This window comes from Brachyspira suanatina, assembly GCF_001049755.1.
Classification (GTDB): Bacteria; Spirochaetota; Brachyspiria; order Brachyspirales; family Brachyspiraceae; genus Brachyspira; species Brachyspira suanatina.
Map to the genome: position 1 here is coordinate 173,014 of NZ_CVLB01000001.1, position 57,526 is coordinate 230,539.

Genomic DNA, 57,526 nt, shown 5'->3' on the forward strand with positions numbered 1-57,526 from the left:
ATAAAAAGGAGTGTTTATATATGTCTGTATATGATAGTGTTATAATAGGCGGCGGTCCTGCTGGACTTTCTGCTATGCTTTATTTAGGAAGAGCTTTAACAAATTCTATTTTGATAGAAAAGAAAGGTATAGGCGGTCAGATGATGAGTACTGATGCTGTTGAGAACTATTTAGGTTTTCCGGAAGAGATGAGTGCTTTTGAATTGGTAGCTAGAATGCAGCAGCATGCTGAAAAATTCTCTAAAAATGAAATAGTTTATGATGAAGTTATAAAAGTAGAAAATATTAAAGATGAAGTAAAAAAAGTTATCACTGCTGACGGTAATACTTATGAAACAAAAACAATAATACTTGCTATGGGCGGATCATCTAAAAAATTAGGTACTAAGGGAGAAGATGCATTTGCTGGAAAAGGCGTTTCATATTGTGCTACTTGTGACGGTGCTTTCTACAGAAATAAAACTGTTGCTGTAGTTGGAGGCGGAAACAGTGCTTTTGATGAGGCTTATTTCCTTACAAGATTCGTTAATAAAATATATTTAGTTCATAGAAGAAAAGAGTTCAGAGCTGAGCCTATAAACGTAAAACATTTAACAGATACTGGAAAAGTAGAATATGTACTTGATTCTGTAATAGATGAGATTTGCGGAGACGGTAAAGTTAATAGTATAAAAATAAAAAATGTTGTAGACGGTTCTATGCATGATCAGGCAGTAGATGGTGTATTTGTATTCGTAGGTCAGGAGCCTTCAACACATTTCTTGAAAGATACTGGTTTAGAATTAAAAGAAACTGGACACATAGTTACAGACATGTCTACAATGGAAACTAATATTCCTGGTGTATTTGCCTGCGGAGATTCTATATTAAAACCAGTTCGTCAGGTTGCAAATGCTGTTGGAGAAGGTGCGGTTGCTGCTATGAGCGTAACTCATTATTTGAATAAAGCTTGATTTTAATTTTATAATTTTTAATAAAAAAGAGTTTAGCTTTTAATTAAGTTAAGCTCTTTTTATCTTTTAATTTTTTCCGCAATATAGTTAATAACATTATATCATTATAAATTTGGATACACTTCAAAAAAGTGCAAGTATAAATTATTTTTTAATATTTATAATTATGATATTATCTTTAATTTAAAAGGTTAAGATATTTTTATTTGCATAATTTTTAAATTAATTTAAATTAAATCTGTACTGCAAAGCCTCTGTAACATGATCTACTCCTATAATATCTTTATCATCTAAGTCAGCTATAGTTCTTGATACCTTCAATATTTTATTATAACTTCTTGCACTCATTGAAAATCTTTCCATAGCCATATTAAGCAGATTTTTAGCTTTATCATCTAATATGCAGAATTTTTCAGTATCTTTTATACCCATAGATGAATTTGAAAATATTTTAAGTCCATTATCTTTGAATCTTTTTTCCTGTTTTTTTCTAGCTTCAGTAACTATTTTACGCATAGAGGCAGAACTCTCTCCATCAGATTTTGAAGTCATTTTAGCATATTCAACGGCACGTACCTCTATTGATATATCTATCCTGTCTAGTATAGGGCCTGAAAGTTTGGCAATGTATTTTTTTCTAGCTATATCAGAACATCTGCATGTATGTTTTTCATCTCCATAATAACCGCAAGGGCAAGGATTCATAGCGGCAATCAAAGTGAAATTAGCAGGAAAAGAAATGCTTCCATTTGCTCTGCTTATAGTTATAGTTTTTTCTTCCATAGGTTCTCTTAAAGTTTGAAGTGCTGAGCTTTGAAACTCTACAAACTCATCAAGAAATAAAACTCCGTTATGGGCTAAAGTAATTTCTCCAGCCTTTATATTTCTTCCGCCTCCTACTAAACTTACATAAGAAGAAGTATGATGAGGTATTCTAAAAGGGCGTTTTTTTACTATAGGCATATTTTTTGATAATAACCCATAAGAAGAATAAATTTTTGTAACTTCCAAAGCTTCTTCGAATGTTAATGGAGGAAGTATTGTAGGTATTCTTTTTGCTATTAAAGTTTTACCGCATCCAGGTGAGCCTATCATTATAAAGTTATGTCCTCCCGCTGCTGCTATCATTGCTGCTCTTTTAGCATATTCCTGACCTTTAACATCTGAAAAGTCTATATTTTCATTTTCTTCGCCATTAAAATTGAATTTACCTGCTGATATAATAGGTGCTTTTTTTCCTTCAATGGCATCTATGGCTTCTTTTAAAGTTTTTACCGGATATAGATTAAGTCCATCAATGATATTAGCTTCTTCCATATTATTAAATGGTATTATAGCATTTGTTATACCCAATTCTTTGGCATTTAAAAGCATTGAGAATATTCCTTTCACCTCTCTTACGCTTCCGTCCAATGCTAATTCCCCAAGTATAATAGTTTTTTCCATAAAGTCAGAGAAAAATACTTGTGTACTTGATGAAAGTATACCCAAAGCAAATGGCAAATCGTACATGCTTCCTGTTTTCTTTAAATCTGCAGGTGCTAAATTTATAGTTATTCTTTTAGGCGGAAAAAACCTGTCGCTGTTATTTATTGCGGCAATTACTCTCTCTTTTGCTTCATTTACTGCCTGATCTGGTAAGCCCACAACATCGAATTTAGGCAGTCCTTCGGATATATTAACTTCTATTACAATAGGTATTCCTTCTATTCCATAAAGAGCTTCTGAATATATTTTTGTATGCATATAAAACTCCGTTGTGTTAATTATTATATGCATATAGTTAAACAAATTTTTTTATCATTTTAAGCCTTTGATTCTAACTATTTTTATGAATTTTTAATGATATGTGACTATAGTAATAAATAATATTGGTTATTATAATTTATTATTACTGTTTGAAGAAAGAAAAAATGTTTTTTTTTAATTTTCTTCTTATTTAATTAATCGAAAAAATTGACAATCCTATTTTTTTGAATATAATATATATTATACTGGTATGATTAGTCGACTAGTATAATTAGTTTTAAGGATTTTTTATGGCTACTAAAAAAATATCTGATGATGCTATCATAAATGCCACTATTACAAATAGCGGCGGTATAGTAATCAATATTAATTCTACAGTTAAACATATGTTTTTTAATCATATAAAGAAGGCCGTTGAAGAAGTAGTTAATGAAACAGATATAAAAAATATAGTTATAGATGTAGATGATTATGGAGCTTTGGACTTTTGTATAAGAGCAAGAACTAGAATGGCTATTAGAAGGGCTATAAAGAGTTTGGAGGCAGTAAAATGAGTAATAAAAAAAATAATCCTTTTGTTAATTGCAGATCATGGTTATTTGCCCCTGCCAGCAACCCTAAATTATTGTATAATGCTGTTGTTTATAAACCAGATGCAATTATATTTGATTTAGAAGATGCTGTTGCTTTAAAAGAGAAAGAAGATGCTAGAGAATTATTAATAGAAGCATTAAAAAGTATCAATTATGGAACAATACCTATTTTTGCCAGAGTAAATTCTATAAAAACTCCGTTTGGATTTGATGATATAAAATATTTAGTTCAGGCAGGACTTAAACATATACGTCTTCCTATGTGTGATACTCCAGAAGAAATAAAACAAGTAGATGATTTTTTAACAAAAGTAGAATCTGAAAACGGAATACCAAAAGGAACAGTAGTAATAGCTGCCGCATTAGAAACACCTATAGGAGTATATAATGCTTATAATATAGCAACTGCTTCTGACAGAGTAATAGGAATTTCATTGGGTGCTGAAGATTTTACAAGATGTATGGGTATAGAAAGAACAAAAGAAGAAGAAGAATTAGCTTATGCTAGAGGAAAAATAGTAATGGAAGCTCATGCTGCCGGAGTAGCTTGTGTTGATGGTGTTTATACTAAAATAGATGATATGGAAGGTTTTCAAGTACAATGTGAAAGAGCAAGAAGTTTAGGTTTTACAGGAAAAGCATGTATACACCCAGCACAGATACCTTATTTGCATAAAGCATATCTTCCTAAAAAAGAGGATATAGCATATTCTTTAGAAGTTTTAGAAGTTGCTAGTAAAACCGATATTAGTAATGGCGGAGTAATATCATTAAATGGAAAAATGATAGATATTCCTATAATAGAAAAAGCTGAAAAAATTGTGGCATTAGCAAGATCAGCTGGAATGATTAAGTGATAATTCTAATTAATAGGAGTTAAAAATGGGTAATAAAATAACTAATTCATTAGGAATAGAATTACCAGAATATATAGAGGGATATGGTAAAGTAAAACCATTTATGGGTGCTTTTTACTACTATAATAAAGAGAATCAGCAAACACAATCAAGAAGAATAAAAAATCATAAACCTAATAATAAAAAGTTATGTTCTTCTATCAGAGAGGCTATAGAAAAAAGTGGTTTAAAAGATGGTATGACTATATCATTTCATCATCATTTGAGAAACGGCGACGGAGTAATAATGCTTGTTGTAGAAGAAATATCTAAAATGGGTATAAAAGATATTTCTATATGTACATCATCATTCACTAATGCTCATGAGGGATTAATTGAATATATAAAAAGCGGAGTAATAACTTCTATAGCAACATCAGGATTAAGAGGAGAAATAGGAAAAGCGGTTTCTACAGATAATATATTAAAAAAACCTGTTGTATTTAGAACTCATGGTGGAAGAGCAAGAGCTATAGAGGCAGGAGAAGTAAAAATAGATGTAGCATTTATAGGGGCACCTGCATGTGATGAAGAAGGCAATATGAATGGAAGTGAAGGAAAAAGTGCTTTCGGTGCTATGGGCTATCCTATGATAGATGCTTTATATGCTGATTATGTAGTTGCTATTACTGATAATTTAGTTCAATATCCTTTGCATAGAGTATCAATACCTGAAATATATGTAGATTCAGTTGTAGTTGTAGATTCTTTGGGAGATCCTAATTTGATAGCTACAGGAGCTACTAGAATAACTACAAATCCTACAGAACTTCTTATAGCTGAAAAGGCTGCTGAAATACTTATAGGATGTGAACTTATAAAAAATGGATATTCTTTCCAAGCTGGAGCAGGCGGAGCTTCTTTGGCTGTATGCAGATATTTAAGAGAGTATATGATAGAAAACAATATAAAAGGCTCTTTTGTATCAGGCGGAATAAATGCTTATCTTTTGAATTTATTTAAAGAAGGATTATTTGACAGTTTATTGGATACTCAGACATTTGACGGATCTATTGCTAATGCTATAGGCGAAGAAAAAGGATATATAGAAATGTCAGCTTCTATGTATGCTAATCCTAATAATGGAAGCTGTGTTGCTCATAAATTAGATATGATGATGCTCTCTGCTACAGAGATAGATTTGAATTTCAATGTTAACTCTTTAACAGGTTCTCATGGATTGATTATGGGTGCTTTGGGTGGTGCTCCTGATACAGCAGCAGGTGCTAAAGTAACATTAATGACAGTACCTTCTATTAGAAAAAGAATGCCTATTATTACTGATAAAGTAACAAACATAGTAACTCCAGGGGAAAGTGTAGATATATTAGTATCTGACAGAGGAGTATGCGTTAATCCTAATAGAAAAGATTTAATAGATGTTCTTAATAGAAATAATATAGAACATAGAGATATTAGAGATCTATACGAGGAAGTTATATCTATTACAGGGGTTCCTGATAAAATTCAATATACCGATAATATAGTTGGAGTAATTGAATATAGAGACGGAAGTGTAATAGATGTAATTTACCAAGTAAAAAAATAATTTTTTTAATAAAATATTAAGGAGTTTAATATGAAAACTTTATTCAAAAGTTTACTCGTTATGTCCATTATATTTATAATGGCTTCATGTAAAGGTGCTGATTCAGCTGCTAATTATCCTAGCGGAAACTTGGATTTTGTAGCTCCAGCAGGTGCAGGCGGTGGTTGGGATTTAACCATTAGAACAATAGGAAAAGTTCTTCAAGACACTAAAATAGTAAAAGTTCCTATGCCTGTAAGAAATGCTCCAGGAGCAGGCGGTGCTGTTCATCTTGGTACTTTACAAACTAAAAAAGGTGATGCAAGAACTATAACAGTTTATTCTCCTCCTATCATTTTCTTAAATTTAAATGGTACAACAGAATATAGTTTCAGAGATCTTACACCTTTAGCTAATTTAATAGCAGATTATGCTGCTTTTGTTGTTAAAGCTGATTCTCCATACAAAAACATCATGGATGTAATGAATGCTCTTAAAGCTGATCCTAAATCTGTAAAAATAGGTGGTACATCTTCTGCTGGATCTATGGACCATGTTCAGTTCTTAATTATGGCTAGAGCTGCTGGTGTTCCAAATTTGGATCAAATAGATTATATTGCTTTCGATGATGATGGTGCTACACAGGTTTTGGGTGGACATATAGATTTATTCTCTACAAGTTTGGCTGATGTTATGGGTTTAGTTGAAAGCGGTGATTTAAGAGTTTTAGCACAAACTGCTGATAGAAGAATAGGAACAGGAATAAAAGGTGAAATACCTACTTGTATTGAATCTGGAATAAATGAGACTTTCGTTAACTGGAGAGGATTATTCGGAGCTCCTGGAATGCCTGAATATGCAGTTACTTTCTGGAAAGATGCTTTAGCTAAGATGGTTGAAACTCAAGAATGGAAAGATGCTTGTGCTAATTACGATTGGGATCAATATTATCTTAATTCAGAAGATTTCGTAAAATTGTTAGAACAATCAGAACAAGATTATAAAACAATATTAGAAGATATTGGTATGTTGAAAAAATAAACATATATAAATATTAATAAATAAAGCTCAATTAATGTATATTAATTGGGCTTTAAAAAACAAATTAGGAGGGGTTATGACAATAACAGGATTGTCATCAATAATTACTATAGCAGTTGGTATAGCTTATACAATTATAACTTTTCAATTGCCGGATGCCAGTATAGGAAGGGCAGCAGAACCAAAAATTTTCCCTGCAATACTTGGAATAGCTTTTATAGTATTAGGTGTTCTTCTATTAATAGATGATACCATAAAAAATTCTAAAAAAGAAAAAAAAGAAACTGTACAGTTTTCTATAGGAAATAATGGTAAGAAAATAGCCATTACAGTAGTTAATTCTATTCTTTATGCTGTATTATTTAATATAATAGGATATGTATTTGCTACAATAATATTCCTTGAAATAGAGCTTTTGATATTTGGAGGTCTTAAGGCCTGGAAAGTTTCAACTATAGTTGCTGTATTATTTAGCGTTATAGCTTTTTTAATATTTAATGTATTTTTAGGTATTTACTTACCTAGATCACCATTCGGTATAATATAATAAAAATGGAGAATGCTATTTATGGAAAGTTTTAAATTATTAATGGAAGGTTTTGGAGTAGCTATACAACCTATAAATATACTATGGGTAACTATAGGAGGTGTTTTAGGTACTGTTATAGGAATGCTTCCAGGACTTGGACCTGCTACAGGTGTTGCTATATTGCTTCCTCTTACATTTACTATGGGACCTGTTGCAGCACTTATAACTATGGGCGGTGTTTATTATGGTGCTATGTACGGCGGATCAAGATCTTCTATACTTATAAATACACCTGGAGACGGTGCAGCTGTTGCGGCTACTTTTGATGGTTATCCTATGGCACTTCAAGGAAGAGCCGAACAAGCTTTAGCTATATCTGCCATAGCTTCTTTTATAGGTGGTACAATAGCTACTGTAATAATGGCTTTTGTTGCTGTACCTGTATCTCGTTTTGCTTTAAAATTTGGACCTGCTGAATATTTCATGTTATTTTTATTCGCATTATCTGCTACTGCTTCTATGACTGAAGGTAATGCAATAAAAGGATTTATTTCTATGGTCTTTGGACTTATGGTAGCTACTATAGGTACAGATCCTCAGTCAGGTGTTAATAGATTTACTTTTGGAATATTAGAGCTTCAATCTGGAATAGATTTTCTTATAATAATTATCGCTATGTATGCTTTAGGAGAGGTGTTAAAGAGCTTCAAAAACATAGAAGAAGGTAAGAAAAAAATGCAGACTAAATTCGGTCGTATATGGATTAGTATGGAAGAATGGAAAAGATGTGTATGGCCTATTATAAGAAGTTCGCCTTTCGGATTCATTATTGGTGCTTTACCTGGAGCAGGCGGTACTATGGCTGCTTTGATGAGCTATAACAATGAAAAACAATTATCTAAACATCCAGAAGAATTTGGTAATGGTGCTATAGAGGGAGTTGCAGCTCCTGAAGCAGCAAACAATGCAGCTTCTGTTGGTGCTATGATTCCTATGTTAGCATTAGGAGTTCCTGGTTCTGGTACTACTGCTGTTATGATGGGTGCTTTGCTTATGTTAGGATTACAGCCTGGTCCTACATTGTTCACTACTCAAACTACTGTTGTATGGGGTCTTATTGCTAGTATGTTCATTGGTAACATAATACTTGCAGTAGTTAATATTCCATTAGCAGGACTTTTAGTAAGAGTATTAGCTATACCTCCTAAAATATTGTATCCTATAGTATTGGGATTAACTTTTATAGGTACTTATGCTATAAGCTATACTACTCATGATTTCTATGTATTGATAATATTCGGACTTATAGGGTTCTTAATGTCCAAAGCTAAAATTCCTAGCAGTCCTATGGTATTAGCTGTTATAATAGGAAATAGTATGGAACAGTATTTTAGAAGAGCTTATAAAGTTGCTGATGGAGATATGTCTATATTTGTTAAATCTCCAATATGTCTAGTATTATTAATATTGACTATAGCTTCTATACTATACCCTATAATAAAAATCGTTATAGATAAAAATAAAAAAGCTAAACAGAATTAAATTAATTAATGTCCTTTATATGTTAAGGCTAGGCTTTGTATATTTGGCCTAGCCTTTTGTATTATATATATTTTTTTAAATTATTATATAATATAATTATCAATATATAAAAGGAATTATAATGTATCAAGATTTTAATAAAACTAATTTACAGAATTTAGGTAATGGATTAAAAAGAAGAATACTGGCTTATTCTGATAATTTAATGACTGTTTATATGGAATTTGATGAGGGAGCTATAGCTGAAATTCATTCTCATAATGAACATGAACAAATTACATATATTATAGATGGTGAATTTGAGTTTACAGTAAATGGAGAAGAATATTTATGCAAAGCTGGAGATAGTTTGCATTTTGCGAAAAATATGCCCCATGGATGTAAATGCATTAAGGAAGGTAAAGTTTTAGATACTTTTACACCTAAAAGATATGATTTCCTAAGTAATTAATTTAAATATGAATATTAATAATGCTATAATATATTATTCTAAACAATTAGAAAAAATCAATGATGATTATAAAGTATCATATATTGAGGCACAAACTATTATAATGCATGCTTTATGTATTAGTAAGATAAAATTAATATCAGAAGGTTTAAAAGAGCTTACAGAGAGTGATATAAATAAAATAGAGAGTTTTATAAATAGACGTCTTAATTATGAGCCTTTATCTTATATCATAAATAAAAAAGAGTTTTACGGTTTTGATTTTTATGTTGATAGTAATGTGCTTATACCGAGACCAGAAACTGAAGAGCTTATTGATTTGGTGTTGGATTATACAAAGAATAAATATAATATTTCAGTATGCGATATTGGTTCAGGTAGCGGAAATATACCCATAACATTAAAAAAATTATTTTTAGAGCAGAATAAAAACATTGATATTACAGCTATTGAAATTAGTAATGGAGCTTTTCAAGTTATAAAGAAAAATGCTTTAAATATATTAGGCGATGAAAAAATTATAAATATAATAAATACTGATGCTTTAAGTTTTACTCCCGAAAATAAATTTGATATAATAGTTTCAAACGCTCCTTATGTGCCTTTAAGAGATAAAGATTCTCTTCAAAAAGATTTGGAGTTCGAGCCTCAAAATGCATTGTATTCCGGTTATGACGGACTTGATTTTTATAAGAGTTTTTTAAGTATAATAGAAAAATATTTAAAAGATAATGGAGCTTTCTTTTTTGAAATAGGCTATGATCAGGGAGATGCATTGATTAATATATGCAATTCTCTTGATATAAAAAATGTATCAGTAAAAAAAGATTTAAGCGGCAAAGACAGGTTTCTTGTTTGTGAGAATATTAAGAATTGTTAATTTAATTTTAAGGAGAATGATATGCAGTATGTGAAATTTGGAAGTAGAAGAGGGGAGCATGGAGATATTAAACTTTTGGATATATTTTATAAACATAATATAGTATTTGCAGAAGTGAAAGCAGGGGTAGAAAAAGTAAAAGAAAAGAAATTTTTAAAAGGTACTAGAATAATGATAGCTGATGGTTTAACTACTGTTGCCGTTGCGGAGGCTTTGACTGATTCAGATTCTCTTGATAAATTTAATATTAAGTTTACTAAAAATGAAATTGAGAGAGTTAATATTTCAGATTGGGTAATAGCTGCAAAAGTAAAGATATATAAATTAAAAGAAGAAGATTATTTTCCTACAACAATAGGTAAATTCTATCATATAAAAAATAAAGATAAAATAAAATTAATAGATGAATTATTAGAAAAATATTCAAATTAATATTAAATATACTATTTACTTTTATCTAAAAAATAATCATGAATTTGTTTAATTATTGTTCATTTAATACAAAACTATATAAAAATTAAATTTTTTTAATAAAAAGTCAGAAAAAATCACATATTAATTATTGTATATAGTATGAAATTAATATAAGATTGAAGCTAATTTTTAAAAATTTAATTTAAAGGAGTTTACAAAAAGTGAACAAAAAAACATTATTACCAATCATTTTACTAATTTTCTCTTTTATTGTTACCGGTTGCAGTAAATCGAATAATTATGCCGACACAGTGATAACTGGAACAATATATACATCTGAGGCGGATAAAAAAATAGTATCTGCTGTTGCAGTAAAAGATGGAGTATACCAATACGTTGGGGACGAAGAAGGGGTAAAAGCGTTTATAGGTGATAATACCGAAGTTATTAATTTAGAAAGCGGTATGGCAATGCCTGGTTTTTTTGAAGCCCATGCTCACACAGCTAAAGGCGGTCTTTTAAAATTATATCAAGTGCAGTTATATTCAGGTAAATCCGTAGATGATTATGCTAATAATATCAGGGATTTCTATGAAAAAAATAAAAATGTAACTGTATTAAGAGGAAGAGGCTGGAATAATGGATATGCTCCTGTAACCGGCCCTACAAAAGATGTGCTTGATAGTATAACAACAGAAATACCTATAGTTATGACTTCTGAAGATGGTCATGCTGTATGGGTTAATTCAAAAGCAATGGAAATAGCAGGGGTTAATGCTGAAACTCCTGATGTTGAAGGCGGAGTTATAGAAAGAGATTCTGTAACTAAAGAACCTACAGGAACCTTCAGAGAAAAAGCAGCAGATTTAATTACTCAAAAAATTCCAGATTTTGGAGTAGATGAATATAAAAATGCAATACTTACATATCAAGATGAAGTATTATCATATGGAATAACATCTGTTTTTGAACCTGGTATTAATACAGTTGGACCTTCTGATAATTTTTTTACAGCTTTAAATGAACTTGATAAGAATAATGAATTAAAATTAAATTTCTTTGTTGGTTACAGTTTATACAATACAGATAACCCTAAAGAAAAATTTGATAAAATATCTCAGCTTAGAAAAGATGTAAACGGAAATAAATTCAAAATGACAACTTTGAAAATATTTGCCGATGGTGTAGTAGAAGGTAAAACAGCTTATTTGCTTGATGATTATGCTTCAGATAGCGGATTTAAAGGCTATAAACTTTGGGAACAAGATTCTTTAAATGATGTATATCTTAATGCTCAAAAACTAGGTTTACAAATACATGTACATTCTATAGGAGATGCAGCTGCAAGACAAGTTATAGATGCATTTGAGTATTTAAAAAATACTACAGGCGAAACTAATAAAAGACATGCTATAACTCATTTACAGTTAGTTAATAAAGATGATATAAAAAGAATGGGAGAATTAAATATAGTTGCTGTTACAAATCCTTATTGGTTTTTCAAAGAAAAAGGATATTTCTATGAATTGGAAGTACCTTATTTAGGAGAAGAAAGAGCTAATAAAGAATATCCTATGAAAGACTTATTTGATGCTGGATGTGTAGTATCAGTTGCAAGCGATTATCCTGTAACAATATCTCCAAAACCTTTGGATGCAATACAGTTTGCTTCTACAAGAATGAATTTGGATGGAGAGCCTGCTTCTTTACTTGGAGCAGATCAAATTGTAAGTGTTGAACAGATGATGGACTGTGCTACAATTAACGGAGCTTATCAGAATTTTGCTGAAGATAGTTTAGGTTCTATAAAAGTAGGAAAGAAAGCTGATTTTATAATATTGGATCAAAATATACTTGATATAGTTCCTACAGATATTACTAAAACTAAAGTATTAAAAACTTACTCTGATGGAAAATTAGTTTATCAGGCAGCATAATTGATTTTTCATTTAATTAAAGAATAAAAAAGCCCCTTTTTATTTATTAAAATAATTCGGGGTTATTCTTTTTTTCCTCTTAATTTATCGAATAAACTTACTATACCTGCTATAATCAGACCGATTATACAAAATATTCCTCACATAAATACTCCTTTATATGCTTTGTTTGATTATACCCTAATATAGTATTTAAAGCAATAGTTATAGTTCTTTATAAATAATATCAGAAATAAAATTAAAATATTTATTTGTTATAGATTTTATTTTTTCATTTGCATTAATCTGGGCATAACCATCATATCTTTTTATCATTTCTATATCATTATTAGAGTCGCCTGCAACTAGTATTTTATCTATATTATTTTTATTATTCTTTTCAATAAACCTATGCACAAAATCCACTCCGTTTGCTTTATTAACAGTATTCTTTACTATATCAACTGTTCTAATATTAGCATAAGCTGTTACTTCTTCTTTGAACTTTTCATTAATTGTATTTGCAACAATTTCTGTACTTTCAGCATTAGGAGTCATTTTATTTATTTGTATGATATTTTTTACAGTTTCGATTTCATCTATATTGATTTTTTTATCTACTTTGAAAGGAAGATAATCATTACCTTCTTTTGATTTTATAGACATCACATAATTATCATTTGCTATTTCTACTGTACCTCCGAACTTTTCATGCAGAAATCTTATAACTTTATACGATACTTCATCATCAATAGTATCTTTAAATATTATTTCTCTTTTATTATTAAATACCAAAGCTCCGTTATTTGCTATTAGATAATCAAATTCTAAACCATGTCTGTCAATATGCTCAAATATAGAAAATTTATTTCTTCCTGTTGCTATAGTAAATATATTTCCAGCTTTTCTCCATTTCTTTACAGCATCAAAAACACTATCATCAATTTTTTCATGAATATATATAGTCATATCATAATCGCTAAAAAACAATTTCATAATAACTCTCTTAATTTATATTTAATTTTTATTGTTTAATTTTTTTAAATCAATACATTTTCTAATGTTTCAAAACTTTTATTTTTTGCATCAATCTTTACCATAGTACCATGTGCCATAGTAAGTTTAGTTTTTCCATGTCCGCATTTTACATTTGTGAGTACAGGTATATTTAAATTGCTTAATCTTTCTATTATAGTTTCTTTAGCAGTTCTAAAACCTGTTTCTTTTTCGCCTTCAACTAAATCGCAGTTTTCAAAATCTCCTACTACAATTCCTTTTATCGATCTGCCTATTTCTTTTGAATTAAATATAGTAGATATAACTCTGTCAATTTTATAAGGTTTTTCATCTATTTCTTCTATATATAGAATATAATCTTTATTTAATTTTGGAAAATATTCTGTACCGAAACTAGACATCATTACAATGAAATTTCCTCCTATAAGTATGCCTTCTGCTTTTCCATTATCTCCATAAGATATGCTTTCAAATTCTGAGCAGTCTGGATTTTTATAAATGATTTTTTCCCTGCTTTCTAAAACATCGAACATATTATTTAATGAAGCCTCATCGAATGATTTTCCTTTTACCATATCTATACTTACCATAGGTGCATGAAATGTTATAAGCCCTGTTTTTTCATAAAAAGCCAAATGAAAAGAAGTTATATCGCTGTATCCTGCAAATATTTTAGGGTTATTTTTTATAATATCATAATCTAATTTATCAAGTATCCTAACAGCTCCGTAACCGCCTCTTGAGCATATAATAGCATCAACTTCATCATCTTCAAAGAAGTTATTTAAATCTTCCGCCCTTGCTTCATCTGTTCCGCCGTATCCATTATGATTATCAAGTACATGTTTTGACAATTTGACTTTGTATCCTCTATTTTCTAAATATGCTATTCCTTCATCAAGTTTATCTTTTGGGCATGCACTTGAAGGGGTTATTATTCCTATGGTATTTCCTTTTTCTAATCTTTTTGGCTTTATCATAAAATTAATTATTCTCCTATAATTTTTATCAATACTCTTTTTACTCTTTTTCCGTCATATTCTCCGTAGAAAATCTGCTCCCAAGTTCCGAAATCAAGTTTTCCCTCTGTAACAGCCACAACAACTTCTCTTCCCATTAATTGTCTTTTCATATGAGCATCAGCATTATCTTCATAGCCGTTATGATTGTATTGACTATGAGGTTTTTCAGGAGCCAATTTTTCAAGCCATACTTCAAAATCCTGATGGAGTCCGCTTTCATCATCATTAATAAATACGCTTGCTGTTATATTCATAGCATTGCATAAAACAAGTCCTTCTTTAATGCCGCTTTCATTTAAGCATTTTTGAACTTCAGGAGTGATATTTATATAACCTCTCCTTTTAGGGTAATTTATTTCCAAAACTTTTCTATAAGATTTCATTTTATTCTCCTAAAAAATTTTATTATCATGATATAATAAAATTTCAAGCATGACAAGTTGTAACATACAGTTATATTAATATTTTTTATAATTAAATTATATTATTTTGTACTAGTCGTACCGGCATTACTTATTTTTATCAAATGTAAATTATATGCGACCGAAGTAAGTACCTTAACAAAGGAAGGTATGTGAATCGTACTTTTTATTATACAGTGAAATATTAATAAAAAATTAATAACCCAATAAAAACAATAATTATACTAATTCCAACTTTCTAATATTTTTTATGTTTATATTATTCTTTGAAAGATAGCTTTTTATGTCGCGTACTCTTATAGCTTTTTCATTGCTTTCTAAAAGTGTTATGAGTAAATCATTGCCTTTCTTTATAGCTAAATAATCTCCTTTTCTCTCTTCGCTTATTCTTAAATCTTCCTTGTTTGATAATATTTTTAATGCTTCTTCATCATTATTAGTTTCTATTTTGTAAATGGTGTTCTTTGGAAGAGATTGAATATTTTTAGCATTTAAAGGAGTAGATACTGCACTAATTATTTCAATGCCTATATGAGAAAGTAAATTGTTTATTTTGTTTTTTAATAAGTCTATGTCTATGATATCAGTTAAACTTATTTCCATATACTCTGCTTCACTCTCGCATGCAAATGGAGTAGGGGGAGTAAATACAACTTTTTCTAATGGGTGAAAGCCTTTGCTTAAAGCTATGCTTGCCCCTGCTATTTTTAAAGCACAAATCATAACTCTTGATAAATCATGCATTCCCAAAAGTGATGATATGCCTTCTTTTTTGAATTTCATTAATACTTTATAATTTACAGCAAATATATCTCTTTTCTTTAAAGTTTTTAATTCTTCAACCATTTGAGTAAAGTTTGTATTTAAAACTTCTTTTTTGTATTTATGACAGTATTTTTTATAATCTATACCGCAGTTCTGACAATTTCCAGTAAAGCAGTAATCTGTAAATTTGCCGTTTTGAAATCTTTCATATTCTTTATCAAAAAATGTCTGACTTACAAGAGTATCAATGCATTTCCAAGGCGTATTTATTTTTTTACTTAATAATTCTTTTATAGTGTATCCGCTTTCTTCTACTACTTCTTTCCAAACATCATATTTAAAATATTCTACCCAAGCATCAAATTTTGCACCTTTCTTATACGCTTTGTAAATAATATCTCCGATTTTTTCATCGCCTCTTGATATTATGCCTTCAATTTCTGCCATTCTAGGAGGGTGATATTTTATAGCTACTTTAGTACCTCTAAAATAATCGCGTACCTTTCCTATATAAGTAATTGCTTCTTCATCTGTAAGCTGATTATTATTTTCTAAAGGCGTGTGAGGCTTTGGAATAAATACATTAATAGCCGCATTTATTTTTACTTTATTCTTTGATACCTTTATCATTTTTTCAAGGGCTTCTATTATTTCATCTGCTTCTTTATCTGGATTATCAGTGAATCCTATCATAAAATAAATTTTTACTATTTTCCAGCCCATTTTTTGAACATCTGCAAGTATATTGTATATGGCATCTTCGTCCATTTCCTTATTGATTTTTTCTCTTAATTCATGGCTTCCTACTTCTAATGCAAATGTTAATCCTGTTTTTCTAAATTGTGCTATTCTGTCTGCAGTGTCCTTATCAAATGAGTCTATTCTTAATGAAGGCAGAGAAAGAGAAAATCCTTTATGTTCTCCTAATGTCTGTAAATATTCTATTAATTCCCCGATATGAGGATAGTCATCAGCAGAAAGAGAGAATAAATTTAAAGTATTAGCTCCAGTTGCCTCAAGTGACTCCATTGCTATATCAACTATTTTTTCTATAGTACGGTTTCTTACTGGGCGATAAGTAATACCAGCTAAACAGAATCTACAGCTATGAGTACAGCCTCTAGCTATTTCAACGGATATTCTGTTTTGAATGCCTTCAACAAGAGGAACTAAAGGCTTCTTTACATAAGGCATTTCATTAATATTTTCAACGAATATTCTTTTTACATGTTTCCTTGGATATTTTGGAACATAAGCGTATTCAAGTTTTGAAAGCTCTTTTAATATATCATCTCTTTTTGCACCGTTTTTTTTGAGATTATAAATTATATCAACAAAGTTTTTCATCTCAAAATCAAACTCACCGAATAAAAATACATCAATAAAATCAGCCAAAGGGAATGGATTAAATACGCTTGGGCCTCCTGCTGCTATTATAGGTACATCATCTCCTCTTTCATCTCTATGTATAGGTATTTGGCTTAATTCGAGTACTTGTAGTATATTTGTATATATAAGCTCATACTGCAAAGTAAATCCTAAAACATCGGCGTCTTTTACTCTGCTGAAAGTTTCTAAAGTATAAAGCGGTATATTTTTTTCTCTTAAAAGTTTTTCAAAGTCTTCAGCAACGGCATAAACTCTTTCACATGAAGCGTATTCTATAGAGTTAATAACCTCATAAAGTATAGAAAGCCCTAAATTACTAATTGCTATTTCATACATATCTGCAAAGCACATAACGAATTTAAAAGGCATATCAGGTTTTATTATAGCATTTATTTCACCGCCTAAATATCTAGTAGGCTTTATTATATCTTCACTTTTAACAAGTGCTAGTATTTCGTTTTTTAAATTTTCACTCATTATTTTTTATAATCCCGATTATTATTTTGAATTATTATATAGTAAAGTTTAGTATAATACAAATTATATTATAAATATATTAATTTTTTATTTTTATGATTAAAATATATATATTGTTTTAATTGATATCAAAATTATTATAATCTATAATAAATAATCTATTAAATGGAGTATATAATGGATTTTAGTACTGAAATGGAAAACTTATTGGCTAAAAAAGAGCTTGATAAAGTTATTAAAAGATGTAAAGAATTAATAGAATCTAGTTTGAAACATCAATCAGACAATAGTAAATTATTTGATTTAGCTTTAGCATATTATTATTTAGGAAGAGCTCAATCTGATCATAATCAAGCTATAGAATGTTATAATAAATCTGTAAAATATTGCGATGAATTAATAAAATTAAATTCATATTCTAATATGAATAAAGTATATCATATAAGAGGATTAGACAATCATTATTTGGCAAAATATAAAGAAGCTGTTAAAGATTATGATAAAGCTATAGAATTAAATAGAAATGATTATAATACAATATATAATAAGACTTTATCTTTATCTCAATTAAAAGAATATCAAGAAAGTATTGATATACTTAAAAAAATTGTAGATAAAGTAGATCATAAATTAAAAATTGATATATATAATAATATTGGGCTTTATTTATATTATTTAGGGTATTTTAAAGAATCTTTACATTATTTAAATGAATCAATAAAACGGAATGATAAACATTATTCAGCCTATTTTAATAGAGGAATTACAAAAGCTGCTTTATTAGAATATAATGAAGCTATAGAAGATTTTAATATTGGAATATCAATAAATAGCCATGATTTTAGAGCTTATTATTATAGAGCAATATTAAGACTTGAAATTAAGAATTATGAATATGCAATATTAGACTTTGATAAAATGGCTAGTTTGGATGAAAATTTTGGGATACTTAATATTCTAAATATAATTATGGATTTTGATTATTGTTTAGAAAATATAGATGCTATTTTTAATAAATTGATATCTTGTGATAATATATGGAAAAATGATAAAATATTTTCTATTTTATATGATAATGATGCAATTAAAAAAAATGATAACATAATAAAATATATAAAAACTAATTTACTCTATCAATATTATTTACTTACTATTCTTTCTTTTAATAATAGTTTTTTAGGAAATCATTATAATGATAAAGTTAATGTAAACTATTATTTAACATTAAATAAATTAATGCTATTATTGAACGAGAATACAACTGACAGAGTAAATGCAAATAGCATTAGAATAACAAATATAACAACGGCAAATGATTCAAAGGAAGGAAAAATATTAGAAAAAATTTTACAAATAAATAATAGGATAATAAAAATAGAAAACATAGATAATTTAATAACATTTCAAAAATCTTTTTCAAGAAATACAGATTCTTTAACTATGTTCAGATTATATGGAAAAGAAAATGATAAAGAATTTACAGGAGCATCATTAATTATAAAGAAAGATTATTTCAATGATAATAAAATAATGTCAAAATTAATTCCTATGGATATTTTTAATCAAAATTATTTAAAGAGAAATTTATATTGGATTTTATACTATAATGAAAAAGAAAATATATTAGTTTTTAATCCTACAAATTCTAAATATACAAATGTTGTTATAGATTTAAAAGAAATTGATACCATAGATAATAGCAATTATAAATATGCCAATATAGTAAATATTATAAAAAAAGTTTTTAAAAATATTTTTGAAACAGTAGATTTTATAAATCTCAATGTAAATGATGATAATGTTAAAAATTATATATTTAGTTATTTATTTGAAAATATAAAATATATTATTAAACATGAAGCATTTTTTGAGGAAAAAGAACTAAGAATGTTAGTCGTATACGATATTGAATCACAATATATAAAAATAGATACAAAGATAAAAAAATTATATGTTGATTATCTTAAATTATTTGATGATAAATCGAATTATATAAAAGAAATTATTGTGGGCTCTAAAGTTGAAAATGTAGAATCCATGATAGAATATATTAGAAAATTGTTATCAAGTAAACAAAATAAAGAATTGCATAGTATCCCTGTAACTTTTTCAAAAGCACCGCTAAGATAATTGAATATATAAAATAGTTTATAAATAAAAAAAGAGGCTTACTAAAAAAGCAAACCTCTTATATTTTTATTATTTTTTATAAATGTTTTATCTGAATAATTGTGTTATATCATTTATAGTTATGAATATAGCCAAAGTTATTAAGAAAGCAGCACCTACAGCCTGTATCTTAGTTAAAACTTTTCTGTCTATAGGTCTTCTCATTATAAGTTCTATAAATGAAAATACTATCATTCCTCCATCCACTACAGGTAAAGGAAGAAGATTCATTAAGAAAAGTATCAAACTTATAGTAGCAGTAAATGAAAGTATAGTTCTAAGTCTGTATTCTACATCAACAGAAATAACCTGTGATGAAATCTGTATTATTCTAACAGGGCCGCCTAAATTTTCACGTACTGATAATTTTCCAGTGAAAAGAAGTTTAAGTCCATTGATATATGATACTATATAATTTCCTGTTTCTTTAAAAGCCTCTGGTATAGATTTTGGGAAAGGTGTTCCGGCAACTTTTTCAACTCTCATAGGAGTGCTGTCAAACTCTACTCCTAAACTTCCATAAGTTCCAAGTGCTTTTGAAGTTACAGGTCTTGGTATAGCCTCTCTTGTAATCTCTTCACCATTTCTAAGAATTGTTATATTTATTTTTTGAGAAGCATTATCCATTACTATAGGTCTGAAATCTGCTATATTATTAGCATTCATTCCGTTAATAGATATTATTTTATCTCCAGCCATAAGTCCTGCTTCAGAAGCAGCAGAATCAGCAATTACATTTTTTATTATAAGGTCATTTCCAAAATATAATCCTAATGCTCTTTCTCCGCTTAAAGCCTTTAACATTTCAACAGAAGGTATTACTATATCTAAAGTTTCACCGTTTCTGTTTAATGTGAAAGTTATATTTTCAGCAGCTTTCTGTATTGCCTCATCATTTATTGTTTTTAATATATCATTATCAGATTCTACTTTTATACCGTTTATAGCTGTTATAGTATCTCCGCTTTGTATGCCGTATTCATAAGCTAATGTTATGCCTGATTTTGAATGCATATATCTTCCGTCTTTGAATACCGATACAGTAGGCGAATATAAATCTATCTTTGATGGCATAGAAACCAATACAGCTAAAAGTATAAAAGCAAATAGATAATTAAAGAAAGGACCGGCAAAATAAACTATTATTCTTCTTAAAGGAGACATATTCAAAAAATCTCCTTCTTCTACTTTACCATCTTCAGCAATTTCACCTTTAAATTTACAGTATCCTCCAAAAGGTATTGCAGAAAATCTGAAATCTATTCCTTTAATTTCCTTTTTAAAAAGTATAGGGCCAAAACCAATAGAAAAAGCTTCAGCCTTTATTCCAACTGCTAAGCCAGCAAGTAAGTGTCCCATTTCATGAACAAATACAAGTACGCTTAATAGTATAATAGCACCTATCCAACTCAAATTAAGCCTCCTAAAATTGTTTTGTTATTCTTATTAAGAATAATTACTAATAAGTATATATTCAATACAAATTTATTTCAATAAGTTTTACAAAAATTATAAATATAATATATCATAATTTTAGAATTTACAATACATTTACATTTATATCTTTTAAATATAAGAAAAATATTGACAAAATATATTAAATTTGTTAAATTTTAAATATGAAAAGAATAATTATATTAATTTTATCAATTTTTTGTCTCTTTCTGTCAGGCTGTAGTTATCAAGTATTAAATCCAAATAATGATAGCAGTTCAAATTCATCTAATAATAATGGAAATTCAGGAAATAATAACGGCAATAATAATAGCGGTACTACAAAAACTATGTACTTTAAATTTAAAGTATCAGGTAAATCTTCTTTGAATAAATTTAAATATGGAAATGAACATATTTATCCAAAGGAAGTAAGTATAGAAAATTATCAAAATAAAAAAACTTTTTCTTATACAGGTAAATGGGGTGATCCTGGATTTATTACTATTTTTTACTTTTGTGATGATAAAATAGGAAATAGTATGAGTATTCCTTTCTATATAGGAGATTCTAAATTATCAGTAGTATATGATGATAAAAGTAATGAAATAACATATAATGGATATATTTGGATTTTAAATTCTGGAAAGGGATTTTTTAGAAATGATTTCTCTTGTACCATACCTTTAAAAGATTTTGATGAATCTAAAAATAATAATACGGCTTTAATATCAATAGTTTTATATCCTGATTCTGATTCATATATTTGTACATTTGACGGTTTTGAAAGTAAATAGTTATAAAATTTGTGTAAATTTTGCAATATTTTTAATTTGATTATATGTAGAAACTACTATATAATAACTTAAACTAATTAATATAAATTTACTTAAATAATATTTTGATGATAGAATATAAATCATATATTGCAACACAAAATAGAGATTACTTTTTATCTCATAATATGGAATATATTACTTTAAAAAACTCCTCTGTAAAAAAGATTTTAAAAAATACAAAAAAACATGATAGTTTAATAAATATATTTCTATATGATAATGACAAGAATAAATTATATGGGTATTATGAAGTAGATTTTAATAATAGAAAACAAATAGATGATAATTATACTAATATAAATATAAGTGATAACTATAAAAGAAGAAGAGGAATATATTATAAATTGGAAGAAAAATATTCAGATTTTTCAATATACGAAGTAGATTCAAAAACATTTTTAAAATTAAAAGATAGATTAATACTTTTGAATGATAATATATCGCAAACATTTTTTTCTTGTTCTATAGATAATAATATTTTTAAATACCAAGCTATAGAGACATATCCTTCACTTTATGTAGCAGAGTATGAAAAGCATTTTGATAATAAGGCTTATGAGAGTATATATAAAGAATATATTCGTTTATCAAAATACTCGAATAGTGAAAATAATAATATAGATAGATATATAGAGCTTGGAAGCTATTTAATGAATATGCTTATTCCGGAAAAAGATTTCAGAGAACATTTGCTTGACGGATTTAGAATAGTTTATCTTCATCTTGATGATAATACATATACTATTCCTTGGGATATACTTTCTTTTGATGGAAAATTTTTATCCGAAAATATAATTTTTTCATATAGCAATGCATCTAATGTTTTGCCCAATAAAAAAACTGATAATAAAAAATTAAAAATGGCCGTTATTTCAATACCAAATGATGATATTGTATACGATAAACAAGAGATTGATTATATTTTATCATTACAGAATAACATAAAAAATATAGAAATAGATTTATATAAAAAAGAGCATAATTATTTTGAGTTTGTTAAAATATTAGAAAGTTATGATATAGTACATATTATAACTCATGGATATAAAGACGGAATAAAATTGAGCGAGGATTATATACTAAATTCAGTAACAGCATTACAAAACCCGCCTTCGCTTATTTTTATTAATGCATGCAATATGGAAGAAGCTGATAATAAACTTACAAAATCACTTCTTTCTTCAGGGGTAAGTACTGTTATTTCTGGTATTGGTTCTTTGGCTGATGGTATGTATTTAGATTTTATTTATAGTTTTTATAGTAATTTGCTTCATAAGCATGCCAGAATCAATACTGCACAGGCATATTATTTTGCTTATGTTGAAGTTAAAGAGTTTTATAAAGGGTTTATACGATATAGATTTAATGGAGTTCCTGTATATGTTTAAATTGATTAGATTTATTTATTTATTAATAATAATATTAGTAATTACATCATGCAATAATGATGAGAATATAACCCCTATAAGAACTAGGAAAATAGCTCCTAAAGTTTCAAGTGCTTTTAAATCTCCTGCATATAATTTGAGAATAAAATATATTATACTTCATTATACTGCTTTAAATGATGATTTATCTTTTAAAGTATTAACTGATCCAGGAGTATCTGCTCATTATCTTATTACTACAAGAGAAGATGAACCTATATATAAACTTGTTGATGATAATGACAGAGCTTGGCATGCAGGTATTACTATGTTTGATAATAGACATAGTATGAATGATACTTCTATTGGTATAGAAATAGTAAATTTAGGATTTTTACAAAAAGTTACAAATACTTATGAAGATTTAAGAAGAATGACAAAAAAACAAAGAGAGGAGTTATTTTTTATTCCTTATGATGAATATATAGAATTTGAGGACAGTCAAATAGAGAAGGTAGCATATTTGCTTAAAGAGTTAATAGAAAAGTATGGTATAAAACCTTATAATATATTAGGGCATTCGGATATAGCTCCTTATAGAAAAAAAGATCCAGGACCTAAATTCCCATGGAAAAGACTTTATGATGAATATCATTTAGGCATGTGGTATGATGAATATGATTACAGCAATTTTTTAAATGACAATGAATATAGAAAAGCAAAGGTAATGGATATAAAAGAAGAGTTTATAAAATACGGATATACAAGCATGCCTACAAATAATGTGTGGGATTTTGATTCAAGAAAGGTGCTTTATGCTTTTCAATGTCATTTCAGACCTGAAAAAATAGATGGAAATATTGATAATGAAACTTATGCTGTTATTAGGGCTTTAAATCTTAAAGTAAAAAAGATTAATGAAATGGAAGAGCGTTCTAAAGCTAATAACTTCCTTACTAATACATTCTTTACTAATATATTTATAAGCAATAATATAATAAGCACAAATTGGAGCTACAATACAAATACTTCATTAAGGAAATAGGATTTTATATATGCTTACTGTTTACATTGCTGCAAGAGATATAGGTAATTATAAAGATAATACTGAAAGATTAAAAGAGGTTTTAATTGAAAGCGATATTGTCTTAGTTGAAAGTTTTAGAGAGGCTACTACACTTTTTAAAGCACTTAATATAAGTAAAGATAAAGAATGCTTGATAGAGTTTAGCGAACATACAAAAAAATCCAAAGATATTGATGAAATAATTACAAAGATTATAAACTGCCAAACTGTTACTCTTATAAGTGATTGCGGCACTCCAATATTAGAGGATCCTGGAAGATTATTACTTGAATATTGTTATGCTCATAATATAAAGGTTCGTCCTATAGCAGGTGTAAGCAGTGTTACGGCAGCTATTATGTGCCTGCCTTTTAACTTCAAAGAATTTTATTATGCTGGGCTTTTGCCGCGTGATGACAGAGAACGCGAAAAAAAATTATCATATTTAAAAAGATTAAATGTTCCTGTTATTATATTAGATACTCCTTATAGATTAGGAAAAGTACTTAATGCCATCAAAAAAGTATATTCAAAAGATAAAGAAATAGCTTTATGTTTGGATATTACAACTGAAAGCGAAGAAATCATTATAGATAGAGTATCAGATATATTGGCTAAATATCAGGAAAGCAAAAAAAGAGAATTTGTAATTGTTATAAGCTCATTATAATTTTTAATCGCACGCTGAGTGATGCTAAAAATATAAAATTGATTATCAATTCAAACTAAATTTCTTATCAAGATGCATTCACCGTGCGTTTAGAAAATTTTTAAATTTAATTAACGCTTGGGCGGGTATTCCTTTTTCTAATTAAAGCTTTTGATATAAATAAAATTTTAAAGTCTTAATAGGTTAATAAACCTAAAGGGCGGGGTATGTAAATAAAGCAAAAAATTTTAGATTATATTATTATTTAATACTATATTATAACATCATAAATATTTCTTGTTTCAAGTACTTTCACACCCACTTCATATTCACGCATATATTTAGCAAGCCTGTATCCGTTAATCAGAATTATTTTTATATCTTTTAATTCCTCTACAACTTTTTTAGCCTGCGGAGTGTAATCTGAAGTTGTTATAAAAATTCCTCTGTTTATGCCATTAACATTTTTAAGCCCATGTGCAAATTTAGTTATTTCGGTATCATTAACTTTATTATTTTCTTTATAGCATTTGCATTGTATTCCTACCATATCAAAACCGAATTTATCCATAGTAAGAGTGCCGTCAATTCCTCTGTCTCCGCTTCCACCTGTTCTATACTTTTTACCATAACCCATTTTCTCAAGCAGCTCTAAACATATATTTTCAAATTTAGTACCTTTATCAACATTGTTATCACCCATAGACTGCAAACGATCAAGTATATCTTTCTCTACACTCTCATAATATTCTTCAATGCTCTTTTCTATTTCATTTCTATTTTCATCTTCTATTTCCTCTATGTCATCATCATCTGAATTATTTTTGCTGTTTTCTAAATATGGAGTTTTTTCTTTTAATGTTTTGAAATCAAAGTTAGGATTTTCCTCATAGAATTTTTTACCGAAGTCAGTTATTTGATATACTCCTCTTTCTATGTTTTCTATTAATTGAGCTTTTTTAAGATAAGTTAATGACCAATCAACTCTATCACTAAATTTAGAATATTTATTTTCTTTTACTAGTTTTAAATCTTCTTCAGAAGGTTTTGTATATTCTTTTATTTTTTCATATATTTTATTTTTATGTACAGCTTCTTTTATATCATATAAATATTTTAGTACATACTTGTCATAATCTCTGTATTTCAAAAGTGCCATTTATAAAACTCCTAAGCTATATATAAATCATACTTTAATAATCTATTTTTTACAATGTTTTTTATTTTATTCTGAAATCCCTCCCTTTATTCTATATTGTTTAAATAAATAATTGCACTTTTATTTTCTTTATTGCCTCATTATAAATTTTACCCCCCCAAGTTTTATTTAAATTTGTTATGTTTTCACCGCACGTTAAGTGATACTAAAAATATAAAATTGATTATTAATTCAAATTAAATTTATTATCAAGATGCATTTACCGTGCGTTGAGAAATTTTAAAATTTAATTAAAGTTTGGGTGGGCATGCTTTTTCTAATTTAAGCTTTTTATATAAATAAAATTTTTTAATTGAAATTAAAACTATAAATTTAAAAGGGTGGGGATTCAAAATAAAACAAAAAAGTAAAATTATTATATTTTTAGATAAATTAAAAAATTGTATCAACTTTTTGGATTCGCCAAAGTTGCAAAAAGACAAATGTTATAATAATAAAAAAAATTAAAATATTTTTATATATAATTAAAATAGACTTGTTTCAAAAGTACTTGGCAAAATTAGTTGTATAATTTTTAACAAAATTTTAGTTATAAAATAATGTTTAACATATTGTATAATGAATTGTTTTAGTATATACCTAAACAACTACATTTTGTCAATTTTAGTTTTTTTAATTTTATTGTTTGTGGGGACTAGCCCCCAAACCCTCACTTCTTTTGTTGCCACAAAGAAGCAGCCACAGCCCGCCTTCGGCGAAAGGCTATATTTGAACTTAAATGTAATAAATTATTTTACATGTAAGACAATTTTAGTATGATTTAGTACTAATTTTATACTTGCTTTTTTGCAACTTTTTGCGGCGGGAAAAGTTGAATAAAAAAATGACAAACTTAAAAATTTTCAGTATATATAAAAATGCAGTTCTTTTGGTTCTCGCTGAAGGCGGGCTTCGCCTTATATCAATAAAAGAACTGGAGTTTTGCAAAGCACACAGCGTGGTGGGCAAAGCCCTAACTATAAATTTAAAACATAAAAAAATTAAATAGTGGAATATCTATTAATTTAGTTTTGAAACAAGTTTAATATAAATTTTATAAAAACTAATAAGTGCTTTCGCTTTGCATGCTGACGAAGTCCACCTGCGGTGTAGGCAGCAACCGAGAAAAATTGAGATAAAAATTATTTATGTAAAATAATATAGTTTTGAAATTGAAAAATATATAAAAGAATGTAGAATCATAAAAAACATTAAGGAAACATAATAATGAAATACAATCCTCAGACAAAAGAAGAATTAAAAGAATTAGTAGAAGATAATAATGTTTACTTGTTTGATATTGATACAAGTTTAATTACTGATATGAGTGTATTATTCAAAGAATCAACAAGAAACAAATTTGATGGTATAGAAAATTGGGACACTTCTAATGTTATAGATATGCATGATATGTTTTTTAATTGCAGAACATTCAATAGCGATATATCAAAATGGAATGTATCTAAGGTTGAGAATATGGCTTGTATGTTTTTCGGTGCTGAAGAATTTAATCAGTATATAGGTGATTGGGATGTTTATAGAGTTAAAGATATGAACAGTATATTTTTTGATTGCAAAAAGTTTAATCAAAATTTAAATAGCTGGAACACATCTAATGTTGAAAATATGAGCTTTATGTTTTATGGGGCATCATCTTTCAATCAGCCTTTGAATAATTGGAATGTAAGTAATGTTAAAAATATGTACGGAATGTTTAGCGGATGCAAAAAATTTAATCAGGATTTAAATAGTTGGAATGTATCTAATGCTGAGAATATGAGCTGCATGTTTTTTGAGGCAGAAAATTTTGATCAATCTATTAGTAATTGGAATGTAGTTAATGTTACTAAAATGTATAGCATGTTTGAGAGATGTAAGAATTTTAATCAGAGTTTGAATGATTGGAATGTTTCTAATGTTACGGATATGAACAGCATGTTTAAATGTGCTGAAAATTTTAATCAGCCTTTAAATAATTGGGACACTTCTAAAGTTGAAAATATGCGTTCTATGTTTGAAGAGGCATATAGATTTAATTCTGATATAAATAATTGGAATACAAGTAATGTAAAAGATATGAGTAATATGTTTTGCAAATGTAAAAGTTTCAATAAGCCATTATACAAATGGGATACTTCAAATGTAGTAAATATGAAATGTATGTTTTTTGAAGCGGAAAATTTTAATCAAGATATTAATAATTGGAATGTAAGTAAAACAGAAAATATGCTTGGTATGTTTGAGAATGCGTATAGCTTTAATCAGCCTTTAAATAATTGGGATATATCTAATGTTTTTTATATGAACCGTATGTTTTTTAATTGTAAGAAATTTAATCAAGATTTAAATACTTGGAATGTTTCTAATGTTAAAAATATGAAAAGTATTTTTTCCGGATGTGAAAGTTTTAATAAATCAATAGGTGAGTGGAAAATTAATAAAACTTGTGTTATTGATGATATTTTTGAGAATGCAGTTTCTTTAAAAAATGTTAAATCAATACTCAATATTTATTTTCTTGCCAGAGGAAATCATAGGAAACAACTTTTAAAGATGTTTGAAAATTGCGATTTAAAAGAAGTGTATATAGAAGTTATAAAATATAATAATGCTGGTATAAAAGATTTTATTAAAAAGCTTGAAAATACATGTTACGATGAATTAAAAGAGTTGATTGATCAAAAAGAAAATATTATAAAAGAATATAAACAAAAATCTAAAAACAAAAAAATATGAAACATAAAATAAAAAGAATAATTAATTTGGTATAAAACGAAGTATTTATTAAAAAATAGTAAAAGAATAGATTTTGCCTGTATAGAAACTTTATATATTTCAAATATAAATTTTATGTTAGGAGCATTTTTGAAAGTACAAAAATAAATTTTTAATTTTATTCTTGTTTTAATTTAATTATATCAGTTTCATTTTCTTCTTTGTATTCGTTCTCTTCATTTGAGTCATTTATTATTACAAACTGGCACTTTCTATCTTTATCGCTATATTCAGAAGAATGAGTAGAACCATATCCTATATATCTAAGTCTTTCCTTATCTATACCTTTATATATTAATCTATCAAATATTGCTTTAGCTCTGTTTTCAGATAAAAGTATATTGTAATTAAAATCTCCGATGCTGTCGCTATGTCCTTCAATTATTAGATTAATATCTTGATTATTGTTTAAATACTGACAAATTTCATTTATACCTTCATCATATTCATTTTTCAATTCATAAGAATCAAAATCAAAAGATATTATATTAGCAGTAATAAGAATTTCATTATCATCTTGCTGTATAACTTCAGTTTGTTTTATAATTTGAGGTTTTTCTTCTTCTAATGCATCATTATTTGTAAGTTCTTCTTTTTTTGTTTCCTCTTTTACTTCTTCAATTATTTGTGCCTGAGTATTTGTATATTCTTCTTTTTCTATTATAGAATCTGCTACAGTTGTAATATCATCTTCCTGCGTATATGTTTTTGAGGCTGTTTTTGTAGCCTGACTATTATCATTATAAAGCACGGCATGAAGCTGCTTGCTGAAAGCTAATACTACAACATGTTTATCATTAGTAGAACATGAAATTACCAAAATTGATATAAAGATTAAAGTTAAAATTTTGTTTATCATAATAACCTTCTTAAATATAATATTATCTTATGGTAAACCTAGCTCCTAGAAGTACCTCATGAGCATCATGGAAACCAAACCCTAATAGGTATCTGTATCCCAAATCTACAGCAAACCAATCAAGTATATTATACGCTAAACCTGCATTAATTCCAAATGCAAAAGAACTTCTAGTAATAAGAGCTTTTCCTATAGTATCGGTATAGTTATGATACATTTGATATAATCTGTTTCCAAAAGATAGCCCAAAATATATACTCATATTAGGAACTCTATTATAAAGAGCTCTTGTACTAAGAGTATCTAATTCATTGTTTTTTACAAAAAATATATTTATATCATAATATATGCTTGCCATAATACTTTGCATCCAAGTTTCTTGTTTATCAATTACGCCTTGGAACATATATTCAATATCAATTCTTAAAGGCACCAATCTAGTTTTTCTGAATAAATCATATCCTACAGCAAAACCGCCGCCTATATAATTATTTTTTTCAAGAAAAGGAAGCTTTCCTAATTCCAATTTATTGGTTTTATTAAGAGCCTCATGTTTGAAATTAATTTTAGGGGCTATATAAACACCTGAGAAAATTGCTGCTGAGAGATTTTTATTTGAAAAGGCAACAATAAAAAATAATAATACAATCACTAATCGTTTCATATAACAACCCTTTTATTTTAAATAAACAAAATTTTTTCTAAATAAATTATTAGTATTAAAAATACCATTATTGAATAAACTATTATTTAAATAATTATTCATACCTAAATAACTGTTATTTAAATTAGAATAACTATTAAAATTATATCTGCCTTTCTCTCCTGAATGAGTTTGAGGAGGATATGCAGGCATCTGAACATTTTGTACAGGCATTATAATCATAGTTCCTGTTCGACATGAAGCAAGTGCAATTGATAGTAATAATAATAAAGCTATTTTTTTCATAATTATCATTTCCTAAGATCCGGTATTGGGAATCTTGCTGCTATAGCAAATTCATGTGATAAAACATTATCTAAACCATATAATATTCTGTATCCAAAATCCAAATTAAGGAAACTAGTAACATATATGTCAACTCCCACAGCACCTCCAATTGCAAATGTAGGACTAGGTACTGTTACAGTAGCTTTAACTCTTCCATTTTCTTCAAACCATCTATCATAAGTGTTTGCATTTATTTTAGTACCCATTAAAAGCCCTAAATATAAAGACATTAAAGGAGTTCTGCTATATATTTCCTCAGCTGTAACAGTTCTCAATTCACTTTTTTTAATGTGATATATATGCATGCTGTAATAAGCGGCTGCTAATATAGAATGTTGGGATTGTTTAACTATGTTTGCTGTATGATAGTTTCCAGTCATACCATCTTTGAAAGTATACTCTAATTCTAATCTCAAAGGTATGTTTCTTTGGTATCTATAGAAGTCAAATCCTGTAGAAAATCCAGCTCCTAGATAATTATTCATTATGCTCTGACTTTTCTGATTTTTGAAGCCAGAATCATTGAAATTATATACAATTTTAGGTGCTATATAAAATGCATCTATTATTGGAAACAGAGATGAACTCATAAAGCAAGTTATTATTGATACTAATAAAATTTTTTTCATACTAAAAACCTTACAAAACATTATCAATTATTAAAAAGATATACCTATGGCTAATCTAGGAAGAGGTATGAATCTTATACCTGGTGTGAAAGAATAACCTATATCAAGTAGAGATATATCTATAAAAGGACGAACTTCCCAATCATTACCCATTTGAGAAAATAAATCTATTCTAAATCCCATTTCTCCTGATATATAAAAGTCATAAACAGTAGTAGATTTATATCTTGTACTTCCGTCATTTCTTAACTCTTTACCATTAACTATAAATGTTGTCATACCAACTTTAGGAAGAAGGAAAAAACCGTTAGGAGTATCGCTTTTGTTGAAGTAAAATCTTACACCTATAGAAGCAGGTATAGCTATTGTGCTTCCATTATAAAATTTACTTATAGTACCTGAATTTATAATATTACCTGCACCATCCCTTACAGGCTCTGAATAATCACCATAATGAGTATCAAAAGCATAAAAACCTAATGTAGCATCTATTGACTGTTTAGGGAGATAAGTATAATTATATGTTAGTCTTATTCCAAATTTACCATCATAAAATTTACCGCTTGCTCCTTCTTGTGTTTTAAATATTAATTCTGTGATAAGCGGCATAGTACCCATAGAAAATAATGTAGTACCAAAATCTATCCCTAAAGAATGCTTTAAATAATTTTGAGCATTAACTATATTTGCTGATGTAAAAATTAGTACAGATATAAAAATTATAATTTTCTTTATATTCATAATTCAAACCCATTAAAATCTTAAACTAAATCCAATTCTAGGAAATAATGCAAATCTTATATTTGCAAGATATTTTGCCCAATCTGGGAAACTGTTCCAAGCAGGTATATTGAATGCGGAGAAACCAGCAGTCAAAGAAGTAACGCCTCCTGTTACAGTATTATATACATTTCCAGTCCAAGGTCTTACATAATATCCTACCTCAAGAATTGCTATATCTATAGTTGGTTTTACTCTCCATTCCTTAGTAGGGAATAATTCTATATTCCAACCCAACTCATAAGAAATATATAAAGCAGCATCATGAACTTTATGTTCTGTTTTTATACCTGTAAGTCCATTTTCTGTAGATACAGTATAAAAGAATGCATCTATTCCAAAACGAAATGCATTATAGAACTGTCTTTTAGGTCCGTAAAATTTTACTCCGAAAGTAACCGGCATAAATATAAATGATGCATTGAAAGTTGTATCTTTACCAACAACTCCAGCATAATTTCCTTGTCCTAATGCTTCCAACAATTTTCCAGCATTTTCTTTTGTTATAGTCAAATTATAAGTACTTGAATAAAGCCCTATTCCTGTTTCCAAAGCTATTTGATTATGAACAAATAATGAATATGAAATAGCAGGTATATACCAAGCAGAACCTTTGGCATCAGCATAATCAAAATATTTATTTATATCCCCTAAATCCATTCCAATTAATCCGCTTAAATTTGCTGCATTATTCACAATTGTATTAAATAGTAATGGATAAAAAACAGCACCGCCCGGATTTAAGTTAACGCTTATCATTTGTCTTCCCTTAATCCAGCTGTAATCTTCGCCTGTTACTTCTGTAGAAAGAGGAAGTCCTTTAGCAGAAGCATAGGCGCTAAAACAAAATAGATAATAATATACAAATTTTTTTCATAATAAGAACCGATATATTTTATTTAATAGCTTCTCCGGCAGTGAATCCGCCTTGAGAATTTTTTAATATATTTTCAATTTCAGCTTTTTTATCAGCAGGTAAATTAGTACCTTTTAATATTTCATCAGAATTGCTTAAATCTATTTTATCAGCACCATTATCTATAACAGCACTTATTAAATTTCCAACAACAGCTTCTCCTCCTTCATCATCAAGAATATCAAGTATAGCATCTACTGCTTTTTTAGCTTCATCATTCATTTTTACAACATAAAGTTCATTTCCAGCAGGAGCAGCCATTATATATCCGCCATTACTATCTTTATATACTCCTCCTATACCTAGTACAGGTTCTTCAAAAGTATAATTTCCGTTTAAACCAGTACTTCCGCTAATATTAAGTGTATTTCCATTTGCAGATGCTCCAGCCCAATTTCCGCTTTGCATTTTTGAAAGTATCAAGTCTGCTCCAGGTTTAGTAACTTTTACCCCATAATCTTTTGTACATGAAATTATTAATAGAATAGATACAATTGAAATAATAGATAGTGTTTTCATAGCATATTTCCATAAATTAAAATATTTTTATATTATAAATCACTAAGTAAAATATTACAATTTTTAATTATAGATTTTTATATATTTTTTTTGTATTTTTTTACATTTTTATTATTTTTTTTAAGTTTTTTTAAAAAAAATTAGATATATATTTTACATTTTTATTTTTTTAGATTACGAACTTTATAATGTATGTTAATTTTATTAAATTTACATTTGAATTTGTTTTAAATGAAAAATAAAATATATATTTTTTCTAATTTTTCTGAAGTAATAAAATTTTTTATGTATATATTTGTATAATAGTGATTCTTTTATAATTGAATTTTTATAAGATTAAAAATATTATGTATTAGAATTTTGTATTATTTCATGCTTTTTTGTTTTTCTTTTTTGTCTATTATAGATCTGCTTGCTAATTCGTCTTTTATATCATTAATAGTTATACCTTTTTCCACCATTAAAACTAAACTATGATAAAGCAAATCTGACAATTCATATATAGTTTCTTTATTGCTGTCATTTTTAGCACCTATTATAACTTCTGTGCATTCTTCACCAACTTTTTTTAATATTTTATCTATTCCGCTATTAAATAAATAAGTTGTATATGATCCTTCTGTTTGATTAATTTTTCTGCCCTCTATAAGTTTATAAAGTTTATCAATAGAAAAGTATTTGTAATCTTCTTTTGAATACACTTCATTAAAGAAACAAGATTCGCTTCCTGTATGACAAGCAGGTCCGTCTTTTATAACTTCTATAACTAAAGCATCATTATCGCAATCACTTTTTATTGATTGTATATGCTGATAATTTCCAGATGTTTCACCCTTTCTCCATAATTCTTGTCTGCTTCTGCTGTAGAAACAAGTTTTTTCTTCTTTGATGCTTATTTCAAGACTTTCTTTGTTCATATATGCTAGGGTTAAAACTTCTTTTGTATAATAATCTATAACTATGGTTGGTATTAAACCTTTATCATCGAATTTTAATTTTGATATTTCGTTTTGATTTATATTGTTCATAAATAATTCCTAAAATATTATTGATAGTAATTATGCTATAAATATAATTTTTTTGCAATATTTTATATTGAATTATATTGTATTTAATTAAGATTTTAGATTTCGTTTTTATAATTTGAAAATATATATAATTTATTAAAAAAAATGTTATATTTAATTATATAATTAATTTGATTTTTTAAACTTTTTTATTTTTTAAGATAGAAAATCAAAAAAATCTAAAAAAATATAATAATTACAAAGTGATAAAATTATAAGTATTTATTAGCGACTAATAATAAGAAAATATTAGTGAAAATATTAAAAAATAGTAAAAAAACTATTAAAAACTATTGATTTTTTTGTATAGTTGCTTTATAATGCTCTCACTTTCATAAAAGCGATTAAAGCGTATAGTATGGTTTTCTCACTATTAATTAGGTTTTAATACTATAATTGCTCAGTTGATATATACTGTTTCGTGTTTGAAGTTTTATTAAGATAAAAATATTAATGTTGTCATTCATTGAAAAATGGATTGGCTTGTAAAAAAAATAAAGAATTAGAGGTTTTGTATTTTATGCCTACAATTAATCAATTAGTAAGAAAAGGTCGCAAGCGTATAATAAACAAGACAAAATCGCCTGCATTAATGAAATGTCCGCAAAGAGAAGGGGTTTGTACTCGTGTAACAACAACTACACCAAAAAAACCTAACTCAGCTATGCGTAAAATTGCTCGTGTAAGAGTAACTAACGGTATGGAAGTAACAGCTTATATTCCTGGTATAGACCATACATTACAGGAACACAACCGTGTACTTATAAGAGGCGGAAGGGTTAAAGACTTACCTGGTTGTCGTTATCACATAGTTCGCGGAAGCCGTGAAGCTACAGGTGTAGAAAAGAGAATGAAAGCTAGAAGTAAATATGGTACTAAAAAACCAAAGGCTTAATGGAGTAAAATAATATGGCTAGAAGAAGAAGAGCACAAACTAGAAAAATAGATGCTGATCCAATTTATGGAAGCGTTGTTATTAGTAAATTTATAAATAAGCTAATGTATGACGGTAAAAAAAGCAAAGCTGAAAATATATTTTATAAAGCTATGGATTTAGTTAAAGAAAAAACAGGTAAAGATGGTTTAGAAGCTTTTAATGAAGCTATAGAAAATATTAAGCCTCGTGTAGAAGTAAAGTCAAGAAGAGTTGGCGGTTCTACATATCAGGTTCCTGTTGATGTAAGGCCAGACAGACAAAATTCTTTAGCATTCACATGGCTTATAGATGCTTCAAGAAAAAGAGGCGGAAGAAGCATGATTGAACGTTTATCAAATGAAATAGTAGATGCTATAGATGGTAAAGGTCAGGCAGTTGCTAAGAGAGATACAGTTCATAGAATGGCTGAAGGTAACAAAGCATTCGCACACTTTAGGTGGTAGTTTTTAAGGAGAATATTTAAGTGGCACGTCAAATTTCATTAGAAAATACACGTAATATTGGTATTATGGCTCACATCGATGCTGGTAAGACTACTTTAAGTGAGCGTATATTATTCTTTACAGGTAAAACACATAGATTAGGTGAGGTTCATGAAGGTGCAGCTGAAATGGACTGGATGGAACAGGAAAGAGAAAGAGGTATTACAATTACTTCTGCTGCAACAACTTGTTTTTGGAATGGTCATAGAATCAATTTGATAGACACTCCGGGACACGTTGACTTTACTGCTGAGGTAGAAAGATCTTTGAGAGTATTAGATAGTGCAGTAGGTGTTTTCTGTTCAGTAGGAGGCGTTCAACCTCAGAGTGAAACAGTTTGGAGACAAGCAAGTAACTATAAAATCCCTAGAGCTATTTTTGTTAATAAAATGGATAGAATAGGTGCTAATTTCTATGCTGTTTTAGATCAAACTAGAGAAAGATTAAAAGCTAACAGTCACCCTGTAGTTATACCTATAGGTGCAGAAAGTAATTTCGAGGGTGTTGTTGACTTAGTAAATATGAAAGAGATAATTTGGGTTTCTGAAGACGGCATGAAAATGGAAGAGAGAGAAATCAGACCTGAATTAAAAGAAAAAGCAGAAGAATATAGAAATTCTTTATTAGAAGCAATCGTTGAATATGATGATGATGCTATGAATAAGTTCTTTGAAGGTGAGGAAATTGATGTTCCAACTATAAAAAGACTTATAAGAACAGCTACATTAACAGCTGATTTCTTCCCAATGTTCTGCGGTACAGCATTCAAAAACAAAGGTATTCAAGTATTAATAAATGGTGTTGTTGATTATTTACCATCTCCTATAGATAAACCTGAAGTAGAAGGTACTGATTTAGATGGTAATGTTATAAAAAGAAAAATTGCTGATGATGAAAAATTCAGTGCATTAGCATTCAAAATAATGACAGACCCACACGTTGGAAAAATAGCATTCTTAAGAGTTTATTCTGGAATATTAGAATCTGGTTCTTATGTTCTTAATGCTACAAAAGGTAAAAGAGAGCGTATCGGAAGAATACTTCAGATGCATGCTAATAAAAGAGAAGAAATTGAACAGGTATATGCTGGTGATATAGCAGCAGCAGTAGGGCTTAAAGATACTACAACAGGTGATACATTATGTCCTGAAAATGCTCCTATTATCTTGGAATCAATCAACTTCCCAGAGCCAGTAATTAACGTTGCTATAGAGCCTAAAACAAAAGGCGATAGAGATAAAATGTCAGTTGCTTTATCAAGACTTGCTGAAGAAGATCCAACATTCAGAGTTAGCTTTGATGAAGAAACAGGTCAGACAATCATCGCAGGTATGGGTGAGCTTCACTTAGAAATCATCTGTGATAGAATGAAAAGAGAATACAAAGTTGAGGCAAATGTTGGTCGTCCTCAAGTATCTTATAGAGAAGGTATCAAGAAAACAGTTGAGGTACAAGGTAAATTCGTACGTCAATCAGGCGGTAAAGGTCAGTACGGTGATGTATGGCTAAGAATCGGACCTAATGAACCTAATGGTGGATTCAAATTCAACAATGAAATAGTTGGAGGAGCAGTACCAAGAGAATATATACCAGCTGTAGAAAAAGGCTGTGTAGAATCTATGAATACAGGTGTTCTTGCTAACTATCCGATGCTTGACGTTGTAGTATCAGCATTTGACGGTTCATTCCACCCAGTAGATTCATCAGAAATGGCATTCAAAATTGCTGCTTCTATGGGATTCAAAGACGGATGTAAAAAAGCAGATCCTTATTTGTTAGAGCCTATGATGACAGTAGAAGTTGTAACTCCTGAAGATTATATGGGTGATATAATAGGTGACTTGGCTTCAAGAAGAGGACAGGTTCACGGATTTACAGATAAATCTGGTTATAAATCTATCAATGCTACAGTACCTCTTGCAGAGATGTTCGGTTATACAACAAGTATAAGAAACGTATCTCAAGGTAGAGCTAGCTATACAATGCAGTTCTCACATTATGAGGAAGTGCCTAAAAACGTAGCAGAAGAGATAATCGGTGCTAGAATGGGTAATAATAAGTAAGTAAGTAACTAATAAAATATTAGTATTAAAATAAAAAACAAATTTCATAAAGGATAAAATAATTGGAGGATTAAAATGGCTAAAGGAACTTACGAAGGTAATAAAACACACGTAAACGTTGGTACTATTGGACACGTTGACCATGGTAAAACAACATTAACATCAGCAATAACAGCAGTATCATCTGCTATGTTCCCAGCAACAGTACAGAAAGTTGCTTATGACTCAGTAGCAAAAGCTTCTGAAAGTCAAGGTAGAAGAGACCCAACAAAAATATTAACAATCGCAACATCACACGTAGAATACGAATCTGACAACAGACACTACGCACACGTAGACTGTCCAGGTCACGCTGACTACATTAAAAACATGATTACAGGTGCTGCTCAGATGGACGGTGCTATCTTAGTAGTATCAGCAGAAGACGGTGTAATGCCACAAACAAAAGAACACGTACTTCTTTCTAGACAAGTAGGTGTAAACTACATCGTTGTATTCTTAAACAAATGTGATAAATTAGATGACCCAGAAATGGCTGAAATAGTAGAAGCAGAAGTAATAGACGTATTAGACCACTATGGTTTTGATGGTTCTAAAACTCCTATCATTAGAGGTTCTGCAATCAAAGCTATTCAAGCAATTGAAGCTGGAAAAGATCCTAGAACTGATCCAGATTGTAAATGTATATTAGACTTATTAAATGCATTAGATACATATATTCCAGATCCAGTACGTGAAGTAGATAAAGACTTCTTAATGTCAATCGAAGACGTATACTCAATTCCTGGAAGAGGTACAGTTGTTACAGGAAGAATTGAAAGAGGTAAAATTGAGAAAGGTAACGAAGTTGAAATCGTTGGTATCAGACCTACTCAAAAAACAACTTGTACTGGTGTAGAAATGTTCAAGAAAGAAGTTGTTGGTATAGCTGGTTATAACGTTGGATGTCTTTTAAGAGGTATTGAACGTAAAGCAGTAGAAAGAGGACAGGTATTGGCTAAACCAGGTACAATCACACCTCACAAAAAATTCGAAGCTGAAGTTTATATCTTGAAAAAAGAAGAAGGCGGAAGACACAGCGGTTTCGTAAGCGGTTACAGACCACAAATGTACTTCAGAACAACAGACGTAACAGGAGTAATCAACTTAGCAGAAGGTGCACAAATGATTATGCCTGGTGACAATGCTAACTTAACTATCGAACTTATCACTCCAATCGCTATGGAAGAAAAACAAAGATTCGCTATACGTGAAGGTGGTAAAACAGTAGGTAACGGTGTTGTAACAAAAATATTAGAATAATTTAGAGCGAAATAAAAGGGTATACCTTTTAATAAAAGATATACCCTTTAATAAATTAAGAGAAAGCGAGTAATTCAAGCTATGAAAGAACAGAAAATACGAGTTAAACTAAAAGCCTTTGATATTGAGCTTATTGATCAATCAGCTCAGTCTATAGTAGCTAGTGTAAAGAAAACAGGTGCTAGAGTATCAGGACCTATACCATTGCCTACAAGTATACGTAAGGTAACAGTAATAAGAAGTCCGCATGTAAACATTAAGTCAAGAGAACAATTTGAGATGCGCATATATAAAAGATTAATAGATATCTTTGATGTAACACCTCAGACAACAGAGTCTCTTAAGAAATTGGCGCTTCCAGCTGGGGTTGATGTTCAGCTTAAATAAGCGTTTAATTAAAAAATATTAAAGATAAAGCTTTACTACGTTTTATCTGTAATAGTTTGAAACATTAAAAAGTAGTAAGTAAAATCATTATAGAGGATTCGCCGATGGTAGGAATAATTGGCAAAAAATTGGGTATGACAACAGTTTTCGATGAGACTGGTAATGCTATAGCAGTAACAGTTGTAGAGGCTGGACCATGCACAGTTATGCAGATAAGAGATAATGAGAAAGATGGCTACAGTGCTATTCAATTAGGCTACGGTGCCGTAAAAGAAAAGCATTTAAAAAAGCCTCAGATAGGTCAATTTAAAAAAGCAAATTTAGAGCCTAAGAAATATTTAAAAGAGTTCAGAATGGACGATGCTAGTTCTTACACAGTAGGTCAAGAGCTTAAAGCAGATATATTTCAAGCAGGCGATTTTATAGATGTTAGTTCTTTGAGTAAAGGTAGAGGTTTTGCCGGCGTAATGAAAAGACATAATTATGACGGCGGTCCTATGAGCCATGGTTCTAACTTTAGAAGAAGAGCAGGTTCTATAGGTTGTAACAGCTACCCTGCAAGAGTATGGAAAGGTAAAGGTATGCCTGGACATATGGGTAATACTTTGACTACTATACAAAACTTAAAAGTAGTTGAAATAAGACCAGATGATAATTTGATTATGATAAAAGGTGCTATACCAGGTGCTATAAATAGCATAGTGAAATTAACATCAGCAGTAAAGAAACGTAATAAGAAGAAAAACTCAATGAATTAATAGAGTGAAATAATAACAGGATGATAAAATGGAAGTAGTAATACTAAATGAAAATGGAGATAGCGTAGGCAATTTAGAGATTGTTGACGAGATATTTAAATCAGAAGTTAACAATAATCTACTTTACGAAGCAATCAAAAATGAATTAGCTAACAGACGTCAGGGAACTCACTCTACAAAAACAAGAGCAGAAGTTTCAGGAGGCGGTAAAAAGCCTTGGAGACAAAAAGTCACAGGAAGAGCTAGAGCAGGTTCTACTAGATCCCCAATTTGGGTAGGCGGTGGTAAAACACATACTCCTAAGCCTAGAGATTATAGCTACAGATTGCCAAAGAAAATGAAACGTAAGGCTCTATTGTCTGTTTTATCTTTAAAATATGGAAGCAATGTTCTTAAAGTTTTTGAGGATTTTACATTTGACGCTCCAAAAACAAAAAGAATGGCTAGTTTTATAAGTAAGGTTAAAGAACCAAATACAAGAAAGGTGGCATTTGTAGTAGGTAAAGATGAATCTTTAGGAGATAATTATAATAAATTATTATTATCTTTAAGAAACATCAAAGATTTAAAGCTTGTAAATGCAGACAGTATGTCTATACATCCTTTATTTTATGCTGATGAGGTATATTTTACTAAAACAGCTTTATCTAAATTAAATGCTAGAATTAAGGGTTAAAAAATATGAGCATGTATTCACTTTTAATTGAGCCTATACTTACAGAAAAAAGTAATATGCTTAGAACTGAGCCTAGAGGAACAGAGAAGCGTTATTATGTATTTAAAGTAAGACAGGACGCTAATAAGACAGAATTAAAGAAAGCGGTTGAAAAAATATTTAATGTACATCCGCTAGATTGTAAGATAATAAATGTTAAGCCTAAGAAGAAAAATCGCAGAATGAGCAGACGCGGATATACACGCAGCTATAAAAAAGCGATAATAGTTCTTGACGGCAAAGAATCAATAGATATAGTAAAATAATGAGGGATACCGATGGCTATTAAGAAATTTAAACCGACAACACCAAGTTTGCGTTATCGTACAGTAGTAGATTTTTCGGATATTACAACAAATGAGCCTTGTAAATCATTAGTATGCGGAAAAAAACGTATAAGCGGACGCGGTTCAAATGGTCGTATAACTATGCGTCGTCGCGGAGGCGGACATAAAAAACTATTTAGATTTGTAGATTTTAGAAGAGATAAACATGATGTAGAAGCTAAAGTAGTTTCTATAGAGTATGATCCTAACAGAACAGCTCGTATAGCTTTACTACACTACACAGATGGCGAGAAAAGATACATAATATGGCCATTGGGACTTAATGTAGGCGATAGAGTAGTAAGCGGTGAAAATGCAAAAGTTAAAATTGGATGCAGTTTACCATTGAAAAAAATTCCATTAGGTACTATAATACATAACATTGAAATAACTCCTGGAAAAGGCGGTCAGCTTGTTAGAGCAGCAGGAGGTGGTGCTCAAATCACAGCTAAATCAGGCGGTTATTGTGTAATAAGACTTCGTTCAGGCGAAGAAAGAAGAATACTAGAGAATTGTTATGCTACTATAGGTCAGATTGGAAATTTAGATCATTTCAATACTACAGACGGTAAAGCTGGAACTACTAGACATAAAGGTAGAAGACCTAAAGTAAGAGGTGTTGTAATGAACCCAGTAGATCACCCACACGGCGGTGGTGAAGGTAAAAGCGGACAGGGTAACCCACATCCGGTTTCACCTACAGGTGTACCTACTAAGGGATACAAGACTAGAAAGAAACACAAGTATTCTGACAGATTAATAATCAAGAGAAGAGGGGGTAAGAAATAATGTCTCGCTCTATTAAAAAAGGACCTTTTGTAGATAAGAATCTTTTTAAGAAGATACAAGCTGGAGATAATAAGCATCAAATAAAAACTTATAGCCGTGCTTCAACAATTATTCCAGAAATGATAGGTTTTACTATAAATGTTCATAACGGAAAAACATTTGTAGCAGTTTATATACAAGAAAATATGATAGGTCATAAATTAGGCGAATTTGCACCAACAAGAAAATTTATATCTCATGCCGGTGCCGCTAAAGTAGGTAAGAAATAAGGATTTAGACTATGGATTATAAAGTAAAGGTACGTTATTTACGCATTGGTCGCAGAAAAGTAGCAAGACTGCTTCCTTTTGTTAAAGGTGAGTATGTTAACCATGCTATATCTAATCTAGCAACAATGCCTCAGATGTCATCAGTAGTTCTAAGAAAGGCTATTAAGAGCGGAATAGCTAATGCTATATTCCAATCAAGAAATATCAATCCAGATACATTATGGGTAAAAACTGCTTATGTTGATAAAGCACCTACTCTTAAAAGAATACGTGCAGCAAGCAGAGGTAGTGCTGATCCAATATTAAAAAGACTTTCACATATTACTATAATTTTAAGTGATGATAAAAAACCTGAAAAGAAAAAATTAAAAGCTAAGAGTGCTAAAACAGAAGAAGCACCTAAAGCAGCGGAGGTATAAACTATGGGTCAAAAGGTTAGTCCAATAGGCTTAAGACTCGGAATTAACAAAACTTGGTCTAGTAAATGGTTTGAAGATAGCAGAACTTATGCAGACAGTTTGCATGAAGATTTATCTATCAGACGCTATATAATGAATTATTATTATAAAACATTAAAAGAAGAACAAAAGAAAATCGGCGGAAAAAAAGAGTCTTTTGACCCTGCTATATCTGATATACAAATAGTACGTTTCCCAGATAGAATAAATATTTTCATCTCTACTGCAAGAGCAGGAGTTGTAATAGGTCCTAAAGGACAGAGAGTTGAAACTGTAAAAACAACTGTTCAAAAAATGGTTAAAAAACCAGTTCATTTCTCTATTACAGAAATCAGAGATGCAGAGTTAGATGCTAATTTAGCAGCACAAAGCGTAGCTCGTCAATTAGAAATGCGTGTTGCTTTCAGAAGAGCTATGAAAAGTGTTATAACTCAGGCTATGAAGAAAGGTGCTAAAGGTATAAAAGTTATGTGTTCTGGTCGTTTAGCAGGTGCTGATATTGCTAGAACAGAACAATATAAAAATGGTTCAGTACCATTACATACATTGAGAGCTAATATAGATTATGGCACTGCAGAAGCACTTACTACATTCGGTATTATCGGAATAAAAGTGTGGATCTATAAGGGTGAAATTCTTGATAAGAAAGAACATAAACAAGATGATGCAGGTAAAGTTATCAGTGCCAAAGGAGATAGATAATGTTACAACCATCAAGAATGAAATATCGTAAACATCATAGAGGCAGAATGAAAGGCAAATCTAAGAGAGGAAGTAATTTGACTTTCGGAGATTATGGTCTTATGGCATTAGAGCCTGTATGGCTTACAGATAGACAAATTGAGGCTGCACGTATTGCTATATCAAGACATGTTAAGCGTGTAGGTAAAATGTGGATAAAAGTATTTCCTGATAAGCCTTATACTAAAAAACCTGCTGAAACTAGAATGGGTAAAGGTAAAGGTAACGTTGAATATTGGGTAGCTGTAGTTAAGCCTGGAAAAGTAATATTTGAAATAGCAGGTGTTCCAGAAGAATTAGCTCAATCAGCTTTCAGACTAGCTGGTTTCAAGCTCCCTATCAAAACTAAGTTCATTAAGAGGGAGGCTATATAATGGCTAAGAACACTAAAGATTATAAGTCATTAGGTTTAGAAGAGCTTAAAGGTGAACTTCTAAAATTAGAAAAAGAATATCAAGAGCATAGATTTGAAAAAGTAGTTGGTGATGCTAGACAAACTCATCAATTAAAGAAAGCTCGTAAAGATATAGCTAGAGTTAAGACATTTATTCGTCAGCATGAACTTGGCATAAAAAAATAGTGAGGTATTACTGTGGAAAGCAAAGCAAAAAAATATAAAAGAGTACTTGAGGGAATTGTAGTTTCTGATAAAATGGATAAAACTATAGTTGTTAAAGTAGAAAGCAAGCAGAAACACCCGCTTTATGGTAAAACTATTAGTAAAAATAAAAGATATAAAGCTCATGATGAAAAAAATGAATGTCATGAAGGCGATTTAGTAAGAGTGATAGAGTGCAGACCTCTTAGTAAAGATAAAAAATTCAGATTAACAAAAATAATCAAGAAAGCAGAGCGTATAGAAAAAGATTCTATAGACAGCGATGTAGAGAATGTTTTAAAACGTGAAAAACATGCTCCAGAAGCAGCAGTTTCTTCACAGGTTGAAGGAGAGTAAGAACTATGATACAAGTACCAAGCACTCTTAATGTAGCTGATAATACAGGCGTTAAAAAGTTAAAATGTATTAAGGTATTAGGCGGAAGCAGACGCAGATATGCTACTTTAGGTGATGTAATTATCTGTTCTGTAACAGATATAATACCTACTTGCTCTATAGAAAAAGGTAAAGTAGTAAAAGCTGTAATAGTAAGAGTAAAAAAAGAAGTTAGACGCCCTGACGGTTCATATATTCGTTTCGACGAGAATGCTGCTGTTATAGTAGATGATAAGAAAGAGCCACGCGGTAAACGTATATTCGGACCTGTAGCTCGTGAACTTAGAGACAGAGGCTTTATGAAGATAGTATCACTTGCACCAGAGGTAATATAATTATGATAAAGAAACAAGATTTAAGTAAGACAAAATACAAAGTAAAAAAAGGCGATACTGTTGAGGTAATAGCTGGAGAGCAAAGCGGAGAACGCGGAGAGGTATTGTCTGTAGATAGAACAAGAGGCAGAGTTTTAGTAAAAAACATCAATATGGTTAAAAAAACTATGCCTAAAAGCCAAGAGAATCAAAAAGGCGGAATAGTTGAGAAAGAAGCTTCAATACATATATCCAATGTAATGGTAGTAAACAAAGCAGGAAAAGCTACTAGAGTTGGAAGAAAAGAAGTAGACGGTAAACTAAAAAGATATGCCAAAAAATCAGGCGAAGTTCTTGATAAGTAAGTAGGAGAAAATAAATTATGTCAGTATTGAAAGATAGGTATGAAAACGAGATTAAACAGTCTCTTCTAAAAGATATGAATTTAAGCTCTACTATGGCTATCCCTAAAATAGAAAAAATCATAATCAATATGGGAGTAACTCAGGCTGTAACAGACAAAAAATATGTTGATTCTGCTGTAGAAGAACTAAGCCAAATAGCAGGACAGAGAGCTGTTGTAACAAGAGCTAAAAAGTCTATAGCTAACTTCAAATTAAGACAAGGTATGCCTATAGGCTGCAGAGTAACTTTAAGAGGCGAAAGAATGTATGACTTCTTAGAGAGATTAATATTCATAGCATTACCAAGAGTAAGAGACTTCCAAGGTATTCCTAGAAGAGGTTTCGATGGTAATGGTAATTACAACTTAGGAATAAAAGAACATACTATATTCCCAGAAATAAGTTTTGATAAAACAGATGCCGTAAAAGGCTTAAATATAACAATAGTAACTACTGCAGATAATGACGATATGGCACGCACTTTATTAGAAAGAGTTGGTTTGCCATTCCGTGCAGCACCTAAAAGTCAGGAGAATAAATAATGGCTAGATTGGCACTTAAAGTTAAAGCTACAAAAAAACAAAAATATAAAACAAGACAATATAATCGTTGCCCAATATGCGGCAGACCTCGTGCTTATATAAGACAGTACAAGATGTGCAGAATATGTTTTAGAGATTTAGCAAATAAAGGTTTGATACCGGGCGTAACTAAGTCTAGTTGGTAATTTAAGGAGAATATGAATGAGTGTACATGATCCAATAGCAGATGCTTTAACTATAATAAGAAATGGTTGTAGAGCAAAAAAAGAGTCTGTTACTATACCTTTTTCTACAAAAATGGAAAATATACTTGCAATTTTAAAGAAAGAAGGTTATATTAATGACTTCAAAAAAGTAGAAGTAAAAGATAAAAATTTCTTCCGCATAGAAATAGATTTGAAATATTATGAGGGAAGTTCAGTAATAGAAGGAATTCAAAGAGTATCAACTCCAGGTTTAAGAGTTTATACATCAGTAGATACTATACCTCAAGTAAAAAACGGTTTCGGTATATCTGTAATATCTACAAGTAAAGGTGTAATGACAGATAAAGAGGCTAGAAAAGAAAAAGTTGGCGGCGAAGTTTTATGCTACGTTTGGTAATAAATTATTAAGAGGGTATTAATAATGAGTAGATTAGCAAATAAACCTATAGCGATACCTCAAGGCGTTGAAGTTAAGATAGACGGACATAAAGTAATCGTAAAAGGTAAAAGAGGGGAGTTGACAAGAGAGTTTTTTGATTATATAATATTTGAACTCGAAAATAATTCTCTTTGGGTTAAACCTCCTAAGATTGAAAGTACTGACGAGAAAGCTATTAAAGAAAATAAAGCTAAGTACTCTGCACAATTAGGTTTAGTGTGGAAGCTTATTTCTAATATGATAGAAGGCGTTACTAACGGATATAAAAAAGTTCTTCAATTAGAAGGTACAGGTTATCGTTCTAATGTTCAAGGAGATACTATAACATTGCAATTAGGTTTTTCTAGTGATGTTAAAATGAAAATACCAGAAGGTATTAAAGTAACAGTAGAAAAAGATACTAAAATCATTATTGAAGGCAATGATAAAGAACAAGTAGGCGAGCTTGCTATGAATATCAAAAAGAAAAGACCTGTTGAGCCTTATAAAGGTAAAGGTGTTAGATTTGACGGCGAGCATGTAAAATATAAAGAAAGTAAAAAAGCTGCTAAGTAAGGGGTTTTTTATGAGTTTAAGAGAAAAGATTAAAGCTCAACGCGAAAGAAGAAAAAGAAGTATACGTATAAAAATAGAAGGAAGCTCAGAGCGTCCAAGACTTACAGTTCATAAAAGTCTTAAATATGTATCTGCTCAAATAATAGATGATAGTAAAGGTATCACTTTAGCATCAGCATCTTCTCAAGAAAAAGATTTAAAAAGCGGTAAGAATGTGGATATAGCTAAAGAAATAGGTAAAGTTTTAGCTACTAGAGCAAAAGAGAAAAATATAAGTGAAGTTGTATTTGATAGAAACGGATATATATATCATGGAAAAATAAAATCCCTAGCTGACGGTGCTCGTGAAGCAGGATTGAAATTTTAAGGAGTATTACCTTGGCACACGATATAAATAACAACGAAGAAAAAAGTATGTATGAAGAGCGTCTAATAACTTTAAACAGAGTAGCTAAAGTTATGAAAGGCGGAAGACGTTTTAGATTTGCCGCTTTAATGGTTTTAGGCGATAAAAATGGTCATGTTGGTTTAGGTTACGGTAAAGCAAACGAAGTACCAGATGCTATAAGAAAAGCTATAGAGCAAGCTAAGAAAAACATGATAGAAGTTAACTTAAAAGGTGAAACTATACCTCATAATACAGTTGGTGTATTTAGAAGCAGCAGAATAGTTATGAAACCAGCTTCTAAAGGTACAGGAGTTATTTCTGGAGGTCCTGCTCGTGCAGTATTGGAATTAGCAGGAGTTAAAAACATTCTTTCTAAATCTTTAGGAAATAACAACTCTATGAACCTAGCTAAAGCTACTTTTGAAGGTTTAAAATCTTTGAAAACAGTAGAGTATATGGCTAATAAAAGAGGTGTAAGTATAGATCAAATTTATGGGAGGGTAGAATAATGGCTAAAGTTGTAATAACATTAGTAAAATCTCCTATAGGCTATGAGAAATCTCAAAGAGCTACAGTTGTAGCTTTGGGTTTCAAAAAGGGCAAAAGAGTTGTAGAAAAAGAAGCAACTCCTCAAATAAATGGAATGATAAATAAAATATCACATCTTCTTAAAGTAGAGTATAAGTGAGGTTCTTAAAAATGGCACAAGAAAATAAAAAAATATTAAGAGCTCCTAAGGGATCTAGTAAAAAACGTCATAGAGTAGGACGTGGACAAGGTTCTGGTTGGGGCTGTACAGCAGGCAGAGGTGATAAAGGTGCTCAGTCTCGTGCCGGTTACAGCAGAAGAGCTGGTTTTGAAGGCGGACAAATGCCTTTACATAGAAGAATTCCAAAAAGCGGATTCACTAATGCAGCTTTCAAAAAATGTGTAAATATTATTAATGTTGGTGATTTAGATTCTATAGGCGGTAATGAAATCACAAGAGAAACTTTACTTCAAATGGGTTTCTTATCATCTAAGAGAGATTATATTAAACTTCTTTCTATGGGTGAAGTAAAAAATGCTGTTACTATAACAGTTGATATGGCTAGTAAAAAAGCTATAGAAAAAATAGAGAAATCTGGCGGTAAAGTTGTAATACATGAACGCAAAAAATATATTAGAAAAAAAGAAGATAAAAAGTCTTAAGGTAGATTATAATGTTTAAATCGTTTGCTAATATATTTAGAGTACAAGAATTAAGAAGCAGAATCTTATTTACTGTTATTGCTATATTAGTTTATAGAATAGGAAGCCATATTCCAACACCTGGTATAGATCCTACAGCTCTTTTAGGTTTTTTGTCCTCATCTCAAGGTGGAGGAGGACTTTTAACTATAATGGATTTATTTTCAGGTGGTGCTTTATTTAGATTTTCTATATTAGCGCTTGGTATTATGCCTTATATTTCTGCTTCAATTATAATGCAGCTTCTTGGTGTAGTTATTCCTGCTTTGGAAAGAATGCAAAAAGAAGGTGAGAGCGGTCGTAAAAAAATAAATCAGTATGTTAGATATCTAACTCTTGTTCTTTGTATAGTACAATCTGCAGCTATGGCTAGCTGGATTCAGAGTATAAATGAAGGTGCTATGATATTTATGAATCCTGGTATAGGTTTCATACTTCTAGTGGTTGTAACAGCTACTGCTGGTACCATGTTCTTGATGTGGCTAGGTGACCAGATTACAGAACGCGGCCTTGGTAACGGTATATCTGTTATAATCTTTGCTGGAATTGTTGCTCGTATTCCTGCTGGGGTTTATGATGTTATACAAAAGAGAGAAAGTGAATATTTGAATTCTTTAGTAATAGTTCTTTTCTTTATAATTTTCGCAATAGTAATATTCTGTGTAGTTTATGAAGAAAGCGGACAAAGAAGAATTCCTGTTCAGTATGCTAAAAGAGTTGTAGGCAGAAAAGTATTCGGAGCTCAATCAACTCATATACCTTTCAAAATCAACCCATCCGGTGTAATTCCTATAATATTTGCTTCAGCTTTAATGGCAATTCCTGCTCAAATAGCTAGCTTAACTAGAGGAGTTCAATGGAGATGGCTTGATGCATTGCTTAGATTCTTCTCTTATGGAAGTTGGGCATACATAATTCTTTATTGTTTATTAGTTATAATGTTTGCCTATGTTTATACATCAGTACAGTTCAATCCTGATGATATAGCTGAGAATCTTAAAAAGTCCGGCGGTTTTATACCAGGTTACAGACCAGGTACTCAAACTGCAGAATATTTAAAGACAGTATTAAGCAGAATAACTATAGGCGGTTCAATATTCTTAGCAGCAATAGCAGTATTTCCAGATTTAATGTCTAAGATTCCTATATTTGCTCCTTTCAGAGGTACAAATAATTCGCTTGTTTATTTGATGGGTGGAACATCAGTAATGATTAGTGTAAGTGTTGCTGTTGAGTTATTAAAACAAATAGAGTCTTATTTGCAAATGCATAACTATGACGGTATATTAAAGAAATCTAAGGTGAGAAGGTAATAATATGGCTGAAAGAGAAACTATAGAAGTAGAGGGTACTGTAGTAGAGCCTCTTCCAAATGCTACTTTTAGAGTAGAGTTAGAGAATGGTCATAAGATATTGGCTCATATATCAGGCAAAATGCGTATGAATTTTATCCGCATACTTCCTGGAGATAAAGTAACTATAGAAATGTCTCCCTATGATTTAACAAAGGGTAGAATAATTTATCGTTATAAGTAATAAATTAAATGGAGATTAGTTACAATGAAAGTAAAAAGTTCTATAAAAAAACGTTGTAATGACTGCCAAATAGTGAAGAGAAAAGGCGTCGTTAGAGTTATATGTAAGAAAAACCCAAGACATAAACAAAAACAGAAGTAATTAATTTAAGGAGATAATTAATATGGCACGCTTAATGGGTGTTGAAATAAGAAATAATAAAAGAATAGAAATAGCCCTTACTGATATATATGGTATAGGACGTACTCTTGCTCATGTTATTTGTGATAAAGCTAATATAGATTATTCTATTAAAGCTAAAGATTTAACAGATGCACAAATTACTGCTTTAAGAGATGCTATAGAAGCCACTACTAAAGTAGAAGGTGATTTACGTACAGAGCTTTATAATAATATAAAACGTTTGAAAGACATTCACTCATACCGCGGAATGCGTCATATTAAGAGGCTTCCTGTACATGGTCAACGCACTCGTACAAACTCTCGTAATGCTAGAGGTGGCGGTGCTAGAAAAGCTATTGCTGGTAAGAAAAAAGCACCAGGTAAAAAATAATTAATGGGGGATAATAGTGGCTACTCAAAAAGGTAAAAAAACTCTAAAAGATAAAAAAATTAAAAAAGATAGAAAAGTTGAAGCTTTTGGTATAGTACATATAAAGGCTAGCTTTAATAATACAATAGTTACTATAACTGATAGAAATGGTGACACTTTATCATGGGCTAGTGCAGGTTTAGATGGAGATTACAAAAGTAGTAAAAAATCTACACCTTTTGCAGCACAAGTTGCTAGTGAAAAAGCATCTAAAAAAGCTTATGAAATGGGTGTGAGAGAAGTAGAAGTTTACGTTAAAGGTCCTGGAATGGGAAGAGAAAGCTCAATAAGAGCAGTTGAAGCTTCAGGTCTTAAAGTTAAACTTATTAAGGACGTTACTCCAATGCCTCATAATGGCTGCCGTCCTAGAAAAAGAAGAAGAATATAATAGTTAATTAAGAATTGTATTGATAATAGGAGATAAATAATTATGGCAAGATATAGAGATGCTAGTTGCAGATTATGTCGCCGCGAAAAAATGAAACTTATGTTGAAAGGCGATAGATGTCTTACTGCTAAATGTGCTATAACAAAAAAGAGAGATGTACCTGGTCCTGCTAACCGTAAAATGAAACAGTTATCAGAATATGGTATTCAGATGAGAGAAAAACAGAAAGTTAAACGTATTTACGGCGTTTTAGAAAAACAATTTAGAAATTATTATCATGAGGCTATTCGTGTAGCTGGTGTATCCGGTGAAAACTTACTTAGATTATTAGAGCTTCGTTTGGATAATGTTGTTTACAGGCTTGGACTTGCTAAAAGCAGAAATCAAGCTAGACAATTTGTAGCTCATGGTTTTATATCTGTTAATGGTAAAAGAATGACAATTCCTTCTTATTGTGTTAAAGTAGGTGATAAAGTTTCTTTCACTGAAAGAGGTAACGCAGTAGCTGAAGTAAAAACTATAGTGGAAGGTTTAAAAAGTGAGTATGTTCCTGCTTGGTTAAGTTTAGATCTTTCTAATAAGACAGGTGAAATCGTAACTTTACCTATAAGAGAGCATATAGAGTATCCTATTAATGAACAGCTCATCATTGAGTATTATTCTAAGTAATGGAACTCTTTTATAAGGGGTATTTTAAGAATGGCATTAAAAGAAATATTAGAATCTATTAGACATCCTCATAGAGTTACTTTTGAAAAGAAGGATTTAACTCCTACTTATGGTAAATTTATAGCTCAGCCTTTTGAGAGAGGATATGCGGTAACAGTTGGTAATGCTTTAAGAAGAGTACTATTATCTTCTATACCTGGTTATGCTATCACTACTATAAAAATTGATGGTGTTAGCAATGAATTTGAAAATGTTCCTGGAATGAAAGAGGACACAATCGTTATGATTATGCACCTTAAAAATGTAGTAGTTTCTCTTCCTCCTCATATGGATACTAAAACTATTCATATGAAAAAAGAAGGTCCATGTGTTATCACTGCTGGAGATTTAGTGGCTGATGATACTGAAGCTCAAGTGCATAATCCTGACTATTATATAGCTACAATCGCTGAGGGATATACTTTTGAGATGGATATTCAAATTGAAGGCGGATACAGCTATGTACCTGCTGAAATGAATATTGAATTATTAGAAGATATTAATGCTATAGCTATAGATGCTATTTATTCTCCTATTGTAAGTGTAAAATATAATGTTGATCCTATCAGAGTGGGTCAGCGTATAGATTATGGTAAACTTACTCTTGAGATAGAAACTAAGGGTAATATAGCTCCTGATAAGGCTTTATCCCAAGCTGCTAAAATTTTAAGAGATAATTTAAAGCATTTTATGGATCCTGAAGAGGCTAATGGAGATGATGAAAAAATAGAAGAAACTCCTAAAGATTCTGTGCTTGATTCTCTTAAAGGTAAACATATTGAAGAGGTAGAATTCTCTGTTAGAACTGCTAATTTCTTAATGGCTTCTGATCTTAAAACTTTAGATAAAGTTGCAGTAAAAACTGATGCTGATTTATTAAGATTAATCGGTGCTAATGAAATGATCATCGAAGAAATTAAGGAAAAGCTAGCTGAGTATAATGCTCATCTTGGTATGAGAGGATAAGAGAATAATATAAAAGTTAATAAACTTTCAAGGATAGTAAAATGAGACATAGAGTTACAGTAAAAAAATTTAATAGAACAAGTGCACATAAAAAAGCTATGCTTTCTAATATGCTTACTTCTCTTTTCAAATATGAAAAAATAGAGACTACTAAAGAAAAAGGTAGAGCTATTAAGCAATTAGCTGATAAAACAATATATAAAGCTAAAGTTGATAATGTTCATAATAGAAGAACTATAGCAAAGTATATTAAAGATAAAGATGTACTTGCTAAACTTTTTAAAGATATAGCTCCTAGATATGCTGGTAAAAACGGCGGTTATGTAAGAAAAATTTTATCATACAAGAGATTCGGTGATGCTGCTGACATGTGTGTTGTTATGCTTTGCGAATCTGACAGCAGTTCTGCTAAAACTGAAAATAAATAAATTAAAAATAAATTAAATCAAGTTTATAAATCTAATATAAGCTAATTAAGATAAATATTATCATGTAGTTATAGCGAGTATTCGCTATAACTTGTTATGATTATTATTTATCGGAGGAATTATTATGCCTTTTCCAACTAAAAAACGTGTGAAAGTATCTAATGAAAATGAGGAAATTGAAGTATCACCTGCACAGCCAAAAAAAGTTGTTAGAAAAAAGGTTGTAAAGCAGGTTATTGCAGAAGCTAATGAAGAAAATACAAATAATTCAGAAATTGTACAGGAAAAAGATGAATTTGATAAAGAAATAGAAAATAATGATGAAGTAAAAGAAATAAAAAGACCTCATGATATACTTTATATTAGTAAATTAAGTGTTTTAACTTTTGAGGAATTATTAGAATTTGCTGAGTCTTATGGTATAAAGAAAGACACTAGTAATAATATAAGACGTCAGGAACTTATGCATGCTATATTAAAGGCACAGATTGCTCTAGAGGGAAAAATAGTTGCTGAAGGCACTTTAGAAACTTTACAAGATGGTTTTGGTTTTTTACGTTCTAAAAATAGCAATTATTTGGTTGGACCTGATGATATATATATTTCTCCTGCTCAAATAAGACTTTTTGGACTGAGAACTGGTGATTTAATTACAGGAGAAGTGAGACCTCCTAAAGATAATGCAGGAGAGAAATTTTTTGCTTTACTTAGAATAGAAACTGTTAATGGTGAGGAACCTAATAATCTATATAAAAGACCTCATTTTGATAAATTAACTCCTATTTTCCCTAATGAACGTATAGATTTGGAGTTCGCTCCTAATAAAATCTCTACTCGTATCATCAATCTTGTTTCACCTATAGGTAAAGGTCAAAGAGGATTAATCGTTGCACCTCCTAAAGCTGGTAAAACTATGATGCTTCAGGAAATTGCTAATGCTATATGTAAAAATTATCCTGATATTAAACTTTTCATTCTTCTTATAGATGAACGTCCTGAAGAAGTTACCGATATGAAAAGACAAGTACCTGAAGCTGAAGTTATAGCTTCTACTTTTGATGAAACTCCTGATAAACATTGTCAGGTTTCTGAAATGGTATTAGAAAAAGCTAAGAGATTAGTTGAAAATAAACATGATGTTGTTATTATATTAGACTCTATTACTAGACTTTCAAGAGCCTACAACTTAGTAGTTCCTGCAAGCGGTAAGGTATTAACAGGCGGTGTTGATTCCAATGCTTTGCATAAACCAAAAAGATTCTTTGGTGCTGCTCGTAATATAGAAGAGGGTGGATCTCTTACTATTATTGCTTCTGCTTTAGTTGATACAGGAAGTAAGATGGATGATTATATTTATGAGGAGTTCAAAGGCACTGGTAATATGGAGCTTCATTTAGATAGAAAACTTGCTAATAGAAGACTTTTCCCTGCTATTGATATTGATTCTTCTTCTACTAGAAGAGAGGATTTACTTCTTACTGAAGAAGAAAAAAATAAAATGTGGGCATTGAGAAAATATATGCAGTCTCAAGGTATAGATGAAGATCAATTAATAGAAACTGTTGTTGATAAAATGAATTCTACTAAAGATAATGCAGAATTTTTAAAATTATTAAATTCATAAATTATTTTTTAGGATTTTATCAATATGCCAAAGAACTCTGAAGATGAAGAAAGAAGATTATTTGAATTCTATTTGGAGCATGGATATCTTCCTGATGAGTTTAATAATAAAAAAGAAAATATAAAAAAAGAATTTAATAAAGATAAAGTTCATAAAGAAAATAATATTAATAAAGAAATTCAAATTGATTATAAAGAAGAATTAGCCTACACAAAAGAAGATGAAGAAATGTTTTTAAGTGCAATTGAGAATCTCGATTGCACTAATCATTCTAAAAAATCAATTCATGACAGAAGAGTTAATACTAAATTCAAGCCTAATATAAAAAATGCTATTCCAAAAGATAGATTAGATCTGCATGGACTTACAAGTGAAAGAGCTTTAATAGAAATTAAACATTTTATTTATGAATGCAAAAAAAATAAAATAAGCCCAATACTAATAATACATGGTAAAGGTTTCGGAAGTGAGAATAGAATACCTGTTTTAAAAAATCTAGTTGAATATTATTTAGCTACAGAAGGAAAAAATTATATAAAATTTTCTTCTGATGCTCCTATAAATCTTGGAGGAAGTGGTGCTAAAATAATTTATTTGGATATATAATATTTTATTTGTTGACTTATTTTAAATCCCCCCTATATGTTTTTTGTTTAATTTAGAATATTTAATTAATTTTCTTTTTCTAGTTTATTTTGAAATTATAACTGCCCACCCAAAGTTTAATTATATTTTTATCTTATCACCGAACGCAGAACAAAGTTATGAATATAGATGTATTAATAATAGCAAATTAATAATGTATAAAGTTTAATCAACCGTGCGTTAAATATATTTTTAAATTTAAAAACAAATTGTGTGGGTTTTCATTTTCTAAATAAATTAAAAATACAAATTGATTTTTATATTAAGAGTAAAATCATTAAAGAATAAAGAGCGGGGGAATGTGAGTGAATTTTAAAACTTTAATATTTATTATATACCACAAGAGAGAATTGTTTTTTGATAGGAAGTATTAATTTTGAATGAGTTTTATGATTTTCATCGTATATTTGTAAATGATTATGCGGTTCTAAAGTTTGATTAAATAATCTTAAATCGCATAATGCAAGTCCGAATCCTGCACTTTCTGTATTATCTAATTGCTCCATAAAAAATTTTTCTACTAAATTATTTTTATAATATTCTTTAAAAGTTAATCTCTTAGAGTCTATTCTTGTTCTGCTTATCATTGTAAGAGGAGCATCATTTATTATTTCAAATTCTATATTATTTTTATTAAATCTCACTACTAATGTTATGGTAAGTTTGCTATTGCATAATAATAATTTTGAGTATTTATTTTCATCAATTTCAATATTATTGTCAATATCTTTTATAAGTTTATTTTCTAATTTTATAAATTCTTTTAATTGTTTTATAGTTTCTTCATCTTTTAATATATTAGAATATTCACTCATTATATCATAATCATTGAAATATTCTTCATTTTTTATTTTTTCTATAAAATCTGGAAATTTTTCTATTAAAGTATTAATTGTAATAGTATGAAGATATCTAGCTTTTATAGCATTTGAGATAAGCTCCATTATAATATAATGTGCATCATTTGTATATTTACTTATATTATACTTTTTTAATATTTCTTCTAAAATGAAATTTATCCTTTGTTTAGAAGAATTATCAAGCCAAGTAATATTAAATTTAATAGGTTCTTTTTTATGGTTTTTAATATATTTTTTTATTTCTTCTATATCAGTTTTGGAATCTATCATGAATTTATAATCTCTTTTGCTATACGTTCTAGCACATTTTTTTCACCCAAAGTTTCTCTTACTCTAAGCAAATTATTACTAACTTTTTTGTAGTATTCTTTATCAGTTAAATATTTTATAATATGACTTGTAATAGCATTTGGATTGCAGTCATTTTGTAAAAGCTCGGGTGCAGCTTCTTCATTAAGTAAAACATTAGGCATACCAACATATTTTATATTTGTAAGCAGTTTACCAAGAAAAAAAGTTATGTATGATATTTTATAACATATAACCATAGGTTTTCCATAGCATGCTGCTAAAAGGCTAGCAGTACCGCTTGACATTATTAATGCATCAGAATAAGAATAAACATAATCTTTATCATC

Annotated in this window: 69 protein-coding genes (1 of these 69 cut by a window edge); 52 read left to right on the forward strand and 17 right to left on the reverse strand. The window is 29.5% G+C overall.

Going from position 1 to position 57,526, the window contains the following annotated elements:
* Positions 1-20 precede the first annotated feature (20 nt).
* Positions 21-953: a thioredoxin-disulfide reductase gene (gene trxB / locus BRSU_RS00750; protein ID WP_048593343.1), complete on the forward strand. Its 933-nt coding sequence runs from the start codon at positions 21-23 to the stop codon at positions 951-953.
* A gap of 222 nt (positions 954-1,175) precedes the next feature.
* Here trxB and BRSU_RS00755 read toward each other — a convergent pair whose 3' ends face one another.
* A complete protein-coding gene (locus BRSU_RS00755) occupies positions 1,176-2,699 on the reverse strand; it encodes a YifB family Mg chelatase-like AAA ATPase (protein ID WP_048593344.1) in 1,524 nt (507 codons plus the stop codon).
* A gap of 293 nt (positions 2,700-2,992) precedes the next feature.
* On the opposite strand from BRSU_RS00755, the gene citD reads away from it, so the two are divergent.
* The 10 genes from citD (at position 2,993) to BRSU_RS00805 (ending at position 12,513) form a co-directional block, all read left to right on the forward strand.
* Entirely contained in the window at positions 2,993-3,256 is a 264-nt protein-coding gene (gene citD, locus BRSU_RS00760) for a citrate lyase acyl carrier protein (protein WP_020064440.1), read from the forward strand.
* Positions 3,253-4,152 (forward strand): HpcH/HpaI aldolase/citrate lyase family protein, encoded by a 900-nt coding sequence (locus BRSU_RS00765; RefSeq protein WP_048593345.1) that lies wholly within the window; start codon positions 3,253-3,255, stop codon positions 4,150-4,152. The genes citD and BRSU_RS00765 overlap by 4 nt, the downstream gene beginning before the upstream one ends.
* 25 nt (positions 4,153-4,177) lie before the next feature.
* Positions 4,178-5,740 carry a citrate lyase subunit alpha gene (citF, locus tag BRSU_RS00770; protein WP_048593346.1) on the forward strand — a complete coding sequence of 521 codons (1,563 nt, stop codon included), beginning with the start codon at positions 4,178-4,180 and terminating at the stop codon, positions 5,738-5,740.
* Positions 5,741-5,770: 30 nt separating this feature from the next.
* Positions 5,771-6,760 carry a Bug family tripartite tricarboxylate transporter substrate binding protein gene (locus BRSU_RS00775; RefSeq protein WP_048593347.1) on the forward strand — a complete coding sequence of 330 codons (990 nt, stop codon included), beginning with the start codon at positions 5,771-5,773 and terminating at the stop codon, positions 6,758-6,760.
* A 76-nt stretch (positions 6,761-6,836) separates the two neighbouring features.
* Positions 6,837-7,307 (forward strand): tripartite tricarboxylate transporter TctB family protein, encoded by a 471-nt coding sequence (locus tag BRSU_RS00780; protein WP_048593348.1) that lies wholly within the window; start codon positions 6,837-6,839, stop codon positions 7,305-7,307.
* 21 nt (positions 7,308-7,328) lie between these two features.
* Complete coding sequence (locus BRSU_RS00785) at positions 7,329-8,831, forward strand: tripartite tricarboxylate transporter permease (RefSeq protein WP_048593349.1); 1,503 nt, start codon at positions 7,329-7,331, stop codon at positions 8,829-8,831.
* A 121-nt stretch (positions 8,832-8,952) separates the two neighbouring features.
* Positions 8,953-9,282: a cupin domain-containing protein gene (locus tag BRSU_RS00790; RefSeq protein ID WP_048593350.1), complete on the forward strand. Its 330-nt coding sequence runs from the start codon at positions 8,953-8,955 to the stop codon at positions 9,280-9,282.
* A gap of 7 nt (positions 9,283-9,289) precedes the next feature.
* Complete coding sequence (gene prmC, locus BRSU_RS00795; RefSeq protein WP_048593351.1) at positions 9,290-10,162, forward strand: peptide chain release factor N(5)-glutamine methyltransferase; 873 nt, start codon at positions 9,290-9,292, stop codon at positions 10,160-10,162.
* A 21-nt stretch (positions 10,163-10,183) separates the two neighbouring features.
* Positions 10,184-10,594, forward strand: coding sequence for a hypothetical protein (locus tag BRSU_RS00800; RefSeq protein ID WP_048593352.1), 411 nt, complete (start codon positions 10,184-10,186; stop codon positions 10,592-10,594).
* A 203-nt stretch (positions 10,595-10,797) separates the two neighbouring features.
* Positions 10,798-12,513, forward strand: a complete 1,716-nt coding sequence (locus BRSU_RS00805; protein ID WP_048593353.1) for an amidohydrolase — start codon at positions 10,798-10,800, stop codon at positions 12,511-12,513.
* Positions 12,514-12,717: 204 nt separating this feature from the next.
* Here the strand turns inward: BRSU_RS00805 and BRSU_RS00810 are convergent, their stop codons facing one another.
* From BRSU_RS00810 to BRSU_RS00825, 4 genes are all read right to left on the reverse strand, one after another.
* Positions 12,718-13,488 carry an HAD-IIB family hydrolase gene (locus BRSU_RS00810; RefSeq protein WP_048593354.1) on the reverse strand — a complete coding sequence of 257 codons (771 nt, stop codon included), beginning with the start codon at positions 13,486-13,488 and terminating at the stop codon, positions 12,718-12,720.
* 44 nt (positions 13,489-13,532) lie between these two features.
* Positions 13,533-14,489 carry a S66 peptidase family protein gene (locus BRSU_RS00815; RefSeq protein ID WP_048593355.1) on the reverse strand — a complete coding sequence of 319 codons (957 nt, stop codon included), beginning with the start codon at positions 14,487-14,489 and terminating at the stop codon, positions 13,533-13,535.
* 8 nt (positions 14,490-14,497) lie between these two features.
* Positions 14,498-14,914 carry a secondary thiamine-phosphate synthase enzyme YjbQ gene (locus BRSU_RS00820; protein ID WP_048593356.1) on the reverse strand — a complete coding sequence of 139 codons (417 nt, stop codon included), beginning with the start codon at positions 14,912-14,914 and terminating at the stop codon, positions 14,498-14,500.
* A 258-nt stretch (positions 14,915-15,172) separates the two neighbouring features.
* Positions 15,173-17,584 (reverse strand): TIGR03960 family B12-binding radical SAM protein, encoded by a 2,412-nt coding sequence (locus BRSU_RS00825; protein ID WP_048593357.1) that lies wholly within the window; start codon positions 17,582-17,584, stop codon positions 15,173-15,175.
* Between the two features lie 177 nt (positions 17,585-17,761).
* On the opposite strand from BRSU_RS00825, the gene BRSU_RS00830 reads away from it, so the two are divergent.
* Entirely contained in the window at positions 17,762-19,714 is a 1,953-nt protein-coding gene (locus BRSU_RS00830; protein ID WP_048593358.1) for a tetratricopeptide repeat protein, read from the forward strand.
* 87 nt (positions 19,715-19,801) lie between these two features.
* Here the strand turns inward: BRSU_RS00830 and rseP are convergent, their stop codons facing one another.
* Positions 19,802-21,166, reverse strand: a complete 1,365-nt coding sequence (gene rseP, locus BRSU_RS00835) for an RIP metalloprotease RseP (RefSeq protein ID WP_048593359.1) — start codon at positions 21,164-21,166, stop codon at positions 19,802-19,804.
* A gap of 206 nt (positions 21,167-21,372) precedes the next feature.
* Between rseP and BRSU_RS14655 the strand changes: the two genes are divergently transcribed.
* The 4 genes from BRSU_RS14655 to BRSU_RS00855 all read left to right on the forward strand — a co-directional run bounded on the left by BRSU_RS14655 (position 21,373) and on the right by BRSU_RS00855 (position 25,129).
* Positions 21,373-21,984 (forward strand): hypothetical protein, encoded by a 612-nt coding sequence (locus tag BRSU_RS14655; RefSeq protein WP_048593360.1) that lies wholly within the window; start codon positions 21,373-21,375, stop codon positions 21,982-21,984.
* Positions 21,985-22,091: 107 nt separating this feature from the next.
* Positions 22,092-23,414, forward strand: a complete 1,323-nt coding sequence (locus BRSU_RS00845; RefSeq protein WP_048593361.1) for a CHAT domain-containing protein — start codon at positions 22,092-22,094, stop codon at positions 23,412-23,414.
* Complete coding sequence (locus BRSU_RS00850; protein ID WP_048593362.1) at positions 23,407-24,438, forward strand: N-acetylmuramoyl-L-alanine amidase; 1,032 nt, start codon at positions 23,407-23,409, stop codon at positions 24,436-24,438. Before BRSU_RS00845 ends, BRSU_RS00850 begins: the two co-directional genes overlap by 8 nt.
* A gap of 10 nt (positions 24,439-24,448) precedes the next feature.
* Positions 24,449-25,129, forward strand: a complete 681-nt coding sequence (locus BRSU_RS00855; RefSeq protein WP_048593363.1) for an SAM-dependent methyltransferase — start codon at positions 24,449-24,451, stop codon at positions 25,127-25,129.
* 250 nt (positions 25,130-25,379) lie between these two features.
* On the opposite strand, the gene BRSU_RS00860 is transcribed toward BRSU_RS00855, so the two are convergent.
* Positions 25,380-26,267, reverse strand: a complete 888-nt coding sequence (locus BRSU_RS00860; protein WP_048593364.1) for a restriction endonuclease — start codon at positions 26,265-26,267, stop codon at positions 25,380-25,382.
* Between the two features lie 1,266 nt (positions 26,268-27,533).
* Here BRSU_RS00860 and BRSU_RS00865 point away from each other — a divergent pair.
* Positions 27,534-29,042, forward strand: coding sequence for a BspA family leucine-rich repeat surface protein (locus BRSU_RS00865; protein ID WP_083997850.1), 1,509 nt, complete (start codon positions 27,534-27,536; stop codon positions 29,040-29,042).
* A 157-nt stretch (positions 29,043-29,199) separates the two neighbouring features.
* On the opposite strand, the gene BRSU_RS00870 is transcribed toward BRSU_RS00865, so the two are convergent.
* The 8 genes from BRSU_RS00870 to hisIE all read right to left on the reverse strand — a co-directional run bounded on the left by BRSU_RS00870 (position 29,200) and on the right by hisIE (position 34,803).
* On the reverse strand, positions 29,200-29,940 hold the full coding sequence (locus tag BRSU_RS00870; RefSeq protein WP_048593366.1) for an OmpA family protein: 741 nt from the start codon (positions 29,938-29,940) through the stop codon (positions 29,200-29,202).
* A 22-nt stretch (positions 29,941-29,962) separates the two neighbouring features.
* A complete protein-coding gene (locus BRSU_RS00875; RefSeq protein WP_048593367.1) occupies positions 29,963-30,604 on the reverse strand; it encodes an outer membrane beta-barrel protein in 642 nt (213 codons plus the stop codon).
* Positions 30,605-30,616: 12 nt separating this feature from the next.
* Positions 30,617-30,889: a hypothetical protein gene (locus tag BRSU_RS00880; RefSeq protein ID WP_048593368.1), complete on the reverse strand. Its 273-nt coding sequence runs from the start codon at positions 30,887-30,889 to the stop codon at positions 30,617-30,619.
* Positions 30,890-30,894: 5 nt separating this feature from the next.
* Positions 30,895-31,560: a hypothetical protein gene (locus BRSU_RS00885; RefSeq protein WP_048593369.1), complete on the reverse strand. Its 666-nt coding sequence runs from the start codon at positions 31,558-31,560 to the stop codon at positions 30,895-30,897.
* A gap of 30 nt (positions 31,561-31,590) precedes the next feature.
* Complete coding sequence (locus BRSU_RS00890; protein WP_048593370.1) at positions 31,591-32,301, reverse strand: hypothetical protein; 711 nt, start codon at positions 32,299-32,301, stop codon at positions 31,591-31,593.
* Positions 32,302-32,313: 12 nt separating this feature from the next.
* On the reverse strand, positions 32,314-33,099 hold the full coding sequence (locus BRSU_RS00895; RefSeq protein ID WP_245158020.1) for a hypothetical protein: 786 nt from the start codon (positions 33,097-33,099) through the stop codon (positions 32,314-32,316).
* A 136-nt stretch (positions 33,100-33,235) separates the two neighbouring features.
* On the reverse strand, positions 33,236-33,775 hold the full coding sequence (locus BRSU_RS00900; RefSeq protein WP_048593371.1) for a hypothetical protein: 540 nt from the start codon (positions 33,773-33,775) through the stop codon (positions 33,236-33,238).
* Positions 33,776-34,140: 365 nt separating this feature from the next.
* Complete coding sequence (gene hisIE / locus BRSU_RS00905; RefSeq protein WP_048593372.1) at positions 34,141-34,803, reverse strand: bifunctional phosphoribosyl-AMP cyclohydrolase/phosphoribosyl-ATP diphosphatase HisIE; 663 nt, start codon at positions 34,801-34,803, stop codon at positions 34,141-34,143.
* A 505-nt stretch (positions 34,804-35,308) separates the two neighbouring features.
* Between hisIE and rpsL the strand changes: the two genes are divergently transcribed.
* The 35 genes from rpsL to BRSU_RS01080 all read left to right on the forward strand — a co-directional run bounded on the left by rpsL (position 35,309) and on the right by BRSU_RS01080 (position 55,989).
* The gene (gene rpsL / locus BRSU_RS00910; RefSeq protein WP_012671615.1) at positions 35,309-35,737 is read left to right on the forward strand and encodes a 30S ribosomal protein S12; all 429 of its coding nucleotides are present in this window, start codon (positions 35,309-35,311) and stop codon (positions 35,735-35,737) included.
* A gap of 14 nt (positions 35,738-35,751) precedes the next feature.
* Positions 35,752-36,222, forward strand: coding sequence for a 30S ribosomal protein S7 (gene rpsG / locus BRSU_RS00915; RefSeq protein ID WP_048593373.1), 471 nt, complete (start codon positions 35,752-35,754; stop codon positions 36,220-36,222).
* Between the two features lie 20 nt (positions 36,223-36,242).
* The gene (gene fusA, locus BRSU_RS00920) at positions 36,243-38,324 is read left to right on the forward strand and encodes an elongation factor G (protein ID WP_020064459.1); all 2,082 of its coding nucleotides are present in this window, start codon (positions 36,243-36,245) and stop codon (positions 38,322-38,324) included.
* A gap of 75 nt (positions 38,325-38,399) precedes the next feature.
* Positions 38,400-39,626, forward strand: coding sequence for an elongation factor Tu (gene tuf / locus BRSU_RS00925; RefSeq protein ID WP_014488947.1), 1,227 nt, complete (start codon positions 38,400-38,402; stop codon positions 39,624-39,626).
* A gap of 81 nt (positions 39,627-39,707) precedes the next feature.
* Positions 39,708-40,013: a 30S ribosomal protein S10 gene (gene rpsJ, locus BRSU_RS00930; RefSeq protein ID WP_008723370.1), complete on the forward strand. Its 306-nt coding sequence runs from the start codon at positions 39,708-39,710 to the stop codon at positions 40,011-40,013.
* A 104-nt stretch (positions 40,014-40,117) separates the two neighbouring features.
* Positions 40,118-40,771, forward strand: a complete 654-nt coding sequence (rplC, locus tag BRSU_RS00935; protein WP_012671619.1) for a 50S ribosomal protein L3 — start codon at positions 40,118-40,120, stop codon at positions 40,769-40,771.
* A 28-nt stretch (positions 40,772-40,799) separates the two neighbouring features.
* Positions 40,800-41,447, forward strand: coding sequence for a 50S ribosomal protein L4 (gene rplD / locus BRSU_RS00940; RefSeq protein ID WP_048593374.1), 648 nt, complete (start codon positions 40,800-40,802; stop codon positions 41,445-41,447).
* A gap of 11 nt (positions 41,448-41,458) precedes the next feature.
* On the forward strand, positions 41,459-41,752 hold the full coding sequence (gene rplW, locus BRSU_RS00945) for a 50S ribosomal protein L23 (protein WP_012671621.1): 294 nt from the start codon (positions 41,459-41,461) through the stop codon (positions 41,750-41,752).
* A 12-nt stretch (positions 41,753-41,764) separates the two neighbouring features.
* A complete protein-coding gene (rplB, locus tag BRSU_RS00950) occupies positions 41,765-42,601 on the forward strand; it encodes a 50S ribosomal protein L2 (protein WP_014488946.1) in 837 nt (278 codons plus the stop codon).
* On the forward strand, positions 42,601-42,870 hold the full coding sequence (gene rpsS / locus BRSU_RS00955) for a 30S ribosomal protein S19 (protein ID WP_008723378.1): 270 nt from the start codon (positions 42,601-42,603) through the stop codon (positions 42,868-42,870). The genes rplB and rpsS overlap by 1 nt, the downstream gene beginning before the upstream one ends.
* Positions 42,871-42,881: 11 nt before the next feature.
* On the forward strand, positions 42,882-43,289 hold the full coding sequence (rplV, locus tag BRSU_RS00960) for a 50S ribosomal protein L22 (RefSeq protein WP_014488944.1): 408 nt from the start codon (positions 42,882-42,884) through the stop codon (positions 43,287-43,289).
* Between the two features lie 3 nt (positions 43,290-43,292).
* Positions 43,293-44,030 (forward strand): 30S ribosomal protein S3, encoded by a 738-nt coding sequence (gene rpsC, locus BRSU_RS00965; RefSeq protein WP_014488943.1) that lies wholly within the window; start codon positions 43,293-43,295, stop codon positions 44,028-44,030.
* A complete protein-coding gene (rplP, locus tag BRSU_RS00970; protein WP_008727113.1) occupies positions 44,030-44,443 on the forward strand; it encodes a 50S ribosomal protein L16 in 414 nt (137 codons plus the stop codon). The genes rpsC and rplP overlap by 1 nt, the downstream gene beginning before the upstream one ends.
* The gene (gene rpmC / locus BRSU_RS00975) at positions 44,443-44,649 is read left to right on the forward strand and encodes a 50S ribosomal protein L29 (protein WP_012671626.1); all 207 of its coding nucleotides are present in this window, start codon (positions 44,443-44,445) and stop codon (positions 44,647-44,649) included. The genes rplP and rpmC overlap by 1 nt, the downstream gene beginning before the upstream one ends.
* A gap of 12 nt (positions 44,650-44,661) precedes the next feature.
* A complete protein-coding gene (gene rpsQ / locus BRSU_RS14715; protein ID WP_014488942.1) occupies positions 44,662-45,024 on the forward strand; it encodes a 30S ribosomal protein S17 in 363 nt (120 codons plus the stop codon).
* A gap of 5 nt (positions 45,025-45,029) precedes the next feature.
* Positions 45,030-45,398, forward strand: a complete 369-nt coding sequence (gene rplN, locus BRSU_RS00985) for a 50S ribosomal protein L14 (protein WP_008723391.1) — start codon at positions 45,030-45,032, stop codon at positions 45,396-45,398.
* Positions 45,399-45,400: 2 nt separating this feature from the next.
* Entirely contained in the window at positions 45,401-45,742 is a 342-nt protein-coding gene (gene rplX / locus BRSU_RS00990; protein ID WP_008723393.1) for a 50S ribosomal protein L24, read from the forward strand.
* Positions 45,743-45,759: 17 nt separating this feature from the next.
* Positions 45,760-46,323, forward strand: a complete 564-nt coding sequence (rplE, locus tag BRSU_RS00995; protein WP_012671628.1) for a 50S ribosomal protein L5 — start codon at positions 45,760-45,762, stop codon at positions 46,321-46,323.
* Positions 46,323-46,508: a type Z 30S ribosomal protein S14 gene (locus BRSU_RS01000; protein ID WP_008723403.1), complete on the forward strand. Its 186-nt coding sequence runs from the start codon at positions 46,323-46,325 to the stop codon at positions 46,506-46,508. Before rplE ends, BRSU_RS01000 begins: the two co-directional genes overlap by 1 nt.
* Before the next feature lie 16 nt (positions 46,509-46,524).
* Positions 46,525-46,926 (forward strand): 30S ribosomal protein S8, encoded by a 402-nt coding sequence (rpsH, locus tag BRSU_RS01005; RefSeq protein WP_014488939.1) that lies wholly within the window; start codon positions 46,525-46,527, stop codon positions 46,924-46,926.
* 24 nt (positions 46,927-46,950) lie between these two features.
* Positions 46,951-47,523: a 50S ribosomal protein L6 gene (gene rplF / locus BRSU_RS01010; RefSeq protein WP_048593375.1), complete on the forward strand. Its 573-nt coding sequence runs from the start codon at positions 46,951-46,953 to the stop codon at positions 47,521-47,523.
* A gap of 10 nt (positions 47,524-47,533) precedes the next feature.
* Positions 47,534-47,890 carry a 50S ribosomal protein L18 gene (gene rplR / locus BRSU_RS01015; protein ID WP_048593376.1) on the forward strand — a complete coding sequence of 119 codons (357 nt, stop codon included), beginning with the start codon at positions 47,534-47,536 and terminating at the stop codon, positions 47,888-47,890.
* Between the two features lie 11 nt (positions 47,891-47,901).
* Complete coding sequence (gene rpsE / locus BRSU_RS01020) at positions 47,902-48,420, forward strand: 30S ribosomal protein S5 (RefSeq protein WP_157031442.1); 519 nt, start codon at positions 47,902-47,904, stop codon at positions 48,418-48,420.
* The gene (gene rpmD / locus BRSU_RS01025; RefSeq protein WP_012671633.1) at positions 48,420-48,599 is read left to right on the forward strand and encodes a 50S ribosomal protein L30; all 180 of its coding nucleotides are present in this window, start codon (positions 48,420-48,422) and stop codon (positions 48,597-48,599) included. The genes rpsE and rpmD overlap by 1 nt, the downstream gene beginning before the upstream one ends.
* A gap of 11 nt (positions 48,600-48,610) precedes the next feature.
* Positions 48,611-49,102 carry a 50S ribosomal protein L15 gene (gene rplO / locus BRSU_RS01030; RefSeq protein WP_048593377.1) on the forward strand — a complete coding sequence of 164 codons (492 nt, stop codon included), beginning with the start codon at positions 48,611-48,613 and terminating at the stop codon, positions 49,100-49,102.
* 11 nt (positions 49,103-49,113) lie between these two features.
* Positions 49,114-50,454, forward strand: coding sequence for a preprotein translocase subunit SecY (secY, locus tag BRSU_RS01035; RefSeq protein ID WP_012671635.1), 1,341 nt, complete (start codon positions 49,114-49,116; stop codon positions 50,452-50,454).
* A 4-nt stretch (positions 50,455-50,458) separates the two neighbouring features.
* Entirely contained in the window at positions 50,459-50,677 is a 219-nt protein-coding gene (gene infA / locus BRSU_RS01040; protein WP_012671636.1) for a translation initiation factor IF-1, read from the forward strand.
* A 24-nt stretch (positions 50,678-50,701) separates the two neighbouring features.
* On the forward strand, positions 50,702-50,818 hold the full coding sequence (gene rpmJ / locus BRSU_RS01045) for a 50S ribosomal protein L36 (RefSeq protein ID WP_008723415.1): 117 nt from the start codon (positions 50,702-50,704) through the stop codon (positions 50,816-50,818).
* Between the two features lie 22 nt (positions 50,819-50,840).
* Complete coding sequence (gene rpsM / locus BRSU_RS01050) at positions 50,841-51,230, forward strand: 30S ribosomal protein S13 (protein WP_008723417.1); 390 nt, start codon at positions 50,841-50,843, stop codon at positions 51,228-51,230.
* A 16-nt stretch (positions 51,231-51,246) separates the two neighbouring features.
* The gene (rpsK, locus tag BRSU_RS01055; RefSeq protein ID WP_008723418.1) at positions 51,247-51,657 is read left to right on the forward strand and encodes a 30S ribosomal protein S11; all 411 of its coding nucleotides are present in this window, start codon (positions 51,247-51,249) and stop codon (positions 51,655-51,657) included.
* Between the two features lie 42 nt (positions 51,658-51,699).
* Entirely contained in the window at positions 51,700-52,326 is a 627-nt protein-coding gene (gene rpsD, locus BRSU_RS01060; protein ID WP_020064463.1) for a 30S ribosomal protein S4, read from the forward strand.
* A gap of 30 nt (positions 52,327-52,356) precedes the next feature.
* The gene (locus BRSU_RS01065) at positions 52,357-53,331 is read left to right on the forward strand and encodes a DNA-directed RNA polymerase subunit alpha (RefSeq protein WP_048593378.1); all 975 of its coding nucleotides are present in this window, start codon (positions 52,357-52,359) and stop codon (positions 53,329-53,331) included.
* A gap of 41 nt (positions 53,332-53,372) precedes the next feature.
* Positions 53,373-53,759: a 50S ribosomal protein L17 gene (gene rplQ / locus BRSU_RS01070; RefSeq protein WP_048593379.1), complete on the forward strand. Its 387-nt coding sequence runs from the start codon at positions 53,373-53,375 to the stop codon at positions 53,757-53,759.
* Positions 53,760-53,883: 124 nt separating this feature from the next.
* On the forward strand, positions 53,884-55,383 hold the full coding sequence (rho, locus tag BRSU_RS01075; RefSeq protein ID WP_048593380.1) for a transcription termination factor Rho: 1,500 nt from the start codon (positions 53,884-53,886) through the stop codon (positions 55,381-55,383).
* Between the two features lie 24 nt (positions 55,384-55,407).
* The gene (locus BRSU_RS01080; RefSeq protein ID WP_048593381.1) at positions 55,408-55,989 is read left to right on the forward strand and encodes a Smr/MutS family protein; all 582 of its coding nucleotides are present in this window, start codon (positions 55,408-55,410) and stop codon (positions 55,987-55,989) included.
* Between the two features lie 359 nt (positions 55,990-56,348).
* Here BRSU_RS01080 and BRSU_RS01085 read toward each other — a convergent pair whose 3' ends face one another.
* Both BRSU_RS01085 and lpxB read right to left on the reverse strand, forming a co-directional pair.
* Positions 56,349-57,158: a hypothetical protein gene (locus BRSU_RS01085; RefSeq protein ID WP_048593382.1), complete on the reverse strand. Its 810-nt coding sequence runs from the start codon at positions 57,156-57,158 to the stop codon at positions 56,349-56,351.
* Positions 57,155-57,526: the final stretch of a lipid-A-disaccharide synthase gene (gene lpxB / locus BRSU_RS01090; protein WP_048593383.1), read on the reverse strand. It continues 759 nt past the right edge of the window; only the last 372 of its 1,131 coding nucleotides appear in the window; its start codon lies beyond the right edge, outside the window; the stop codon is at positions 57,155-57,157. Before lpxB ends, BRSU_RS01085 begins: the two co-directional genes overlap by 4 nt.

Bases quoted from the DNA above. Each gene is read 5' to 3' on its own strand.
- BRSU_RS00855 (WP_048593363.1), top strand. From the start codon at position 24,449: ATGCTTACTGTTTACATTGCTGCAAGAGATATAGGTAATTATAAAGAT.
- BRSU_RS00755 (WP_048593344.1), bottom strand. From the start codon at position 2,699: ATGCATACAAAAATATATTCAGAAGCTCTTTATGGAATAGAAGGAATA.
- BRSU_RS00875 (WP_048593367.1), bottom strand. From the start codon at position 30,604: ATGAAACGATTAGTGATTGTATTATTATTTTTTATTGTTGCCTTTTCA.
- trxB (WP_048593343.1), top strand. From the start codon at position 21: ATGTCTGTATATGATAGTGTTATAATAGGCGGCGGTCCTGCTGGACTT.
- BRSU_RS00830 (WP_048593358.1), top strand. From the start codon at position 17,762: ATGGATTTTAGTACTGAAATGGAAAACTTATTGGCTAAAAAAGAGCTT.
- BRSU_RS00845 (WP_048593361.1), top strand. From the start codon at position 22,092: ATGATAGAATATAAATCATATATTGCAACACAAAATAGAGATTACTTT.
- secY (WP_012671635.1), top strand. From the start codon at position 49,114: ATGTTTAAATCGTTTGCTAATATATTTAGAGTACAAGAATTAAGAAGC.
- BRSU_RS00765 (WP_048593345.1), top strand. From the start codon at position 3,253: ATGAGTAATAAAAAAAATAATCCTTTTGTTAATTGCAGATCATGGTTA.
- BRSU_RS00870 (WP_048593366.1), bottom strand. From the start codon at position 29,940: ATGATAAACAAAATTTTAACTTTAATCTTTATATCAATTTTGGTAATT.
- rplF (WP_048593375.1), top strand. From the start codon at position 46,951: ATGAGTAGATTAGCAAATAAACCTATAGCGATACCTCAAGGCGTTGAA.
- rpmD (WP_012671633.1), top strand. From the start codon at position 48,420: ATGGCTAAAGTTGTAATAACATTAGTAAAATCTCCTATAGGCTATGAG.
- rho (WP_048593380.1), top strand. From the start codon at position 53,884: ATGCCTTTTCCAACTAAAAAACGTGTGAAAGTATCTAATGAAAATGAG.
- BRSU_RS00825 (WP_048593357.1), bottom strand. From the start codon at position 17,584: ATGAGTGAAAATTTAAAAAACGAAATACTAGCACTTGTTAAAAGTGAA.
- BRSU_RS00820 (WP_048593356.1), bottom strand. From the start codon at position 14,914: ATGAAATCTTATAGAAAAGTTTTGGAAATAAATTACCCTAAAAGGAGA.
- rpsG (WP_048593373.1), top strand. From the start codon at position 35,752: ATGGCTAGAAGAAGAAGAGCACAAACTAGAAAAATAGATGCTGATCCA.
- rplX (WP_008723393.1), top strand. From the start codon at position 45,401: ATGATAAAGAAACAAGATTTAAGTAAGACAAAATACAAAGTAAAAAAA.
- prmC (WP_048593351.1), top strand. From the start codon at position 9,290: ATGAATATTAATAATGCTATAATATATTATTCTAAACAATTAGAAAAA.
- BRSU_RS00850 (WP_048593362.1), top strand. From the start codon at position 23,407: ATGTTTAAATTGATTAGATTTATTTATTTATTAATAATAATATTAGTA.
- rplW (WP_012671621.1), top strand. From the start codon at position 41,459: ATGTATTCACTTTTAATTGAGCCTATACTTACAGAAAAAAGTAATATG.
- BRSU_RS00860 (WP_048593364.1), bottom strand. From the start codon at position 26,267: ATGGCACTTTTGAAATACAGAGATTATGACAAGTATGTACTAAAATAT.
- rpmC (WP_012671626.1), top strand. From the start codon at position 44,443: ATGGCTAAGAACACTAAAGATTATAAGTCATTAGGTTTAGAAGAGCTT.
- BRSU_RS00785 (WP_048593349.1), top strand. From the start codon at position 7,329: ATGGAAAGTTTTAAATTATTAATGGAAGGTTTTGGAGTAGCTATACAA.
- rpsM (WP_008723417.1), top strand. From the start codon at position 50,841: ATGGCACGCTTAATGGGTGTTGAAATAAGAAATAATAAAAGAATAGAA.
- BRSU_RS00865 (WP_083997850.1), top strand. From the start codon at position 27,534: ATGAAATACAATCCTCAGACAAAAGAAGAATTAAAAGAATTAGTAGAA.
- rpmJ (WP_008723415.1), top strand. From the start codon at position 50,702: ATGAAAGTAAAAAGTTCTATAAAAAAACGTTGTAATGACTGCCAAATA.
- BRSU_RS00890 (WP_048593370.1), bottom strand. From the start codon at position 32,301: ATGAATATAAAGAAAATTATAATTTTTATATCTGTACTAATTTTTACA.
- rplV (WP_014488944.1), top strand. From the start codon at position 42,882: ATGGATTATAAAGTAAAGGTACGTTATTTACGCATTGGTCGCAGAAAA.
- BRSU_RS00800 (WP_048593352.1), top strand. From the start codon at position 10,184: ATGCAGTATGTGAAATTTGGAAGTAGAAGAGGGGAGCATGGAGATATT.
- BRSU_RS01085 (WP_048593382.1), bottom strand. From the start codon at position 57,158: ATGATAGATTCCAAAACTGATATAGAAGAAATAAAAAAATATATTAAA.
- tuf (WP_014488947.1), top strand. From the start codon at position 38,400: ATGGCTAAAGGAACTTACGAAGGTAATAAAACACACGTAAACGTTGGT.
- rpsS (WP_008723378.1), top strand. From the start codon at position 42,601: ATGTCTCGCTCTATTAAAAAAGGACCTTTTGTAGATAAGAATCTTTTT.
- rplE (WP_012671628.1), top strand. From the start codon at position 45,760: ATGTCAGTATTGAAAGATAGGTATGAAAACGAGATTAAACAGTCTCTT.
- rplD (WP_048593374.1), top strand. From the start codon at position 40,800: ATGGAAGTAGTAATACTAAATGAAAATGGAGATAGCGTAGGCAATTTA.
- BRSU_RS01065 (WP_048593378.1), top strand. From the start codon at position 52,357: ATGGCATTAAAAGAAATATTAGAATCTATTAGACATCCTCATAGAGTT.
- citD (WP_020064440.1), top strand. From the start codon at position 2,993: ATGGCTACTAAAAAAATATCTGATGATGCTATCATAAATGCCACTATT.
- BRSU_RS00780 (WP_048593348.1), top strand. From the start codon at position 6,837: ATGACAATAACAGGATTGTCATCAATAATTACTATAGCAGTTGGTATA.
- BRSU_RS00810 (WP_048593354.1), bottom strand. From the start codon at position 13,488: ATGAAATTGTTTTTTAGCGATTATGATATGACTATATATATTCATGAA.
- BRSU_RS00790 (WP_048593350.1), top strand. From the start codon at position 8,953: ATGTATCAAGATTTTAATAAAACTAATTTACAGAATTTAGGTAATGGA.
- BRSU_RS00895 (WP_245158020.1), bottom strand. From the start codon at position 33,099: ATGATAAGCGTTAACTTAAATCCGGGCGGTGCTGTTTTTTATCCATTA.
- rplO (WP_048593377.1), top strand. From the start codon at position 48,611: ATGGCACAAGAAAATAAAAAAATATTAAGAGCTCCTAAGGGATCTAGT.
- citF (WP_048593346.1), top strand. From the start codon at position 4,178: ATGGGTAATAAAATAACTAATTCATTAGGAATAGAATTACCAGAATAT.
- BRSU_RS01000 (WP_008723403.1), top strand. From the start codon at position 46,323: ATGGCTAGATTGGCACTTAAAGTTAAAGCTACAAAAAAACAAAAATAT.
- BRSU_RS00900 (WP_048593371.1), bottom strand. From the start codon at position 33,775: ATGAAAACACTATCTATTATTTCAATTGTATCTATTCTATTAATAATT.
- rpsC (WP_014488943.1), top strand. From the start codon at position 43,293: ATGGGTCAAAAGGTTAGTCCAATAGGCTTAAGACTCGGAATTAACAAA.
- BRSU_RS00775 (WP_048593347.1), top strand. From the start codon at position 5,771: ATGAAAACTTTATTCAAAAGTTTACTCGTTATGTCCATTATATTTATA.
- hisIE (WP_048593372.1), bottom strand. From the start codon at position 34,803: ATGAACAATATAAATCAAAACGAAATATCAAAATTAAAATTCGATGAT.
- rpsD (WP_020064463.1), top strand. From the start codon at position 51,700: ATGGCAAGATATAGAGATGCTAGTTGCAGATTATGTCGCCGCGAAAAA.
- BRSU_RS00880 (WP_048593368.1), bottom strand. From the start codon at position 30,889: ATGAAAAAAATAGCTTTATTATTATTACTATCAATTGCACTTGCTTCA.
- rpsJ (WP_008723370.1), top strand. From the start codon at position 39,708: ATGAAAGAACAGAAAATACGAGTTAAACTAAAAGCCTTTGATATTGAG.
- rpsH (WP_014488939.1), top strand. From the start codon at position 46,525: ATGAGTGTACATGATCCAATAGCAGATGCTTTAACTATAATAAGAAAT.
- rplC (WP_012671619.1), top strand. From the start codon at position 40,118: ATGGTAGGAATAATTGGCAAAAAATTGGGTATGACAACAGTTTTCGAT.
- rplP (WP_008727113.1), top strand. From the start codon at position 44,030: ATGTTACAACCATCAAGAATGAAATATCGTAAACATCATAGAGGCAGA.
- infA (WP_012671636.1), top strand. From the start codon at position 50,459: ATGGCTGAAAGAGAAACTATAGAAGTAGAGGGTACTGTAGTAGAGCCT.
- BRSU_RS01080 (WP_048593381.1), top strand. From the start codon at position 55,408: ATGCCAAAGAACTCTGAAGATGAAGAAAGAAGATTATTTGAATTCTAT.
- BRSU_RS00815 (WP_048593355.1), bottom strand. From the start codon at position 14,489: ATGATAAAGCCAAAAAGATTAGAAAAAGGAAATACCATAGGAATAATA.
- BRSU_RS00885 (WP_048593369.1), bottom strand. From the start codon at position 31,560: ATGAAAAAAATTTTATTAGTATCAATAATAACTTGCTTTATGAGTTCA.
- rplQ (WP_048593379.1), top strand. From the start codon at position 53,373: ATGAGACATAGAGTTACAGTAAAAAAATTTAATAGAACAAGTGCACAT.
- rplN (WP_008723391.1), top strand. From the start codon at position 45,030: ATGATACAAGTACCAAGCACTCTTAATGTAGCTGATAATACAGGCGTT.
- rplR (WP_048593376.1), top strand. From the start codon at position 47,534: ATGAGTTTAAGAGAAAAGATTAAAGCTCAACGCGAAAGAAGAAAAAGA.
- rplB (WP_014488946.1), top strand. From the start codon at position 41,765: ATGGCTATTAAGAAATTTAAACCGACAACACCAAGTTTGCGTTATCGT.
- BRSU_RS14655 (WP_048593360.1), top strand. From the start codon at position 21,373: ATGAAAAGAATAATTATATTAATTTTATCAATTTTTTGTCTCTTTCTG.